We start from the raw sequence: 53,362 nt of genomic DNA on the forward strand, positions 1-53,362 counted from the left end.
TTATTCTAAAAAGCCCCCTCACATGAGGGGGCTTTTTTTATGCGCAGGGGTTATATAAAATAATAGTTACTTTTAATAAATAAATTATTATATTGATTTTTCACTTATTTAAACTTCAGCTTATGAGCTGTATTTATAAAGCAGATAAATTGATAGGGATTATTATTAAATGAAAAGACAATTAAAATATGGCATAGGTATAGGTATATCACTTTTTATTTGTACTTCAATCAGTCATGCCGCCTCAGCTCAAGAATTAATAAAAGTAGCTGAGTCACAAAAGCAGCCTTTTTTAAATACTTTAAAAACTTTAGTAAATATTGAGTCTGGTAGCCGCGATATAGAAGGGCTGAATATAATTGCCAAGCAGGTAGCGCAACAACTTAAAAATACGGGTGCTCAAGTAGAAATTATTACTAATCACGATATTTATCGTATGGATGATACGCCCGAGCAAGTGGGACCAGTTGTGAAAGCAACCCATAAAGGTAAGGGGCAAACTAATATTATGCTAATTGCGCATATGGATACAGTTTATCCGAAAGGCTCGTTAGCAAAACAGCCATTTCGTATTGAAGGTGATAAAGCATATGGCTTGGGAATCATTGATGACAAGCAGGGAGTTGCATCGATTATTCATATTCTGTCTATACTTAAAAAATTAAACTATCAGGACTACGGCACCATAACAGTATTGATGAATTCAGATGAAGAAATCAGTTCGCCAGGTTCCCGTAAACTGATTAGTAAAATTGCTCAACAGCAGGATGTCATATTTTCATTTGAGGGTGGGGGAACAGATGGAAGTTTACGCTTGGCTACCAGCGGTATTGGCGCTGCCTATTTAGAGGTTAAAGGTAAGGCCTCTCATGCGGGTGTTAAGCCTGAAGATGGGGTAAATGCATTAACTGAGCTTTCTCACCAGATATTACAGCTGCAGGATCTGTCTGATGCTAAAACAGGTTTAAAATTAAACTGGACAGTTGCTACAGCTGGCAGAACCCGTAATGTAATACCAGAAGAGGCTCAAGCCCAGGCAGATGTACGTGCCTTAGACAATGCCGATTTTAAGAAAGTTGAAAGAATATTGGCTGAGCGGATAAAAAATAAAAAATTAAAAGACAGCCAAGTGGCAGTTAAATTTGAATTGCGCCGGCCTCCTTTATCTGCAAGTGAGCAAGCTCTATCAATTGCCAAGCAGGCCCAACAAATTTATTTGCAAGAATTCAAACAGCCGTTAAATATTCTAACTGAGGCAACAGGTGGAGGGACAGATGCTGCCTTTGCTGCGCTGGATTCCAAAGCAGCAGTCATCGAAGGAATGGGAGTTTCAGGATATGGAGCCCATTCCAATCAGGCCGAATATATTCTGGTAGAAAGTATTGTTCCACGTTTATATATGGCTACTCGGCTCATTATGGATATTTCAGAGCAGAAAAATAAATAGTTTTATATAAGACTAGAGTAAAGCCATGAATTCTTATTCATGGCTTTATTTAATTTAGGACATTTAATTGTCTGCGTGCGTGCTTTAATGCTGTTCTTAATCCTTCTTCCATAGTTGGGTGATAAAATGGTTTTGCAAGTAAGCGATCAACAGTTATATTTTCGGCCATCATCCAGTTTAGCAGATGGGCAAAATGTTCAGCATTGTTTACTAATAGTTCTGCACCCAGTAATTGTTTAGTCTGTTTATCTACGTATACCTCAACTTTGCCCATATTCTTTCCTAATACGATGGCTCTTCCCTGTTTCTCATAAAAAACTTCTCCAGTCACAAATTGAGAGCCTGCTTTAACCAGTTGTTGATAACTTTTTCCAACTATAGCCATTTCTGGTTGGCTAAATACAATAGATAGGGGCGTAAATAATTTTATAGGTTGAATATGGGGGTAACTTAAACAGTTATGTACAGCAAGCTTGCCTTCTTGTGCTGCCTCATGCTGAATGGGAGTATCTGTATATGCATCGCCTACTATAAAGATAGGGTACTCTGTAAGCTGTTTGGTTTCTGGATGAACAGGAAGATTTTTAATATCTTTAAAATCAGAGTGAATCTGGTCAAGTTTTAATGTATTTAGAAGACTTTTCCTTCCGGTAGCTACTAACAAATAATCAACTTCTAAGTCTTTAAATTTTCCATTCTGCTGATAACTTAACTTTACCCCATGCTCTGTTTTTACTACCTGTTCAGGTAAGGTGTTATATAAAATACATAACTCTTTAGCAAATTCCTGCTGGGCGATTTTCTGAAGTTCTGGACTGCTTAAATTACCTATCCGCTGACTACGTGCAAATATGGTTGTTTTTACATTTAAACGTTGCATGGCTTGTGCGAGCTCAAGGGCAATTACACCGCTACCCACTACGGCCAGTGAATTGGGTAGAGTCTCGAGCTCAAAAATATCATCTGATGTAATTAAACGATCCTGAAGTTCTTTTTTCCATTTAATATCGAAGCTTGGAGTTGAGCCAACTGCAAGAATAAAGCTTTTAGCCTGATAATGCTGGCTATTCACTTCTATGGTGTTGGCATTAATAAAATGTGCCTGTCCAGAGATTTTATGAGCTTCATTCCAGCTTTTTACATCCATCAGAGTAGCTTTTACAAATTGATCTCTGAGCCGTCGTACATGTGGCATGACGTGAGCTGTATTAATCTTACTTTTAGCTTTTAAGCCAACTTCATCTGCATGATGTATGTCATGCATCCGGTTAGCTGAAGAAATCAGAACTTTACTTGGCATACAACCTACACGGGCACATGTAGTATCCCAAGAGCCATCATTGATAATTAAAATATTTTGTGTATGTTTAATTGCCTCCTTATAGGCACCGATGCCGGCTGTGCCTGCCCCAACAATAATAAGATCGTACATTTATCTACCTATTTTAAAAGATTTTTTATATTCAAGGCTTCATCATATATTGTTGTAATTTTTGGTCTGTATCTTTTGTTAAAACTAATTAAAGAAAGGTATTAATAAAGAATCAGATTGATAAAAAATGTTATTTTAAGTAAATTTCACTTATAAGTAATCAATTTTTAAATGATTTGAATTTTACAAGAAATATAGGGTCTATAAATGTCTAACTATTTAATCAAATTAAAAAAACTTGGGGTAAATATAACTCTACTCACGAGTTCAATTGTATTGGTCGCTTGTGGTGGAGGTGGAAGTGACGGATATTTTAATCAAGATGGTGGGTCTGGAAATGGGTCAGGCTCGACCGATGGGGGGACTACAGCTGAAGTTCGTATAAGTAATATTGAGCTCTATGATACTAACAATTTATTGACCCGTACCGTTACAGTGCAAGGCGCTACAGCAAAAGTTAAAGTAACTAATGCTTCTGGTCAAGCTATAAGCAGTGCTTTAGTTACTTTTTCAGGTTCAGGTGTCACATTTGGCACCACTAATAATGCTGTCTTAACTAATGCTGAAGGTGAAGCCAGTATTTCTCTTAAACCATCAAATACTACAGATACAGGAAGTCACCAGATTTCTGCCACTGTAATTTATAATGGTATATCGTCAACTTCTTCTCCCTATTATTTCACTTTACAGGCTTCTAATATAACTTTAGCTAACATGACTGCAGAAAGTACACTATTGGAATCAGGTGCTTCTACAAATATTACTTTAAAAACTCAAGATGCAGTAACAGGTATTAATCAGAACGATGTAACTGTAAACTTTAGTGCAACTTGTGGAAAATTTGAACCAAGTTCTATGGTTTCTTCAAATCAAGGCGATATTACTACAACTTATACAGCAGTTAATGCAAATGGTAACTTGTGTGAAGGTTTACAGACTATCACTGCAACTGGCAGTAATACAGCTATAAGCAATAGTATTCAAGTTAATATTGCGAACATACAGGCTAACTCAATAGTTTACAGCTCAGATCCGGTAAATCTTGGCATACAAAGAAGTGGATCTGCATCTTCTGGCCAGATTGAATATACGATTTACTCTAATGGAAAACCGGCTACCAATCAGGATGTCAGAATTGAGCTTATGCGAGGGCCAGAAGATATAAGCTTCATTACGCCAGGTAATCGCTTAACTAAAATTGTCAAAAGTAACTCATCTGGTAAAGTAATTATTAATTTATATCCAGGTAATAAACCTGGGCCTGTAGAAATCAAAGCCTCATTAGCTTTAAATTCTAATATTTTTGCACTGTCTAAAAACGTTACTATCTCTACGGGGCGTGTGACTCAAGATGGACTAAGTCTCTCAGTAGATAAAAACTCGCTTCAAAATGATGTAGATGGAGATTCTGCTACAATTGTAGCTCGTATGGTTGATAGAGTCGGTAATCCTGTACCCGATGGTACGAGCATCAGTTTCGTTGCAGAAGGCGGAAGTATAATGCCTAATTGTTCTACAGTAGGGGGCGCTTGTACTGTAAAACTGATTACCCAGAATCCTCGTCCTGCTGACAATCGTGTGACTGTGTTAGCTTATGTAGAGGGAGATAAAACCTATGAGGATTTAGATGGCGATAACTTATATACAGCTGGCATAGATAAGCTTAGCTCTAATATTGGTGACTTCTTCCGCGATGATAATGAAGATAATATCTACAATTCTAACTTGGGCGAGTTTCTTTATAAACGCGGAGCTAGTGGTACAGCTTGTACTGATTCTAAATTTGTGCAACCTAATATACCTTCTACTTGTGACAATAACTTGGATGCAGTTATTCGTCAGCAATTATTATTTGCTTTTGCTACAGATACTCCTACTATTTCTGATATTAGTCTTTCAAATACGCAGTTCTCATTCAAGCTTTTTGGTAATAGTGCTAGATCAGTTCCGATGCCTACAGGAACCACAGTTGCAGTTAAAGTTGAGGATAATACTAAAAACAATGAGTTATCATGTTCAGCTGAATTAAGAGCAGGTGGAGCGACTGTACCTAATGTATTTGACTTAAAAACACCTTCAGCTTTTAGGAATAATGAACAAGTCAATTATGAATATCGCTTAAAAGAGTGTGCTGCAGGAGACACTATTATTCTGGGTATAACAGCTCCTAATGGAAAGATCAAATCAGTAGAATATACCATCCGTTAATTAAAAATAAAAAACAGCGCCTAGGCGCTGTTTTTTTATGAATGTCAGTATCTGAAAATTAAAGTGAGGTTCCCACACTTACCCCAACAGTTGGGCGTACATTCATAGAACTGCAGCCCATCAAGGTAAGTGAACATAAAAGAACGAGTAAAATTTTATTCACGTAATAATCCCTGTTGCTTGGCCTGATTAAATAGAGCAGTCGAGCGCCCCCCACTATGACAGATCAGCAGAATCGGTTTAGGCAGGCTATTATAATAACGAGCAAACTCAACAATATCCGGCTGTGAAACTTTTACACTTTCAACAGGCTGGTAAATCAGACTGACATGAGACTTTTCTGCAACAGTCCGGAGCTGATTTACGGTTACAGGATTGCCGAGCTCACCGTCGGGCCGGTTAACAATGACTGATTTAAAACCCTGCTTGAGTAACTGCTGAAACTTTACCAAATCCATCTGTCCGGCTACGCTAACCTCTTCATTTAAAGGTTTGCTGATGGCCTGGTCAGTAACAGCAGCATTGACTGAAGAGATGGCACTTCCACACCAGCCCAGACTGAGCAGAAGGGCGCATATGTATTTAGTCATCCAGCAGGTCCATCTGTTTTGCTAATTGATAGAGGTTATTTGAGCGATTGCCAGTACGGCAGAACATTAAAATAGGTTTTGGCAGTTCATTATAGTGATTTGCAAATGTGCGCACATCAAGTTCACTGATCTGGCCAGCAACAACAGGCTGATAGACATAATCTAGGCCCGCAGCTCGAGCGGCCTCTTCAATCTGTGCACTGGTAGGCTGTTCAGCACCACCTTCCATATCTGGACGGTTATTGATGATCGATCTGAAACCTTTTTCAACTACTTGGGACACATGATCAGGGCCAATCTGGCCTGCAAAACCTACATTCTCGCTCATTTTTTTACTCCATAGACTCATAAGGAATTTATGCAGACATGATAGCATTAAGCAAGATTATGCGTCGAAATCGGTAGAAAATTAATAAATTTTTCCCAACAAAATATTAATGGATCTGATGAATATTTTTGATTGGAAGGTTTTTTAATCATATATGGGCTGAGGGCAGATTTAGAGTTTCTGTTTTTATAAAATAATACCATTTGAAAAGTCGGGCATACTCGCATTAAAATTTTCATATACATTGACTGGATGAAAATGAATGATTCTTGTATGTCCAAGCTGTAGTGCAAAAAATCGTGTACCAGAGGAAAAGCTTGATGCAGCTCCGAATTGTGGACAATGTCATGCTGCCTTGCTTCCACGAGCACCAATTGAGTTAACTGAGCAGAATTTTAGTAATTTCATGAGTCATAGTGACCTGCCTGTACTGATTGATCTATGGGCCGACTGGTGTGGGCCATGCAAAATGATGGCGCCGCATTTTGCTGAGGCTGCCAAACATAACCCGCATGTTATTTTTGCCAAGATTAATTCCGAGACTTCTCCACGCTTAAGTGCTGCATTTAATGTCAGAAGTATCCCGACCCTGGTACTGATGAATAAAACCACAGAAGTTGCTAGAATAAGTGGCGCCCTTCGATCTGCCGAGTTACAACAATGGCTGGATCAGCAACTTAAAGTCCGGAGTTAATGTGTCAGATATTAATCTAAAACCTGAAGGGGTATTGTCTCTTCAAACAATTGCTATGCCTGCTGATACCAACTGGAGCGGAGACGTGTTTGGTGGCTGGATCGTTTCACAGATGGATTTAGCTGGTGCAATTCATGCTGAACGTTTTAGTAAAGGACGATGCGCCACTATTTCGATTAACCAGATGACTTTTCTGGTACCGGTTAAAGTGGGCGATGTAATTAGCTGTTATACCAAAATTTTAAAAGTTGGTAATACTTCAATCCAGATGCAGATTGAAGTCTGGGATAGCCATGATTCATCACGGCCAGCTAAACGTGTTACAGAAGGAGTTTTTACTTTTGTCGCTGTAGACGTAAAAGGTAATAAACGCATAATTCCAGAAGAGGTTAAGCAGAAGTTTTTAGAGTCACAACAGGTTTAAAATAAAAATCCCAGACATAATCTGGGATTTTTTATAATTGTCATTAAGACGGTTTAAGCCGATCTTTAGCGACCCAGGCCCACAGCATTTCACACTGAATGGGCTCTTCACCAGACTCGTCTACCACTGAGACTGTAACGAGCGTTTCGCCTTTCTCCGAGGTTTGCATCATCTGCTGCTGTTCAGCAGACAAAGTTGCTACAGCGGTCATCGCTCCTTGAGTGGGCCGTTTAAAGTCAATTTTAAAACTTTTAATCAGTACAATAGCATTTTGAGGAACATTCATTGCAGTTACAAAACCAGTAGCAGTTTCGGCAAGAAGTGTCATGGCACAGGCATGAATCTGACCAATATGGTTCTGCATGGTATGATGATTCGCCATACTGACTACCACTTTGGATGCGGTTACTTCAAGATAACGAATCTTTGCTGTACCTACCATTGGCACCACCCGACCAAATGCTCTACTCCACAAAGTACTGCGCAGGCCTTTAGGAAGCTTTGAGGTGGTCTTGATCAGTCTGGACAAGCGATTATTATGGGCCATGAGGTTTCTCTTGCAAGCAATAGTGTCTTAATCTTTGAAGTTGTTAAATTGTAGTGGCAAGCTAAACTGCTGCTCACGCAGAAAGTTCATTACCTGCTGCAGGGTATCGCGCTTTTTGTCTGTTACACGGATTTTGTCACCCTGAATCGATGATTGCACTTTAATCCCACTTTCTTTAATGGCTTTATTAATTTTTTTTGCCGTATCTGAGTCAAGGCCATCTTTAAGTTTGATCACCTGGACTACATTTTTTCCTGAAGCAGTCGCTTTTTGGGGATCGAGTGCCTGTACATCAATTTTACGTTTATAAAAGTGATTCTCTAACATGCTATACACTTGTTCACATTGGAAATCACTTTCTGTGATAATTTTAATTTCTTTATTTTTTTCATTTAGTTCGATGGAAACATCCTGGCCGCGGAAGTCAAACCGGGTTGCAATTTCCTTTTGGGTATTTTGAACAGCGTGATTAACTTCAAATAACTCTAATTCGGATACAATATCGAAAGATGGCATGGTTTAGACCTTTACAAAGGGAAAGAATATCTGAGATGCTAGGGATGTTTTCTTCATTTGCCAAGTATTGTTTACATCAAAGGAGTGCGCAATGATCCGTAAACAAGAAATTACTACATTTGAGTTCCCAGAAAATGCTGTTATCTGGGATGTCCGTGACACAGGTGCATATGCAGAAGGTCATATTCGAGGTGCGATCAATCAGCCTATCAATGATCTGAGCGCAGAAAGCTTGTCTCAGGTAGCAGCGGATCAACCGATTTATATCCTGTGCGGTGGTGGCAGTAAAGCCCCGCGTGCGGCTGAAATGCTTGAAAGCATTGATGACTCGCGTGAATACGTGGTATTGATGGGGGGGACCCGAGCAGCACGTGATGCAGGATTGCCTTTGGAACAAGAAGGATAGAAAAAAGCGCCCCAGAGAGGGCGCTTTTTTTCAGGCTATGAGTACTGTACTGTCCAGCTTCGCACAGGCTGGTTGATTCAAGAATTTCTTTGCTGTTTTAAACGTTTTTGAAACCGTTGAGGGTTGAGCTTCTGTACTACACTGGCCGGTACAGGGCAGGCTTCTTTAAATACCAATGCGGCCAGTATTTCACTGCATAAGGGTGCATACAGAAAACCTTTAGAGCCTAAACCGGAAAAAGTATAAATTTCTGTATCAGACTCTATTTTGCCGAGCAGGGGAAAGTAATCCATAGTTTGGGCACGAATAGAGGCACGGCCCTGCCAAGCTTCTATAGGTGGTAAAGTGGCTGCATATTCTGGAAATACTTTTGCAAGAAGTTCTGCATTATGCTGATGATCCTCAGCCAGGACTTCATCATCTTCACGGCCTGGTAAGAACGAAGCGCCAAGAAGCAGATTTTCAGGATCAAATTGCAGACAATAACCGCCATAACTGATGGCTTCCTGCATATTCAGAGGTTGTACCGTATTATTGACCCAGCTTACTTGCCCTCGAATTGGCCGTAGTTTCGGGCAATTGCTGAGCAGTGATTGACTCTGTCGAGCACAGCACACCACCACATGGTCAAATTTACCCAGAGATTTACCGTTGGCATCATATAAGACGGTGTCTTGAGCTTGCGGAATAATACGTTCCACGGCTGCCTGCGCAAACTGGATCAGTGAATGTTCTAAAATCTGGTCACGTAACAGATGTGGAGAGACACCGCCAGCTTGATTAAGCCGTAGACTTTCAGACTGTGTAGAAAGCGGGTGACATTGAGCAGTTTGTACTGTAAGTAATTCATCCGGATATTGTTCTGCCAGACTCAAGAGCTGTTCGCCTTCTTTTAAAGCCATCTGGTGAATCTGTAATGGCCGGAAAGCTCTAAATTGCTGATAATAATTAAGTGCATATTGCCAAGTAACTGTCATTAAATGGGTATGACTTTTTTCGATCTGGCTGAGCTTCGGATTTAACAGGGCAAGTGGATTTCCAGAGGCACCAGCTAAAGGCGCATTGCGGTCAAACAGTTTAACCTGATGGCCACGCTGGGCAAAAGACCAGGCTACACTTAGTCCGGCAATACCTGCACCAATCACAGCGATCTGTTTTTGCCGATGAGTTGTTTTAACAGCTATTCGGGGGGGGAGTTGCCCTGAAGTCAGACTCTCTGGTTTTTCCTGCTTTTCAGTTGCAGCATCGGCAACGGACGGCTGCCAGATCGCTTTTAACATTTCACGCTTATGACCAAAACCACGTGGACGTGTAACCTGAATGCCGTGACTACGTAACCCCCGCTTGAGAACACCGGCGACGCTGAATGAAGCAAATGTAGTACCATGGTCAGATAAACGGATAATATGATTTAAAACCTGTTCTTCCCACATATCCGGATTACAAGAAGGCGCAAAGCCATCCAGAAACCAGGCATTTACAGATGCTGTCTTTTCCATAAGGGGGAACATATCATGTGCATCTCCCAGCCACAGGTCAAGGCTAAAGCGTTCTTCAGGAAATGACAGCCGGTGACAGCCTGCAATCAGTAAGGGATACTGCTGGAGCAGCTGCTCGGCTAAAGGAGCAAGTTCTGGCCAAGCTTTTAATGCACGGATCAGATCAGGTTTACCAAGCGGAAACTTCTCTACACTGACTGCATGCAGATGGCTATGATTATCAGGTCTGACCTGTTGCCAAAGTTGCCATAACGCTAGAATATTCAGTCCAGTACCAAAACCGGTTTCACCTACACAGAAATATTCAAAGTCGCTTAAGGTAGCGAGGCGTTCAGTCAAGTCATTGCCATTTAAAAAAACATGGCGTGTTTCCAGCAGACCGTTATCTTTAGAGAAATAGACATCTCCAAACTGTCGGGATACCGGTACCTCAATATTATCGATAAGTTGCCAGTCTAAAGCAGCTGTTTGAATCGGATAGGACAAACCATAAAACCCTTTATTTATGCAGAGAAAAAGTGGAAATTACCACTGACGCCGGCGCTTGGTGTATACATAACTTGCAATAAGAAAACCCATCAATACGCCTACAGCTAAAGTTGCTGCGCCGTAGAGAAACATCTGGGCACTACGTTCACTCTGTAAAACCTGAACCTGTACAGCAAGGCTATCATTTTTTAATTGCAGTTCCTGATTTTGTGCCAGCGCGTCCAGATTGGCTTTTTCCAGTTGTTGCAGGCGTATACCTTGATCTTTGATCAGTGTTTTAATCTTGGCATCTTGCAAGGCCTTATTTTTGGCGAGTTGTTCAGCTGTTAAAGGCCGGACTTCCTGAGGTTGGCCTGTAGGGGCAACTGTTGCAGCGACAGCCATAGCGGCTGGTCGGTTAGCCGTATTAGCATTTAGTGGGGCTGTTACAGGTGCAGCTGCTACAGGTTCACTGACTGCTTCAACAGCCCAGGCGGTAGAACAAAAAAATAGAATGCCCAGACAGCTTTGGACTACAACACGCATGAATTTATCCTTGAGGAAAGGCTTTATTGAAAGGCTTAATATCGATATGCGCATAAACACCAGCTTTTAGAAAAGGCTCTTCTTTAAGCCAGACATCCAGTGCTTCACGGCTATCAAACTCAACAATCATAGTACTGCCATAAAAACCTGCCTGAGGATCAGCAGGGTCTTTAGGCATCGCACCTGCTACGATCAGGCGGCCTTCGTCATTTAGCTTTTGTAACCGTTCAATGTGTTGAGGACGTGTGGCGAGACGTTTTTCAACTGTACCCTCGTGATCGGTACAGCTTAATACAAATAAAGGCATGAAATTTTTGACCTGTATGACACACCTTAAGCTTCGGGCGACTTAAAGTGTTTACGTAAGACTATGAACTGAATAATGATAAAGGAAAACATAACAATCATGTCACCAAATGCCGTAAATTCTCCCCAATATTTTCCATTCATCCAGATAAAGGCAAAGAAAATATGCAGGCAGGCCATGACTACAAACATGGCAGCCCAAGCAAAGTTCAGATTCTTCCAGCCTTTTTCGGTCAGGTTGAAAATAGGACCAAATAAACGCTGGATCAGGGGTTTACGTTCTTTACCGAAAAATGGCGACAAAAGGAAAGCTCCGGCAAAGACCAGATTCAAAATAGCTGCCTTCAGACGGATATAAAAATCATCGCTAAGCATTAAAGTGATACCACCAAAAATTACGGTCATAAACAGCACAATCCACTGCTGTTTATCCAGACGGAATTTTTGCATGACAAATAAAGCACCATACACCACCAACATGGAAATGATGAGTCCTGTGGTCGCCACCAGAATATTATTGTTATCTACACCGCCCGCAGAGCCGATCAGTTGTAAAAGTGGATGTTGGGTATCATCTGGTTCAACCGTCTTGTACAGATAAAAGAAAATAATCAGTGGAACAAAGTCCAGAAGCGCTTTCATGTTAGAGTATCAGTTCTGTTTAAATAAATAGCATAGTATAAGAGATGCACGGCATAGATTTACATACACACAGCAATATTTCTGATGGAACTTTGTCTCCAGAGGCGCTGGTGCATGCTGCTGTTGCAGCAGGTGTTCATACCTTGGCCCTTACAGATCATGACAATATGGACGGCATCCAGCGGGCTAAAGCCTGTAGCATGACACTTGAGGCTCCTTACTCACTCAGGATTATTCCTGGTGTAGAGATTTCAAGCCAGTGGTCACGCCCTGCCACCAAAAAGAGTTATGGTGTACATGTGGTCGCGCTGGGCATGCAAAATCCGGCCCCATTATTGCAAATGCTTGAGCAGCAAAAACGTATACGTGCAGCACGTGCCAGACACATTTGTCATCTGCTCACCGATATTATTCAGGTAGATATTTATGAGCAGGTTCTGGCGCTGGTTGAAGGTGAACCTGACCGGATTACCCGAACACATATTGCCAAAGCGCTGGTACAGCAACAGATTGTATCCCGGCCACAGCAGGCTTTTGACCGTTATTTAAAAGAGGGGAAAAAAGCTTTTGTAAATTTTGAAGGTCTAGGGCTGGCCGAAACCATTCAAGTTATACATGCCAGTCGTGGTTTTGCAGTTTTGGCTCATCCAACTCGTTATACCTTGTCGGCCACCAATATCCGTTATCTGGTCGAGTTATTTGCAGAGTCTGGCGGGGATGCCATCGAATTGCCACCGGCCAGTGACCCGACTTCTACTCGCCAGATGATTGACCGGCTGATTCAGCAGTATGCACTGAAAGTTTCAATTGGTAGTGATTATCATGGTGAAAACATGCCTTGGCTCAAACTGGGCAATGTACCTTCACTCCGCCCAGACCAGATTGGGATTTGGGAAAGTTTTTCGCTATAAACCTGTTTAAAGAAGATTATCGTCCTGTGCCTGAATTGGGGGAGGCGTAGGCTTACCTAAAGTGCCGAGCAGTTCAATTTCAATCAGTCGTACCATTGAGTCTAGCGGTAAGTCATTACTTTGGGTGCCAAACGGTTCTTCAAGTTCTGTACTCAGTGCGTCAAGCCCCAGGAATGTATAGGCCAGCAGCCCGACCAGAAATGGGGTAAGCAAACCTAAAGTCTGGCCCAGACTAAAAGGCAGCAAGAAACAGAAACAATAAACAGTACGGTTAAGCAAAACCGAATAGGCAAACGGAAGAGGCGTATTGGCAATCCGGTCGCAACCAGTCTGGACCTCACTCAGTGCTGCTACATTTTGATTCATCTGTGTATAGATGATGTCGGAAATTTCGCCTTCTTTTAAAGCCAGCAACAGTTCCCACTGAATCAGGCTCAAAGTATACTGCGGCGCATTATGGTGCTGATAAAGCTGGGTCAGTGCCTGTTGTGACATACCGCTGGTCTGCAAAAGTTCAGTAGGATTAGCAGTCTGATGACGCAAACGGTCACGTAATACATTGGCAAATACAATGACGTGCTGAATAATACGTTCACGACGTGCCTGTGGCAGTACACGGCAGTCACGGTCAAAATGGCGGGCATTGGCAATCAGAATACCCCAGAGACGCCGGGCTTCCCACCAACGGTCATAACAGGCGGTATTTTTGAAACCCAGAAAGATCGAAAGTACTACTCCAATTAAAGTAAAACCGGCTAAAGGAACTTCCGGAAAGCGATACAGATCAATATATTCAATTCCGCCTACAATGGCTGAGATGAGCATAACAATCCCAAGCGGCGGCAGAATTTTAGGTAGAATTGTACCGCGCCAAGAAAATAATAACTTTAAAACATCGGGTTGCTCGCGGACAATCATATCTGCTAAAACGTCACTGGGTTTAAGCTGATCTTTACGGCTTCAACCAGCTTTGTCAACCTTATTCTCGACCTGTTCTGAAGTATTGAATAAGCCCTGCTCAGCAAAGGAAAAACTGCATTCTGGAGAGATAATAAAATGATCAAGCAGGACAATTTCTACTAACTTACAGGCCTGAGATAATTGCCGTGTAAGTTCCAGATCAGCCGGTGAAGGTTGTGGCTGTCCAAAAGGATGGTTATGTGCAATAACCAGATGACAAGCATGCTGTTTTAAGGCATAGCGCAAAATCTGGTTGATAGATACGGCACAATGATTCAGTGAACCAAAAAATAATTTCTTGAAACTGAGCTTGCGCAGGTCATTATCCAGACAGAGCACTGCAAAAACTTCCTGCCGTTCTCCCAGCAGTTCGTAACGTAAATAGTCTAACACCTGAGCTGAAGAGTTAAGCTCGAGCTGGGGCTGGTGGAAATATTGCTGGAGGTAACGCCGTCCTAACTCTTTAACTGCCATGAGTTGTGAATATTTACTAGGTCCCATGCCATGGAACTGGCTTAGGTCACTTAGTTCGGCATCAAATACCGGACTCAGGCCACCAAAATGCTGAATCATCTGTCGTGCCAGCTCCACTGCTGAATGCTGTCTAGAACCGGAACGCAGGAAAATGGCCAGAAGTTCTGCATCGGAAAGGCTTTGTGCTCCTTGCTGTAATAGCCGCTCTCTGGGCCGTTCCTGTTCCGGCCAATGCTTGATTGAATTTTGCATAATAGTTCACTTTTCTTGTTTATTTTCGTTTTTATATTTCCAGCCGAGAGGCTTGGGTCAGCAGATATTTAATGCTATTGTGAGCGGCACTGCAACAGAGGATTACTGTTCGTGAGCTTTGATTTAAGTGTAATTTCAAATAAAAATATTATTGTCGCTGTCACGGGCGGAATCGCCGCCTATAAATCTGCTATTCTGGTCCGCCGGCTAAAAGACTATGGTTTTAATGTCAGAGTAGTGATGACGCATGGTGCCCAGGCTTTTATCACACCGCTGACTTTCCAGGCCCTCTCAGGTAATCCGGTATATACTGAACTTTTAGACCCTGAAGCTGAAGCAGGAATGGGGCATATTGAACTGGCACGCTGGGCAGATCTGGTTCTGGTTGCACCCGCCAGCTGCGATACACTGGCAAAATTCGCTGCCGGTCTTGCCGATGATTTGCTGAGTACCTTATATCTGGCGACTAAAGCTCCAGTCTGGGTAGCGCCAGCAATGAACCAGCAAATGTGGGCAGCAAAAGCTACACAACGAAATCTGGCGACACTGGTTGAAGATGGTGTTCATGTGGTTATGCCAGAAGCAGGTGCTCAGGCTTGTGGTGATGTCGGACTTGGTCGCATGCCGGAACCAGAAGATCTGGCCCGTCAGGTTAAAGACTATTTTCATAAAGCCCAGCGTGCCATTGCTGAAAAATTTGGTCTTCTGGCCAGCAAACATGTGGTCATTACAGCAGGTCCGACCCGCGAAGCGATTGACCCGGTACGCTATATTTCTAACCATAGTACCGGAAAGATGGGTTTTGCTCTGGCCGCGGCCTGCTATGCAGCAGGAGCTAGAGTTACCTTAATTGCTGGCCCGGTAAGTCTGGATACGCCTAATGGGGTAAGACGCATTAATGTATCTTCAGCAGTTCAGATGTTAGAACACAGTATGCAGATGCTGGAAGAAGGCTGTGATATTTTTATCGCCACCGCAGCTGTTGCCGATTATCGTGTAGCAGAAGTTGCTGAGCATAAAATCAAGAAAGCCGGCGATGAGCTGAATGTTTCCCTGATTAAGAATCCCGATATTGTGGCAACTATTGCCCAGCAGCAAAAGCGCCCATTTATGGTCGGTTTTGCAGCAGAAACCCGTAATGTAGAAGAGTATGCAGCTGGGAAGCTGATTGCGAAAAAGCTGGATATGATCGCTTGTAATGATGTATCACGGAATGACATCGGTTTTGCTTCCGATGAAAATGCCATGATTGTATTTTTTGCCGAGCAGTATCATCTGCAAAAACGTGAGCTGGAAAAGGCGTCTAAGCAGGAAATTGCCCAGCAGCTGGTTGAGGCTGTCGCTGATGCACTGCATCAAAATGCCGCTGTATCCTGATGTATAAAAAACAGTTAATAAAAAAGACCGCAGATTGCGGTCTTTTTTTTACAGGCTGGTAATTAAGCCTGACCTTCAGCATCGGCAGCCCGTTGCATATTAGCTTCAAACTCGGCATCAAAGTTGATTGGAGTTAAAAGCAATTGCGGGAAGCTACCTTTAGTAACCATATCATTTACAGCTTCACGCAGGAACGGAAATAGGATATTCGGGCAATAAGCACCCAGAATGTAAGGAAGACGCTCTTCCTCAACATTATCTACCAAAAAAATGCCTGACTGGGTTACATCGACAATAAACGCAGTATCGCCGGCATTGTTCGCTTGAACTACTACTTTGAGTGAAACCTCAAAATGAGTCGGATCAATTTTCTCTGCGGAAGAGGATAAATTGATATTCAGTTCAGGCTGCCATTCTTTAGTAAATACTTGTGCCCCTGGTACTTCAAAAGAAATATCCTTAGTATAAATACGCTCTAAGGCAAGTTGTGGTTGAGTTTGTTGTTCTTCACTCATTCTTTATATCCTTGATATGGAAACGGGTTAAGCTAAAAGACTATCGAGTTTACCTTCGCGCTCAAGAGCATAGAGCTGATCAAAACCACCGATAAACTGATCTTTAATAAAAATTTGTGGAACAGTACGATGATTAGTGCGCTGCATCAACTCCACACGTACTTCAGGTGCTTCATTTGATAAGTTAATTTCTTTGTATGCTACACCTTTACGCTCAAGAAGCTGTTTAGCACGTACACAGTACGGGCAGAAGGTGGTTGAGTAAATTGTTACTTCAGCAGCCATAAAATATCTCCTTAAGCTTTGGTGGTTTTATTACCTTTTACCAAGGGTAAACCTTGGGCTTTCCAGTTGCTAATGCCACCGTCGAGACGGTAACTGTCATTATGTCCAACTTTCTGTAGCGCACTACCTGCAACCTGACCCAGATTGCAGATAAAAACTAAAGGACGTTCTGTCGCTTTTAATTCATCAACATGATTGGCGATCTGGCTATAAGGGATATTTCGACTACCACTAATATGGCCTTCACGAAAATCTTTAGCATCACGCAGATCGATCAGCATGGCATTTTTTGCCTTGACCAGAATTCCAAGTGACTGCGGTGAAATTTTGCGGCCATTTCGCTGTCCTTCAAAAATGAAAAACAACACCAGCAAAACCCCTAACGTACCAAACAAAAAGGGGTGATTCCCCATAAATTCAAGCCAACGTTCCACAAGTCACCTAATTCAAATCAAAACTGATCTAGAGTATATCGTATATATATGGTGATCAAAATCATCCCTTCAAGGGATGGGCTTTAGAAAACCGTAATAAAACTAATTTTTTTGCTGAGCTTCAGCAATCTCATCCTGCAAGCGTAAATAGCTTTCCAGACGACGGGGCAGAATTTCTCCATTCTTCGCCGCCTCTCTAAGCGCACAATGTTTTTCATGTGTGTGAGTACAGTTACGGAACTGACAGTGCCCCAATAGATTTTCAATTTCAGGAAAACCGCGCTGAACCTTATCTGCATCCAGATGCCACAGGCCAAATTCACGAATTCCAGGCGAATCAATCAATGCGCCGCTAGTTCCAAAACGGATTAAACGCGTAGAAGTAGTCGTGTGCTGACCTAAAGCAGAATTCTCGGAAATTATATTGGTTTTCTGAGAGGCATCAGGAACAATTGCATTGATCAGGGAACTCTTTCCTACACCAGACTGGCCTACAAATGCGACAGTTTCACCATCCAGGCGTTGTGCCAAAGCAGACAGATCACCTTTAGACTGTGTTTGCATGACTTCATAACCCAGTGCTTCATATTCGGACACTAGCTGTAAAATAGGATCATTCTGACTGAGCAGATCAGTTTTGTTGAGTACTAGAAGCGCAGGTATCTCGGCATCTGCACATGCAACTAAATAGCGGTCAATTAGCATCGGGGCCGGTTCTGGCAAGACAGCAAAAACGACTACGATTAGAGAAATATTAGCTGCAACCGGTTTGACCTTATGATAGCGATCCGGACGGGTGAGTAAGGAAGATCGCGAATGAATCGCTGTGATAATACCTAAACCGGTATTGGGGTCGGCTTGCCATTTGACCCGGTCTCCTGTAACCAGTAATTCTAGATTGGTACGGGTATGGCAGCGCCAGATACTGCCCAGTTCCACTGGTTTCCAGAATGGCTCCGGTTCACCTGGCTGGGTCACAGGTTGTGGCGGATGTTCAACAGGAACAGACAAGGCTTCCACTTCAAGCTGGCGGCCATAATGCTGTACCACCAGACCTTCAAGGTCATTTGAAGTATCGATTTCTTCCTGACGTGTTTTTTGCTGTTTCTGAATCCGGCGTTGCTGTTGTTCAGTCAAGCGACGTTTACGAATTAATGCCATTCATATCCTGAGAAAAACCACCTGTTAAGGATGGCAAAAATAGCATGAAGCGGGGTTGAAGTTACAGCCAAGATACAAGAAATTTGCTACTATTATTACTTTCCAAGTACATTAAGATGGTCTTTCATGAGTAGTACCCCAGATACACGGTTAATTTGGATTGACCTGGAAATGACCGGTTTAGATACCGATAACGATCAGATTATTGAAATTGCAACAATTATTACAGATGATCATTTAAATATTCTGGCTGAAGGTCCGGTACTGGCTATTCACCAGTCTGATCAGGTCTTAAATGCAATGGATGAGTGGAATACTCGCCAGCATGGACAATCGGGTCTGATTCAGCGTGTACGTCGTAGTACTTTAACTGCTCTTGAAGCAGAACAGCAGACGATAGATTTTCTAAAAAAATGGGTTAACCCGAAAACTTCACCAATGTGTGGTAACTCGATCTGTCAGGATCGCCGTTTTCTGCACCGGTTAATGCCAGAACTGGAACAATTCTTTCATTACCGTAATCTGGATGTTTCTTCAGTCAAGGAACTGGCGAAACGCTGGCGGCCAGAAATTATGAGTGGCCTTAAAAAGCAGGCATCGCATCTGGCAATGGATGACATTCGTGACTCAATCCGTGAATTGAAATATTATCGCGAGTATTTCTTTATTACACATGATAACCAGCATTAAGATATTTTTAGACTCAAATATGCTGCTGAATAGAAATATCAGTCATAAAAAAACGCCTGAATTTACAGGCGTTTTTTTAGATATTGAATCAGGATTGTGATGTAAAGAACTCTTCACTAAATTCCATCACCAGGTCAGAGCCAGCATTAATCTTGGCAATACGCATAGACAGTTCAGGTAAGATGCGCTGTACAAAATAATGTGCCAAGGTCAGTTTGTTCTGGTAAAACTCACCAGATTTATCTTTTGCTGCCGCTGCAATACGTGCAAACATATAACTGAAGCTGAGCAGGCCAACTGCATGCAGGAAGTCAACTGCAACAGAGTTAGAGAAATCTGGTTTTTCTGATGCCTGTTCAATGATAAAACGACTTACCGCTTCAATATCAGTTGCCGCGTCTAGTGTTGCATCTTTAATGAAGTTGAGATGAGTATCCATATTGTTGGCAAAATCACGGATCTCTGCAATGTACTCTTCCAGGAAAGCACCATTATTTTTTATCAGCTTACGGCCAATCAGATCTTGTGACTGTACACCATTGGTGCCTTCATAGATCTGGGCAATACGCAGATCACGAACACATTGTTCCATACCCCATTCGCGAATATAACCGTGCCCGCCTAAAACCATTTGTGCATCCAGAGTTGCCTGGAATGCCGTATCCGTTAAATATGCTTTAGCAATTGGAGTGAGCAGGGCCACGCGATCATTGGCTTTTTTCACAGCTTCAGGGTCAGTAGAGAACTTGGTAATGTCCAGTTGCTGACCTACATACACCGCAAATGCACGTGATGCTTCACTGTTAGCACGAACATTAAGCAGCATACGGCGTACATCGCCATGAACCAGAATACTGTCGGCAACCTTGTTGGGTGATTTTATACCTGAGGCGCTACGACCTTGAATACGGTCAGTGGCATACTGGGCTGCATTCTGGTAGGCGAACTCGGAAGCTCCGATACCTTGAATGCCCATTGACAGACGTTCATAGTTCATCATAACGAACATGGCTGCCAGGCCTTCATTCTCTTTACCAACAATAAAGCCTTTAGCGCCATCAAAATTCATTACACAGGTAGCGGAGGCTTTAATACCCATCTTATGTTCAATAGAGCCTGGTCCGACAGGGTTACGTTCACCTAGACTGCCATCTTCATTGACCAGAAATTTTGGAACAATAAAGAGCGAAATACCGCGTGAACCAGCAGGGGCATCCGGAGTTTTTGCCAATACCAGATGAATAATATTATCACTCAGGTCATGGTCACCACCGGTAATGAAAATTTTGGTACCGGTAATACTGTAACTGCCATCTTCATTTCGTTCTGCTTTGGTTTTAATAATACCCAAATCAGTGCCCGCATGCGGCTCAGTCAGACACATGGTCCCTGACCATTCACCTGAATAGATTTTTGGCAGATAGGTTTCTTTTTGTTCCTGCGAAGCATAACTGTTAAGTGCCATACCTGCACCTACAGAAAGCAGGGGATAGAGCATGAATGCCGGATTGGTCGCAAACAGCATTTCATCTGCCAATACAGTCAGCATTTTTGGCATTGCCTGACCGCCCCATTCTTCATCGGCGCCCAAGCCAATCCAGCCACCTTCTGCATATTGGCGAAAAGCTTCCTTATAGCCCGCAGGAGTAGTGACTGCACTATTATTATATTGTGCACCTTCTTCATCACCACTGCGGTTTAATGGCAGAGTCACGTTCTGTGCAAACTTGGCCATTTCTTCAAGAATTGCTTCAGCAGTTGCTGCATCTACATGGTTTAGGTTTTCATTGGCTTGCCAGAATTGTTCTGCCTGAAAGACATCATTCAGAATAAAGCGCATATCTGCAAGAGGTGCATTATAAATTGGCATAGTTCACCTGTTTATTGTTCGAATCAGTAGATTTTAATCAAGTTAAGTAAAGTGCCGTTATACCTTAACCGATTACGTACCAGATTTTGAGTATTTGATAAAAGAAAAGGACTGTCCAGAATAATGCTGTGCAGTCCTTTCCCATGAAAACTTGCTATAACAATGTTTTGTTAGAAGACGAAATGTTCAGCATCAAGTGCCATGAGTGAATCAAGGCCGCCTGCGATTACGTCAACATGTGAGCGTACACGTGGCAGGATTTTCTTGAAGTAGAACCGTGCAGTGGTAATTTTGGCATTGTAGAAATCAACTTCTGTACTGCCAGCTGCCAGCTGCTGCTGAGCCAGAAGCGCCATACGTGCCCACAGGTAAGCCAGTGTTACATAGCCCGAGAAGTACATGTAGTCAACTGCTGCTGCACCTACTTCATCCGGATTTTGCATTGCTTTCATACCAATTTGCATAGTCAGCTCACCCCACTCTTTATTGAGTTTGGCAAGTGGCTCGATGAACTCGGCAAGTTCTGCATTGTCTTTGTTGGCTTCGGCAAATTTATGAATGATCTTGGTGAAATCTTTCAGCATGGCGCCTTGAGTGCCCAGCACTTTACGGCCTAGCAGGTCAAGAGCCTGGATTTCAGTAGTTCCTTCGTACAGGCAGGCAATACGGGTATCACGTACAATCTGTTCCATACCATGTTCAGAAATGAAACCATGACCGCCATACACCTGAATACCTTTATTTGCAGCTTCCAGACCGGTTTCAGTCAGGAATGCCTTAGCGATTGGGGTAAGAAGTGACAGGATATTGTCGGAGAATTTACGCTCTTCTTCAGTTGCGCCTTTTTCAACAACATCAGCATGCTGGGCCAGCAGATAAACCAGTGCACGGCCACCTTCGGCAAATGCTTTCTGAGTCATCAGCATGTTACGTACTGCCGGGTGAACAATAATTGGATCAGCTTCTTTTTCTGGGGCTTTAGGGCCAGAAAGCGAACGCATCGCCAGACGGTCTTTTGCATATACAATAGACCCTTGGAACGCTGACTCAGATGCAGCCAGACCTTGTACTGCCGTGCCAATACGTGCCGTGTTCATGAATGTGAACATACAGTTCAGGCCGCGGTTTTCAGGACCGATCAGGTAACCGGTTGCGCGATCAAAATTGATAACGCAGGTGGCATTACCATGAATTCCCATTTTATGTTCAATTGAACCACAACGCACGGCATTACGCTCGCCAACTGAACCATCAGCATTCACATTGAATTTTGGCACAATAAACAGGGAAATACCTTTGGTACCTTTAGGCGCGCCAGGCAAGCGGGCAAGAACAATATGAATAATATTTTCTGCCATGTCGTGTTCGCCGGCAGAAATAAAGATTTTTTCGCCAGAGATTGCATAGCTGCCATCAGCATTTGGTTCAGCTTTGGTACGAATAATACCCAGATCAGAACCTGCATGTGACTCGGTCAGGCACATGGTACCCGTCCATTCACCTGATACCAGTTTCGGCAGATAGGTCTCTTTTTGTTCATCAGAACCATGATGCTCAAGAGTACGCACTGCACCATGAGACAGACCCGGGTACATGCCCCAAGCCCAGTTAGAACTACCTACCATCTCAGAAATAGCAATGCCCAGCGAGTTTGGCAGGCCCTGACCGCCGTATTGCTCTTCAGCAGAAAGAGATGGGAAGCCGAGTTCGATATATTTTTGATAAGCTTCTTTAAAGCCGGTTGGTGTAGTTACTACACCATCATTCCAGCTACAGCCTTCACGGTCACCAATCTGGTTTAACGGAGAGAGTTCGTTTTCACAAAAGTCTGCAGCCGCTTCAAGATACTGATCTACTAAATCACGGCTTACATTTTCCTGAAAAGCCGGTAATTTTGCATAATGTTCTTCGGCATTTAACAGTTCATGCAGAACAAATTGCATATCACGTAAGGGCGCTTTGTATTGTGGCATATCGGGTTCCTCAATACTGGTTAAACCAGATTTATAATCCTAATAAACGATTTACGTGCCAGCAGCGACACATATATTTGTACGCTTACATCGTGCAATAAGTTGCACCACCACACAAGCGTCGAAGGGGTATTGTTGGTGACTGTAAAGTCAAAGAAAAGACTCTTGAAAAATCTAACCTGTTTGAGTGTAAACAGTTTTTATTATTTTAAGCTGACACAAATAGTCAAAATCGTAAGGGAATATGTATGGTATGAGGCAAGGAATTAAATAAAAAAGACACCCAAAGGTGTCTTTAATAGTTTTACTTTCATGCTACCGGTTTAGCAGCAGGCTGCGGTGTTAATGGCTGAGCAGTTGAAGGCTGGGGCGCCACTGTTGCTGTCCGTTTAGGCTTAAAGCGCATTTCACAGGTGCCTTCAATGGTTTTGTCGGCCATTTTGAGCTGAACGGTTTGTCCGGCAGGCTTACCTGCACAGGCCTGCTGAAGCTGCTGATAATGCATCTGCCGTTCAGCACGGCGCTTATCCCACTCTGCACGTTGTTCCGGTGTCATATTCCGGTGATGGCGTTTCATATGATGGCCTCTATCACCATCTTTGTGCATCATTGGGTGATGTGGTTTATCTTGTGGAGCTGTAGAGGATTGACAGGCAGTCAGGCCTATAACAGCAGTCAACGCTGTACCCAATAATCCGGCCTTGATTAAAGATTTCATTATTACTCCTGAGCCAACTGTATTTACCAATAGCTTAAGATTAAATAATAAAGATGTAGAAACAATGAAGAGTATTTTTGCCAGAGCTTGGTTACAATGATGAATCAGAAGAATAAATTGAGAAATTGTTTTGAAGATCCGCCGAGTTCCTATTGCCTTACGCCTGTTTCTGACCGTGCTGTTTACGACGTTATTCATTACGACGCTCAGCTTGGGGGTATTGCACTGGACCATGCAGAAAAACTTTGCCAAGTATGTGGCAGATGTAGAAATGCAGAAGCTGGATCTTCTGATCAGTAATCTGGCTGGTGTATACGGTTTATATCAGGACTGGGGTAATGCTATTCAGGCGCAGATTTTACAGATTGAAGGTGAGGCTGCACCAGACGACTATGACCGTCTTTCGCGGTGGTGGCTGCGCCGTCAATACGATATTGCCTTGCAGCAGCGTTATTTTCAAGAACATTCTATGATGAATGTCTCTCCCCAGTTTCCGGCCAATGAACAGTTACGGCAAAAAATGGTGGATACTGAAGAACTACGGTTTATTGAAGAAAATTTACCTTCCGAATATCAGCCTTTTGAAGGACTGCGTTTTCCGTTAAGTGCTAACCAGAGCATGACCCATAATCCGGAAAAGAAAACCAATCCCTCTACGCTTCAAAGCGTAGAAGCTCAAGCTGGTAAAAAACGGTTCATTTTTATGCCAGACCGTCTGGGGCTGAGTTCGCGGTTATCACTGTATGATGCCCAGCGACAGTTTGTAGTTGGTGAGCCCTCTGATCAGGAAGTATCTTATCGTCCTATAGTAGTAGGTAATCAGGTAGTCGGCTATCTGGGCTTAAAACCTGTACTGGATCAGGATGATGCTTTAAGTATTAATTTCTTCAGTAACCAGAAGCGCTACCTGCTTTTAGTATATGCCTTAACCATTTTGGCCAGTTTGATTGCCGCTATATTAATGGCAACCTATTTTAAAAAGCCGATTCAACGCCTGCTGCGTGCCACACAGGAATTAACTCGAGGTAATTATCTGCATCAGGTCAAAATTCGCCGTAATGATGAGTTAGGTGATCTGGCCAATGAGATTAACCAGTTAGCAATTATTCTTGACCAGCATGAGCAGTCACGCCGGCAATGGGTTGCAGATACTTCACATGAGTTGAAAACACCGTTAGCGGTACTACAGGCCCAGATTGAGGCCATGCAGGATGGTATCCGAAAAGCTACCCCTGAGCATCTTGCTGCCATGATGCGTCAGGTCAGCAGTCTGAAAAAACTTACTAAAGATCTGGCGGATCTGGCCCAGGCCGAGGCCCAGCAGCTCAAGTGCTATTTCTCTAATGTTGATCCGTGGTCTGTGGTACAGCAGGAAATTGAAAACTTCCGGCCGAACTTTGAACAGGCAGGACTCTCAGTACACTCAGAGGGAACAGAGGCTGAATTACAATTGGATGTAGACCGATTCAAACAAATTGTGGTCAACTTGCTTGGAAACAGTATTCGCTATACAGAAAGTGGTGGAGAAATCCGTATTCATACTGAACAGTCTGATACGCATTGGAGTCTGTATGTGGATGACAGCCCATTTGGGCTCAGCGATGAGCAGCTGTCACGTCTGGGTGAGCGCTTTTACCGAGTAGATGATTCGCGTACGCGCAGTACCGGCGGAACCGGATTAGGTCTGGCCCTGTCCTGTAAAATTGCCCAAACCATGGGCGGAGAATTAACATTCCATCATTCACCACTCGGCGGTTTGCGTTGCAAGCTGACTTTTCCCAAATTAACCACTATATAAGGAAGCACACTCATGAAGCATGTCATGCTAGTAGAAGATGAAGTTGAACTTGCTGGACTGGTACGCGATTATCTTGAGGCTGGCGGTTTTGAAGTGAGCGTCTTTCATGATGGGCAAGAAGCCTATGACCATTTCCTTCAGCGCAAACCAAGTCTCATGATTCTGGATCTAATGGTACCGCGTATGGATGGGTTGACTATTTGCCGAAAAGTACGTGAACAGTCAGATATTCCTATTATTATGGTCACTGCCCGGACTGAAGAAATTGATCGTGTACTTGGCTTAAATATGGGTGCTGATGATTACATTTGTAAACCGTTTAGTCCTAAAGAGCTGGTAGCACGTGTACAGGCGGTACTGCGCCGTCTGGACCGCAAGGCTGAACCTGAACAAAATAGTCTTTTCAGAATCGATAAGGCGCAACAGCGTATCTGGTATCAGCAGAAATCCTTGAATCTGACACCCACAGAGTTCCGCCTGTTAGAGCTGTTTTTAGAACACGTGGGACAGGTATATTCACGTGCCCAGCTGTTAGATCATATTAATCCTGACAGTTTTGATGTAGCCGACCGTGTGATTGATAGCCACATTAAAAATCTGCGCCGTAAAATCACTGATGCAGCTAATACTGGTAACCGCCATGAGTGGATTCAGGCAGTTTACGGGGTAGGCTATCGTTTTGAATATCCAGATGAATAAATAGCACAGCTTTAATTTTCTTACTAAAAAGCGGAGAGCATATGATCCGCTTTTTTATTGATTAGCTCTGGTTAGAGGCTGTGGATGCTGAGGCTAAGAAGTTGTCTGATGATCAGTGCGGTGCAGAATATGATAAGTCTGCTAGCCATATATTATTCTCTTGTCTTTATACGACAAATACTCTATTTCTTATAAAACCCATTAGATAAATTGTTTTTAGAGAAATAGTTGCTGAACAAATACTTATAATTTCCTGTATTTTTTCTAATTAGTTGGCTCTAACCGGATTAGAGGTGTGGATAAAATGTATTTTATCCACACCTCTACAGTTTCAGCTATGAAGAGCAGCTAACCATAATTTCGGGTATATCACTTGGTAGAGGCGCCTGGTCTTCCGGTTTTTCGGTTTCTGGCTGAAAAACAAACGGCTGACTGAGTAAGGTGAATAAACGGTCTACTTCAGAAAAGTCATCCTGTTCTGCCAGTTCAATCGCTTTTTGTGCCATGTGATTACGCAGAATATAGCGAGGATTAACCTGTTGCATGGCCTGATCCAGCTTATCTGTATCTTGATGCTCACGGATTTGCTGATATAGGGTCAAGAAGGTATCAAACTGCCGGATATCGAGGCAGTCATCACGAAGAGCCTTATATTCCTTTTGCTGTAAGCGGATAAAACTGTGAGTGTAGTCCAACTGTTCACTTTGCAGAATTCTTAAGAAGGCCATACCACATTCCATACTCTCTTTATGGAATTCGGGTAAGCCCATTTTCTGACATAAACCAAATTGATACTGTTCCAAAAAGGTCGGTTCAAACTGTTCCAGACATTTGGCAAGTTCTTCCTTGAATTGTTCCTTGTCGGTTTCTTCAGCCAAAGGAATAAGGTTATTTAACCAGATCCATAAGTTCCAGTGGGCAATACTTGGCTGGTTCTGGTAACTATAGCGCCCCTGATAATCCGAGTGGTTATTGATCCAACCCGGGCGGAAACGCTCCATAAAGCCATAAGGACCAAAATCAAGAGTTGAGCCAGTAATATTAAGATTATCGGTATTCATCACCCCGTGGGCAAAACCAACCAGTTGCCACTTGGCGATCATGCTGGCAGTTCTTTTAATCACTTCTTCAGCAAACGCCAGTACAGGTAATTGTGTTTTCAGACAATCCGGATAATGCCACTCGATACATTTATATGTGAAATCTTTAAGTAACTCTGGAGCATACTGGTTAATCCACTCAAAATGTCCGAAGCGGATATGGCTATCAGCAGTTCGCAGTAGCATGGCACCTGGTTCCAATGTCTCGCGCTGTATATTCTGGGTGGAACTGGTGAAACCTACGGCATTGCTAGATGGTACACCCAAGGCATTAAGTGCATGACCAGCCAGATATTCGCGGATTACCGAACGCAATACTGCCCGGCCGTCACCCATGCGTGAATAGGGGGTAGGTCCTGCACCCTTAAGATGAAGATCAATCGTCTGGCCTTGTCGGTCAAGTACCTGTGCAATCAGCAGGCCGCGGCCATCTCCAAGTTGTCCGGCCCACTGCCCAAACTGATGTCCTGCATAGACCATGGCTAAGGGCGAACATTCCTGAAACGTTCTTTGTCCGCTGCAAATTTCAACCCAGTTTTGTTTTTCTTCTTCAGTCCATTGCAACTCTTCCGCCAGATGCAAGTTAAAGTGACCCGGCTTGGCACCTCGTAATGGTACAGGCTGTTGCTGATGATAAAGTCGGGAGTCGAGGGAAGAATATCTTGGATTAAACTGCATAAGGTACCAGACAAATAAAAATATAGATTTACTATAACAAATTTACTGTTCCTGCCTAGCACTAGTTAAGGCGTGATAAGAATTGGATACAAATACCTTAAAAACATAACTGCTTTAAAAGAAAAAAGGCTAAAACCCATTTCCGGTTTTAGCCTTTTTTAAAGTTTTAAAAATCAGGTGGTCTGTTTTTTCAGGCCACGCATAACTTCTTCTAACGATTTACGGTGATGAGCCAGACGCTCCTCTACCTGCTGGAATTCACCTTTTAGGCGGTTATCCATCTGGTGGATTTTTTCTGCTACAGCAGCTTTCTTGGCATGAAGCTCCTGTTCCTTGAGTTTAGCCCAGTCATTTAATGTATGAGTAAAAGCTTCGTATTCCTGAGCAAGCCGCTGTTTAACAGTACTAATATCTGTATTCACATCATGGCCGTAGATAGCAAGATCTTGTTCAGCATATTTAAACTTCATTGCCAGTTCAGCTTTCTTGATATTAAAGCTTGGTATGCGGCGCAGATTTTTAGCAAGTCCCAGTTTTGAACAGCTCCAGATGAGCCACTTGGTAGGGTCGTATTGCCACCACTTTACACCATTACGATAGTCGTACTGGAAAATGTGGTGATAGTTATGATAACCCTCACCCCAGGTAGCAATTGCCAGCCAGAAGTTATCACGTGCTGTATTTTCATCTGTATAGGGACGTTTGCCCCACATATGACAAAGAGAGTTAATAAAGAAAGTCACATGATGACTTAGAACCAGACGTAACAACCCACCCAGTAGAACTACTCCCCAGATATCACCTACAGCCCAGCCAATCCCGCCCAGAATTGCAACATGTACGGCGATTACCAGCGGTACATAGTACTTGTGCTGAAACATAACCAGTTTGTCATTCAAGAGGTCAGGTGCATTTTTATAGTTAGGTGCTGCAGCCGGATAGTCACGAATCATCCAGCCCAAGTGGGCATACCAGAAACCATTATTGATGGAATACGGATCTTCTTCTACATCATCAACATGACGATGATGGGTACGGTGGCCAGAAGCCCAGTATAAAATACTATTTTGTACTGCAAACGTTCCACCAATCATCAGGAGGATTTTTAAAGGCAGGGAGGCTTCATAGGCACGGTGCGCCCATAACCGATGGTAACCTGCAGTAATACTTAAGCTACTAAATGCTAACAAGAAAAATAAGCTGAGCCATGCACTTAAGCTAAAATCATGATGATACGCGTAAAGCGGAATCAGAACAGCGGCAGCAATGGGAGTCCCAAGTAGAGTAATACTGGCGGTCCAGTTAATTGGGGCTTTGGTTAGGGGAGGATTATTCATCTCCAGTAACGCTCCTACAAGCCTTTGCAACAAAGGCAAAAACGAAACAGCGCAGCTATTTTTTGACAAAAATAGCCATAAGACCCGCATCTTAACATGTGAGTACAGCTGTTCACTAGCATTATTGTACGCTTGTACACCTTAAACCGTAACAGAATGAATGTTTGTTTTTCACGCGTAAGTAGCAGAGTACAATATGAAGAAATATACTGATAAAGCGTTTAAAAAATATACCTTTTTGAATCTAAGGCTTAGCGTGTTTACAGGCAGTTTAATGTTCTTGATTGGGCTTGCAGGCTGCCAGTCATCACAACCTTCCACTTCTCTAGAATCCCGCACAGTCTCAAAACAGAAAGTAGTGACTCAAGCGTCATCTAAGCAGCTCAGCCGTGACGGTGTTCAGGATGTAAATTGGCGTATTGTCAAAATTAAAAGCCAGCCAGCCAAATTTTTCAATCAGGTACCTTTTATCCGTTTAAACTCTGTATCAAGAACCGTGACCGGACATACAGGGTGTAATACTGTCTTTGGGCGTTATGACATTAATACAACCCAGAAAACCCTGAACTTGACTGCTAAGGCAGGACATCAGAGTTGTGATCAGGCACTGGCACAGGAAGCTGATCTGGCTGATGCTCTAGAGCGGGTCAGCCGTTTCCAGCTGAATAATAAGCAGCTGTATTTGCAGGACCGGACTGGCCAGATTCTGATTCAGGCCGAGCAAAACTAGCTAACCGGTTTAAAGCTGACTCTGCATGGTTTTGGGAATGTCGGTAATAAGACCTTGTACCCCTGCATCACGCAGGGCTTTTGCCCGCTCAATACTGTTGACTGTCCAAACACTAATATTCAGTTGAGCTAAATGAGACAGTTGAATCATTTCAGGAGTAGCCAACTGGTCCATCCAGCCAATGTGCGAGCAGCCTAAATGATGGGCTTTTTCGATTGCCTTGCTTTTAATATCATCTTCTACCAGAAGGCCGCGTTTAAATCTGCTGCGTTGCTGCTGCAAGCTACTTAAGACTTTTTCATCAAAGCTGGTGATAGTAACCTGTTGCTCTAGACCCTGTAGCTGTTGTTCCAGGCTCAGTGTCAGTTTTTCTGCTTCTGGAAGTGTAGTAACTGGTTTAATCTCAACTTCAATATGCTCAAAGTCATTTAGCAGACTAAGCACCTGCTGTAATTTTGGCGTGTTTTCCGTTTTAGGCCAGTTGGCCCACTGATGCCGATGGTCATAACGTACCAGATCACTTTCAACACATTCATACAGGGGGTGAGGTAAGCCTGCGGTTCTCAGAAAGTTATCATCATGAATAACAGTAAGACAGTTATCCTTGAGCTGCCGTACATCAAACTCGACAGCACGAACTCCCAAATCACGTAAATACTGGAAGCCCCCTAGTGTATTTTCAGGAGCTTCACCACGGGCACCACGATGGCCAATAATTTTCATGAAACAACTCGAACGAGTTTTGAACTTAACTGAATATTATAAACCTAAATTGTGTCATTTATATTTTTTTGCCACAGAACCTCATTGCCACCCTCAGCCCGTTGCAAGGCACGTGAAGCTACGAACAACCAGTCCGATAAACGGTTCAGAAGTTGTAAGGACGTTGGTTGGATATTCTGGTCACGGCTATGTACAGACATCAGGGTGCGCTCGGCACGACGGCAAACAGCACGTGCCTGATGGGCATAACTACAGGCTAAAGTGCCTGCCGGTAAGATAAAGTCCTTTAACATCGGTAGATCTTCATTCATCCGGTCAATTTCCTTTTCAAGAAATTCCACTGAAACTTGTTGTAGCAGGTTGAAATTTGGAATACAGACTTCACCCCCTAAGTCGAACAGCCAGTGTTGAATTAAACTTAGAGATTTATCCCAGCAGCTTTTGTCTTTAATTGTACTCACTGCAATTTGTGCACGTAAGACGCCTATACATGCATTCAACTCATCCACATTCCCTAAAGCGTCTATACGCAGATCATCCTTGGCGACGCGTGAGCCATCTCCAAGGCCGGTAGTACCTGAGTCGCCTGTACGGGTATAAATTTTACTTAAACGGTGGCCCATAAGTTTTCCTTAAACTAAAAGCAATAAAAAAGGATAATGCCGGTCAGAACATTATCCATAAACTGCGCTGTTTTAAATATATTTTTTAGAGTTCAAATATTAATAACGGAATGTAACACCGGCTGATGCTAGGCGGCCGCCATTTACATAATAGTAGCCTTGGTCTTGATAAGCTGTTTTATAATCGACATCTCCAATATTTTGAATATTGGTAAACAGTTTAATATTCGGATTCATATTCCAGTAGGCATTAACATCTACTGTTGCATATCCTGGATTGCGGTAGTTGCTATTCCAGTCTTTCGATTTTGATTTTGCAACGAGCGAAGCACTGATGCCGTAAATTTTATTTTGCAGACCTGTTGTTAGGGTCAAACCTTGACGAGGACGGCGATTTAAATCCTGATGAGTCTCTTCGTTCTCAGGTTTGACATAGCTATAAGTTGCTTTTGCAAATAGATCTTCTTTCTGCCAACCAATATAAAATTCACCGCCTTGGTAAGTTGCTTTATTAATATTGGTTAATTTACCGAAGTTCACTGAACCTATAAGGTCTTCAACTTCAGTATAATAAGCAGATAAACCTGTTTTAAAACCTAATGGTAGATTTTGATCTATACCAATTTCATAAGATGTACTTTCTTCTGGTTTTAAATTTGGGTTGCCATTAAATGAGTTAAAGAGTTCATTAAGCGTTGGTGATTTGAAAGCAGTGCCAATATTAGTATAGATACTTGTTTTATCTAGAAGTTGGTAACGTGCAGCAAGCTGACCAACAGTATGCGAGCCGTATTTTTCATTATCTTCTATACGAACACCAACTTGAGTATTTAATTTACTACCATTAAATTGATGTTGTAGATAGTATCCTGTAGAGTCGACATTCTCATTATAAGGCGTTCCATAGGAGAGAATATCTCCGTCCAGTGAGCGGTGGGTAACGCCAGTTAAAAGTATTTGTTGCGGTAAAAAATTCCATTTACTATATAATTCTAGTTCTTGAGTTTTACTATGAACAAAGTCAGCAGAATCTTTTTGATTAACTTCATCTTTAAATTGAGATAAACGAGTATTTAATTCGAAGTTATCTGCTACATTTAAACGACTGCGTAAATTAATAATTTCATTTTCGAAGTCTTGTTTTAGTAATGCGCCATTAAATGTGTACGCATCATAAAGACTTGAACCTTCATTATGACTATAGTCAACAGAAATACCGTAATCTTTCTGCTTAACTCCAATCTTTGTACTAAAACCTTTTTGATCAAAGGATGCAGTGTCAGTCGTATCAGTTTTTTGGTTAGTTACTTTAGTTGCATCAGATTCTAAACGTTGTCCACGAATTTGAGCGTAAAAACCTTCCTCATATAAATCGGCACCAATAACTGCTTTATAAGTTTTATTTTCCCCAACTTCACCTGTTATAAAGGCACTATTTTTTTCTGGTATTTTTGATACAAGTTGAATAACACCACCAATTGCATCAGTACCGTATAAAACAGAGGCTGGTCCTTTTAGTACTTCAATCTGCTGAATATCTGTGGTATCAATAAATGCAAGACTTGCACTTCCTGAAGATGCATTATTTAGCCGAATTCCATCTCGTAATACAAGAGTATGGTCGGATTCTGTACCTCTTAGATAAATCTCTGCAAGTTGGCCATAACCTCCGCTTTGTACCATATTGATAGCAGCATCTGTCTGTAATAATTGTGGTAAAGATGCGATGGGTGACTGTTCAAGAACCTCAGGTTCAATAATCGTAATTCGAGCGGGAACTTCACTCGCTTTTTCAGCACTTTTTGACGCAGTCACTACAATTGGGTCAAGTTGAGCCGATATCGTTGTATCTTCAGCAAAAATGGCAGGAGAACACCCCATCGCAATAGCGATAGCCCCTACCAGACGGGTAGGTTGAAATAAAATAGACATGACTTTATGCTCCATACATTCACCCCCCGTGAATGATTGAGTTGACAGGCGCAACAAGCAGGTCTCCGGACTCAAATATAAATATTGCTTTGCAATATTGGCATATTCGCCTTCCCACACTTTATGCAGTGGCGTAAGTTAAAACTTAAATAATATGCGGTTCATTTTACCGTTGCGGGGGCAGTGTTGGATTTGCACCAACTTCCCTAAAGCTCTAAGCTAGACTTGTTGCAATCGCGCGCAGTATAAAGTTTGCCTGTCAATTAAACAATCCATATCAAGAATATTCAGGATGAACTTTACGCAAGCCAAAAAAATTGCATTACAATGAATGGCCCGTCATATTTATAGATGAACTATAAACCAGGCAGTCTAAGAGCCAGAATTGTATGCGTACCCGTGCTAAAATTTGTGGAATTACCCGAACTTCTGATATTCAGGCCGCTGTTGAGGCGGGTGCAGATGCTATCGGGCTGGTGTTTTATGCACCAAGCCCCCGATATGTCAATATCATACAGGCTAAAAATCTGATAAAACATATACCTGCTTATGTCCAGATTGTTGGACTATTTGTTAATGCTACTGCAAGTGATGTCTGTCAGGTACTGCATGACATTCCATTAGATGTGCTTCAGTTTCATGGTGATGAAACGCCTGAACAGTGCCAGAATATTGCAGAGCAGGCTAAACGGCGCTGGTATAAAGCAATTCAGGTCAAACCTGATCTGGATATATTGGCCCAGATCAGTCATTATCAGCAGGCAGGTGCAAGTGCTGTATTACTGGATGCCTGGCATCCTGTACTTAAAGGTGGTACAGGACACCAGTTTGACTGGTCAAAATTTCCTAAAATCGATGTACCTTTAATCCTGGCAGGCGGTTTAACGCCTGAAAATATTGAAGAAGCTATTCAGACTACCGGAGCATTTGCGGTAGATGTCAGCGGAGGCGTAGAGTCCGCAAAAGGTATTAAAGACCAGCAACTCATTGAACGATTTATGCAAGGAGTCCAACGTGGATCAGCAAAATAATGTGATTGACTACACCCGGTACCCGGATGCCCGTGGGCATTTTGGTATCCATGGCGGACGTTTTGTGTCAGAAACGCTGATGGCGGCTTTAGAAGATTTAGAAAATCTATATAACCGCATGAAAAATGATGAGCAGTTTCTGGCAGAATTCGACCGTGATCTTGCCTACTATGTAGGTCGTCCTAGTCCTTTATATTATGCTGAGCGATGGTCGAAAGAATTAGGTGGTGCGCAGATTTATCTGAAACGTGAAGACTTGAATCATACCGGCTCTCATAAGGTGAATAACACGATCGGACAGGCTCTGCTTGCCAAGCTTTCTGGTAAAAGACGGATTATTGCAGAAACTGGCGCCGGGCAGCATGGAGTAGCTACCGCTACGATTGCAGCACGTCTGGGAATGGAATGTATCGTTTATATGGGCGCAGAAGACGTTAAACGACAGGCCATGAACGTGTACCGTATGCGTTTGCTGGGTGCGACTGTAGTACCGGTAGAAAGTGGCTCTAAGACACTCAAAGATGCCATGAATGAAGCCATGCGTGACTGGGTTACCAATGTCGATTCTACTTATTATGTAATTGGTACAGTAGCGGGTCCGCATCCATATCCACAACTGGTTCGTGACTTTCAGTCGATTATTGGCCGTGAAGCCCGTCGTCAAATTCAGGAGCAGGCCGGACGTTTACCCGATGCACTGGTTGCCTGTGTAGGAGGCGGCTCTAATGCTATGGGACTATTTTATCCGTTTTTAAATGATGAAAATGTCCAGATGTATGGTGTAGAGGCCGCAGGACACGGTATCGAGACAGGCAAACATTCAGCACCATTGAATGCTGGTCATGTCGGTGTATTGCATGGTAACCGTACTTATTTGATGTCAGATGCACAGGGCCAGATTATTGAAACCCATTCTATTTCGGCAGGTCTGGATTATCCGGGAGTAGGGCCGGAACACAGTTTTCTAAAAGACATGAAACGTGTGAATTATGTGCCCATCAATGATACAGAAGCCTTACAAGGTTTTCGTGATTTGACCCAGATTGAAGGAATCATTCCTGCACTGGAAAGCTCACATGCTATGGCTTACGTTTCCAAGCTGGCACCGACCATGTCAAAAGACCAGATTATCATTGCAACCGTATCAGGACGTGGTGACAAAGACCTGATGACTGTTGCCCGTATTGACGGTGTAGAAATGGTTGAGATGTAATTCTCCATCTTTTCATACACCTAAAATAGCTCGTGCTGGATTAAACTCCAGCACGATTTTTTTATTTATCAGATCAATTAATGCTTTTATCAATTTTAGAATATTAAAAATATTTATAAGTAGAGTGGCTATTAATATAACTTGGTATTTCAATGATTGATTGCTAAAAATATAAGATCTTTTTCTGGTTGGCTCGATTTTATCAAGACAGGATAAAATTATGGCCAATACAGCTCATCTATAGATATTTTGACAGGAGTATCAATGCCTAGTCTATTTATTGTTATGCTTGGCGGACGACATGCACGTGCCAATACTGAAGTACATGATGTGGTGCTGGCAGTCGGGGATACACTTGAAGAAGTTTACCCCCAACTCAAGCAGTCGTGGTTTGGAGAACAGAAAGGCCTGCACATAGATGCATGGGCTAAAATCAATGGTATAACGTTTGAAGAAAAGAATTATCAGATCCATTTTACCCAAGCTCAGCCTCAGGCTTCTGAACAGAAACTCTATTTAATTAACCTTGGCGGTTACGATGCACAGGAATTTGGGGAACTGCATCGTTATGTACTGGTCGTAGCACAGAACCATATGATAGCCAAACAGCGGGGGAAGCAGTATTTTGCCAGACATTGGAAAAAACAGCATACAGACCGCGTATTAGATATTGATGACTGTATTGCGATTGATCAGGTTTATGGCCGTTACATACAATTGATAGAAGGTAATTTTTTTGGTAATTGTTGGGAAAATACCTATCTAACCATTTAATCAAAAAATTGGTAAAAGAAGTTCTGGATATTTTCTGGAAAAGCATAATTGACTGTTAAACCCAACTGTTTAATACTTGAACAGTGTTTTTTCTATATTGTTTTGAAATTTATGGAAGAGTCTCCTTAAACGGTTTAAATGAGCAAAAAAATAAAGGGAAATATAGAGAGTAAAATGATCTTAGTAGGCAGATTATAATTTTTAAAAAGCTTAAATAAGCTGATATAGCTTGGGTTTGGGTTTGGGTTTGGGTTTGGGTTTGGGAGCAGGGGAAATAAAATGGATTTGATTCAGGCAAATGGACAGCCGCATTATGGGCGATTTTCTCAATTGCCGAGTAGTATCAGCCTTGACCACTACGAGTACAAAACACCCTATGGGGAGGTCCTTCAAGGCTGGCGTAAAAAACTAAAATATAAAAAGTTTAAATTCTGTAGTATTCAGCATGAACATTATTCAATTGGTCTGGCAATTGTTGATATTGGCTGGGCCGGACATGCTTTTTTCTATATTTATGATCATGCAAATGAGCAGGTGCAGCAGTGGAATGCAATTCAGCCTTTTGGCTATAGAACCCATCTGGATGAACAACCACTTTACAATCAGAGTCATTTCTACAAATCACCCTTTGCAATTGAAATCCAGCATGCCAATGGGGTGCGTTATATCCGTATAACCAGACATGGCGAAATTAAATTAAGTGCACGAATGTTTTGTGCCGGTACCCAGCCCTTGAGTTTGTGTAGTCCAAATGGAATTAATGGGTGGACTTATACCCAGAAACTGACCACCTTGGCCGTAGAAGGTTATTTTGTTAATAAACAGAAACAGACCATTCAGTTTAATGAAACCAGTTTCGCTTCACTGGATGACACCTGTGGTTTTCTAAGACCGGAAACTGCCTGGTACTGGCTGTCATGCAATTTCTGGGATGCTAAAAAACGGCGGATTGGATTGAATCTGGCCTCTGGGGTGAATGAAAGCTTTGGTAATGAAAACTCGCTCTGGATTAATGGTGAGCTTTTTGCTTTAAGTGATGTATTATTTGAACCGATTGATGACAAAAGCTGGAGTATCCGCGCATTAGATCAGCGTTTAAATCTGGTGGTCCAGACCAGCTGGCGCCGTTATGAAAGTATTAACTTACGAATGGTAGGAAGCCAGTTTAGCCAATGGCAGGCAAAAATAAGTGGAACAATCCGGACTGAACAGGATGAAACTATAGAACTTCTATTTGAACATGGCTTATTAGAACAGCACTATGCAAAATGGTAATGTTCGCTTATTTATAGTGACTCAAAAATGAAAAGGCCAAGATGACTCAGCCTTTCCATTTTTTATATATAGCTTCAGTCTTGCGCTGCCTGCCAGAAAGCCTCTCCTGCCAGAACCGGATCACCCGTTTCTTCTAGTGTTTTTACCCATACATCATATTGCGCAATAATAGGATGCTGGCTGGGATGAAAGTCTTTTTTAAACCAGTCCCGGTACTGTTTGCCTATACGTGTTAATGTACCGTGACGGCCAAAAAACCAGGGTAAACCCCGAACATTCATCTGCAAGCGTTGCCAGGCAGAAAAGCCGTCATGCCTTAACATGACGTTGGCACGATAAAGAGTAAAACCAAACATCAGGCCGGTAGTCCACGCTAAAGTAAATTTACGGGTCATTTCTGGCACATTGGCGATGTCATGCATGACATCAAATGCAACATCACGATGTTCCATTTCTTCAATAGCATGCCAGGCAAACAGAGCACGGACATAGGGATGCGCATCTTTTAAAGTTGATTTGTATGCAAAAAAAGTCTCGGCCATTAACGCGGTGAGATGCTCGGCAGCAGCAGTCATGGCAATATTATATTCAGGAGAACGCTGCTCGAGTTCAAATTTGAAAATTCTGGTTAAACGCTGAATAAACTGGTCTACGGGCATACCCTGTGCTTTCATGAGCTGGTTCATCTGATCATGGGCAATTCCATGCTGTGCTTCCTGACGGATAAAATCAGCCACCCGGTTCTTCAGCTCAGGGTCAGTAATCTGATCACGAAACAGGCGTACACTCTGAATAAAATAACGCTCACCATCAGGAAAGGTCAGACTTAATGCATCAAACATACGGGTAATAAACGGATCACCGCCAAACCAGAAACGTGGTATTTCATTCAGTTTGAAATTCAGGTGAGAGCGCACCACCGGACGGGCTTGATACTGGACTACTGCATTCATATTATTTTACTTCATATAGCCATTTATACTGTTCAGTATGCCGGGCTTTATCGCTTTTGTTTTGACAGTTCTTGCCAATTTTTATACTTTTTACGACAGCAGGACAGTTAATGGATTAAGCTGCACATGTCAGTATTCAAAATATCAAATGGTTATTTTCATTTATGGAAAACCTGCTTGCAGAGCAAAAACCTGAACTGGTGCCAGCTGGACTTATCTGCTGAACAGCAGCAACAGCTTGAGCATATTTTAAGTCTGCCGATTGATACCCAGTCAGACATGCAGTTTTTTCTTGATTTGATTGAGGTAAGCCGGCAACAGTGGTCGCTTCCGAATCTGGTACTCGATATGGCCTACTGTATTAGTCCGGCAAATTTCGGTGTACTAGGCTATATGGCTTCCAATAGCGCTACCTTGGCACAGGCAATTCAATACGTGATGCGGTTTCATCGTTTAGTGATTGACAGTGAGCAGGTATTACCTCTGCATATTACCGAATATAAAAATAAAATCCGCCTCTATTGGCCTTTGGTTGATGAGCAGATGACGGTATTATGCGAACTGACTCTGGCTGCAATGGTACATTTGGCCCGTCAGATCATCCCTGAACAGCAGCTTTTTTTACAGGCTGTGGAGTTTGTCCATTTTCCAAAAGTTTCCTTACTGAATTACCAGAAGTTTTTTCAGTGTACGCTAAAGTTTCAGCAGCCTTATTATGCTATTACTTTTGCACGGGAAAGTTTAAATAGCCGGCCATATCAGGCAGATTCTACCCTTATACAGTTGCTGGTCAGGCAGGCAGAAGAAGCACTGGCCTCTAAAGCGACAGCGCAGGATCTTACCCAGCAAATTCACTGGATTGTAGGTGAATATCTGAAACAGCAGCAACGGGCACCTTTACTGGAGTGGATTGCAGACGAGTTGCATCTGTCTGTGCGAAGTCTACAGCGTGCCTTAAAAAAGCAGGATACTTCCTTTAAGGAAATTGTAGATCTGCAGACGATGAAGCGCTGTGAGCTATTACTGGTACAAAATGAAAGTCTAAACCGGATTGCTGAGCAACTGGGCTATTCAGACCAGTCAGCATTAGCACGCGCCTATAAACGGGTGAGAGGCTCTACACTGCTGGCATTTCGTAGAGCACAGCAATGAGACCATTTATATAATAACTGTTTACAATATAGGCTGATTCAGACTGTTTTCAGGCGTGGATAACGGAACAGGATGGAGAGGATGGCAAAAATTGCCAAGACCCAGCAGTAATAAATATGGCCAAGCAGCTCAACAGGCGACAGTTTGGCAATGGAGCAGGCCAATAGCAATTGAGCTCCATAAGGAATCAGACCCTGAACAACACAAGAAAAAATATCCATTAGAGCAGCCACACGTTTTGGATCAAGTCCATATTCTTTGCTGACTTCACGTGCCATGTCACCTGAAAGGATAATTGCTACGGTATTATTTGCCACAAACAGATTGGAGAAAACTACCAGAAAACTGACCCCCAGTTCACCGGCCCGTTCACGGCTAATCCTGAATAGACGCGTAACGCTATAGATCCGCTCAATCAGCCACTGCAGTCCGCCTTCCTTTTGCATGATGGCAGACAAACCGCCTAAAAACATAGACAGCAAGGCAACTTCAAACATGCCGACAAAACCGTCATATATTGCAGTGTTTAGCTTCAATAGATTAAATTCAGGCTGTACAAACAAACCGATAAGACCTGAAAGCAAAATTCCTGTACCTAAAGTAACCAAAACATGCAAACGGCTAAAAGCCAGCAAGAAAACAGCCAGATACGGTAAAATGAGCCATAAATTATAAGAAGTATGCTCAATGGTCTGGGAGTCATGCGTGGTTAGAATATAGATCATCAAAGTAATTACCGAAGCGGGGACGGCAATCCAGACATTCACCCGGAACTTATCGCGCAATTCAACATTCTGACTACGGGTAGCGGCAATTGTAGTATCTGAAATCATTGAAAGGTTATCACCGAACATTGCGCCACCTACCACTGCACCAATGGCGTAAACCACTTCAATATCGGTAACTTGGGCAAATCCAAAAGCAATGGGTGCACAGGCAGCAATTGTTCCCATTGAGGTGCCCATCGCCGTAGCGATAAAAGCTGAAATAATAAACAGCATGGGTAAAACAAAAGAAGGCGGAATAATAGAAAGTCCGAGCTGTACGGTTGCATCTACGCTGCCAATAGTACTGGAAACACTGGCAAAAGCTCCTGCAAACATAAACACCATGAACATGAGAATCAGGTTCGGATGACTGGCACCTTTTAGAAATTCTTCAATAGCTTCATTAATCTGGCCGCGATAGATCAGCAATGCAAGAATAATCGCTGGGAGGGCTGCAACAGGAGCTTTAACTTGATAAAAGGCAAATTCGGTTCCGATAATTGAATGGTAAATACCACTGCCTAAAAAGATGGCCAAAAATACAATAAGCGGAAGCAGTGCAAGCACGCGAGCCTGCACCTTGCTAGAAAGGTCGGAGGTCATAAAGTATAAGAGAGAATAAGAAAACCCTTATAGTATAAGGCAGGTTTCAATATTTCAGTAAATTTAAACAACCGTGCAGGAAAACTGCAAAATATAAAAAATAAAGGCTGTAAAAATTAGGTCTAACTCATTTAAGTTCATTTCAGACAGCCCAAAAATAGGAAGCTTTGATCATTGAGAAAAAAACGAAAATATTGATAAATGTAGACCTCGGGTTGTTCTGGAATAGATCGCCACAATGCGCTGCTTGCTTGCTCTATCTATTGAGTAAAAAATAGCGTTACAATGCAGCGTCTTGTATTTCTACAAAACCAAATTCTCAGTTTTCAATGATTCAAGGAATGCACAACCCTATGTCACGTTTAGCCACCCGTTTTGAGCAGCTTAAATCACAACAGCGTAAAGCTTTGGTTTCTTATGTGATGGCTGGTGATCCAGTACCGCATGTAACAGTCCCGCTGTTACATCGCATGGTGGAAGCAGGGGTAGACGTAATTGAACTCGGGTTGCCATTTTCAGATCCAATGGCAGATGGTCCAGTCATTGCTTTGGCTGCAGAGCGGGCACTGGCAGGCGGAACCAATACGCTAGATGCACTGAATATGGTAAAAGAATTCCGTGAGACAGATCAGGAAACACCGGTCGTACTTATGGGTTATCTGAATCCGGTCGAAGTAATTGGCTATGAGCAGTTTGTTTCAACAGCCAAAGCTTGTGGTGTAGATGGCATATTGCTAGTCGACTTGCCGCCTGAAGAATCTGATCGTCTGGTGACGATCCTGAAACAGCATGAGATGGATCAGATCTTCCTACTTGCTCCGACTTCAACCGACCAGCGTATTCAGCACGTAGTAAAACAGGCTAGTGGCTTTATTTACTATGTTTCGCTCAAAGGTGTAACTGGAGCTGCCAGTCTGGATGTCACTGCAGCTGCAGAACGTATCGAAAAAATCAAAAAAGCCACTGATGTTCCAGTCGGAGTAGGCTTTGGAATTAGCGATGCGGCTTCTGCAAAAGCAATGGGCAGTGTGGCAGATGCAGTAATTGTGGGAAGCGCTTTTGTAAAAACTTTTGCAACTTTGGCCCCAGAACAAGCCGTTGAGCAAACGGTCAATAAAGTCAAGGAGCTTCGAGCAGCGCTCGATGAATTAGTATGAATCAAGAAGTGAAACCAGGGAAAATCCTTAGTACACCAACACCATGGACGGAACGTTCAGTTCCGGGTATTGAGGTACCTGACGAACAGCAGGCTTTAAAAGCCACCTTTACCGAGCCAACTATTGAGTGCCCGGAATGTCATGCCCTGGTTACACGTACGGCTATGTCTTTTAATGCCTATGTTTGTCCACAATGTGATGAACATTTGCGTATGAAGGCCCGCGAACGCCTGACTTGGTTCCTGGATCAGGTCACAGCTGAACTTGGCCAGGAATTTACTGCTAAAGATCCATTACATTTCGTCGACAGTCGTCCTTATCCGGAGCGTATGCGTGAAGCACAGGATAAGACCGGTGAAAGTGAAGCTCTGATTGTCATGCAGGGTACGCTTAAAAATCTTCCGCTGGTGGCTTGTGCCTTTGAGTTTGATTTTATGGGCGGTTCCATGGGTACGGTTGTGGGCGACCGCTTTGTGCAGGCCGCTGAGCGAGCAATCGCACAACGTCAGCCGCTGATCTGTTTTGCAGCTTCAGGTGGTGCCCGTATGCAAGAAGGGATGTTGTCTCTTATGCAGATGGCTCGTACTTCTGCAGCGATCCAGCGACTTAAGGATGCAGGTTTACCTTATGTGGTGGTCTTGACTCATCCAGTATATGGTGGTGTTACTGCATCTCTAGCTATGCTGGGCGATGTACATATTGCTGAGCCTAAAGCCATGATTGGTTTTGCCGGTAAACGCGTTATTGAGCAAACTGTTCGAGAAAAGCTTGAAGAGCCGTTCCAGCGTGCTGAATACCTGCTTGATCATGGTGTAGTCGATCAGATTGTCCACCGTCATGCATTACGTGATACTGTATATCGCATTGTAGCTAAACTGATGAACTTGCCTTGAACAATGCTCCATATGCAACCGATACATTAAACACATGGCTCGATTATTGGAGCCATGTTCACGTTACAGGGATTGATTTAGGTCTTGAACGGGTCATCCCTGTTGCTGAAAAACTGGAAGTCACCCAACCTGTTGCCAAGGTATTTACTGTCGCTGGTACCAATGGCAAGGGATCAACCACCACCACTCTGGCCGCAATTCTCAACGCGCAGGGTTATAAGGTGGGTTTATATCAATCTCCTCATATTTACCGTTTTAATGAACGGGTCAAACTGGCTGGTCAGGAAGTTGATGACCAGACCCTGATCAATGCGTTTGTAGCTGTAGATCAGGCCCGCCGTGAATGTGGACTGAGCCTGTCTTTTTTTGAAGCCACTACACTGGCCGCTTTTGTAATCTTTAAGCAGCAGCAATGTGATGTCTGGGTACTAGAAGTCGGGTTAGGTGGACGCCTCGATGTGGTTAATGTGGTTGATCCGGATATTGCTGTCATTACCAATATTGGACTCGATCATACTGACTGGTTAGGTGATACTATTGAAAAAATTGCCTATGAAAAGGCCGGGATTATCCGTCCCGGTATTCCTGTAGTATTTGGTGGTTTACAGACTCTGCCTCAAGCCATCCAGACAAAAGCCGAAAGTTCGCAGGCAACGCTATATACCGCTAATCGGGATTATTTCTTTAAATATAGTGAAGATGGACAGTACTGGTTTTTTGCTTCATCGGGCCTGACCGTGAAATTGCCAGTCGGCTCACTGGCACTGGAAAATATTGCGCTGGCTGTTGCGGCAGTTCTGCTGAGTGGCCTTGATGTTACTCAGACTGCTATTGCTCAGGGCATTCAAAAAGCTCGCCTGCCGGGGCGTTTTGAAATACGTAAATTGCAGGATCGCACTATAATTTTAGATGCAGGACATAATCCTCATGGTGTAGAATTTTTGTTAAAGCAATTGCGAAAATTTCTAGAATACAATAAACAATACACGGAAATTATAACTGTCTTTTCAATGTTGGCAGATAAAGATATTGAAACCGTGGTGGATATACTCAAACCTGCTGTTTTAAGTTGGAATATTGCCCCGTTAACCGTACCGCGTGCAGCTTCTTTGGAGCAGCTTGGCTTTGCATTACAGGAAGAGACAGTTAAACAGTTCAGCAGTGTGCAAGAAGCATTTCACTCGGCAGTGGCCGAAGCTCAACAGCACCAGCTGATTTTGGTTTGCGGTTCGTTTCATACCTTAGAAGCGGTTTGGGAGTATCTGGAAGAATGTCAATGAATAGCAAACAGCGCTGGATGGGAGGCGTTGTTTTATTAGGTGGTGGTGTTTTATTGGCAGCATTACTCTTAAAGGGTAAAGAAGAAATTGACCAAAAACATGTTCAGATTCCCCCAACTGAACAAGTACAACAACAGCGTAAAAATCCTGCTAACCAAGATCTGGTTCAGCTACAACCTTTAGCTGTAGATGTCGAAACTGAAAAGCGTCTGCTTGAGGAGCAACGTCGCGCGCGTGAGAGAGCAGTTGCCGAACAGGAAGCACGTGCTGCAGAATTTTTACAAATGCAACAACAGGCCGAAGCAGAGGCTGCAAGAAAAGCTGCTGAGGAATATGCAACGTTAAATGCCTTGCGTAATGGAAATCAGGAAAGTTCAGATAATATTCCACCTGAACTGGTTGATGAGAAAGCTAAATCAGCGCCTAATACACAAAATAAACCACAGAATACTCTGAACGCACAGCAGTCAGAAGCTCAGAAAAAGGAAGCTCAGCGCAAGCAGGAAGCTGAGCGTCAGGTGGTTGAAAAAAAGCGCAGTGAGCTAGAGGCCAAACAAAAGGCTGAGGCAGAACGCAAAGCGGCAGCAGAGAAAAAGGCCCAAGAAGAGCAAAAACGTAAAGCAGCAGAGAAAAAAGCTGCCGAGGAAAAAAACTTAAAAGCTGAAGCTGAAAGGAAAAAATCTCAGGAAGAGGCCAAGAAAAAAGCCGAAGCTGAAAAAGCTCGTAAATTACTGGAGGAAGGAGATGATGACCGGCAGTGGATGGTCCAGGTGGCTCTGGCAGCTAATGAAGCTAATGCAGATGCCATTGTCTCCAAATTACGTGCTAAAGGCTATAAAGTTACCCGTAGCCCAACTTCTAAAGGAATCCGGATTATGGTCGGACCGGCTAAAGACCGGGACACGGCAGATGAAGCACGTAAAAAAATTGTTAATGATGCCAGCCTGAATATGAAATCTGCTTGGGTTATTGACTGGGTACCACTCGATAAACGCTAATCCTATTATTATTTTTGTTCTGGACTCTGCAGCTGTTGCCGGGTCCATTGAATATTTTCTGTACTAAAAAGTCGCTCTATATTTTTCCAGATAACATGGTAATCATAACCCCCATGCTTCATTTCAAGTAAAGCCTGCTCTGTGCTCCAGTTTTCAAATACAATACGGTACATTGCAATACTGGCACCAGTACGGTCTGAGCCGTGATAGCAATGAATCAGTACCTTCTGTCCAGAGTGTTGAGCTTGCTTTAGATATTGCATGATTCCCAGCAACTGTTCACGGTTCATTGCCCAAGTGCGAATGGGCAGATGTATGACTTGAATATTCTCTCCCTCTAAAATACTGCTATCCCGGTCGTGTGTACGCAGATTAATTACAGTCTTGATATTTTTCTGTTTTAATAAAGGCAATAAACCGGAACTGGGCTGTTCGCTACGGTAGACCCATGAACTGACCCGATAAAAATTATGTGCTGCTGAAAGCTGGTTCCCCCAGTGCTCAGGTCGCTGATGGTCGGGCAGGGCAGGAGCAGTCATGCATCCATTAAGTATCAACATGCTGCTGCATAGACCTGTGAAAATGTATCTGTTTTCTATCATCCTGCTCTTCTTTAAATTAAGTAGCCATTTATAACAAAAAAGCCTATCTGCAAGAGATAGGCCTAAGAGAATATAAACAGATTAAATTTAGTCTTTATCAGGTTGTGGAGTTAAGCGTAGATAAGGTTTAACCGCCTTATAACCCTTTGGAAAACGTTCTTTCAGTTCGGTTTCATCCTGAAGAGATGGAACAATCACAACATCTTCACCTTGTTGCCAGTTTGCTGGAGTGGCGACTTTGTGATTGTCGGTAAGTTGTAATGAATCTACAACGCGCAGGATTTCATTAAAATTACGACCAGTAGATGCAGGATAGGTAATAATCAAACGTACTTTTTTATTCGGATCGATAATGACCAGAGAGCGGACAGTTGTAGTTTCACTGGCATTCGGATGCAGGAAACCATAAAGTTCGGAAACCTTGCGATCCTGATCTGCAATAATCGGAAAATTTACTGTAGTGTTCTGGGTCTCATTAATGTCATTGATCCAGCCTTTATGTGATTCAACATCATCTACAGATAAAGCAATCGCTTTTACTCCGCGGCGTTCAAACTCGTCTTTAAGCTTTGCAGTATAGCCCAGTTCAGTGGTACAGACCGGAGTATAGTCGGCAGGATGTGAAAACAGAATTCCCCAGCTATCTCCAAGAAATTCATAAAAATCAATAATTCCTTCACTAGACTGCTGCTGGAAATTTGGTGCGGTATCGCCTAGGCGTAATGTCATGATTATTGCCTCTAATTCTGATTGGTAAGTATAGTCTTTATATAATATGGAACAGATCTTTAGTATTGAGAACCACTGTTTACATATTTTCTTATGAAAATTTTGTATATGAATATTTTAATTTTCATCAGTAATTCTGATGGAAAACTCTTTTCTGTGCTAGGTGAAACTGTTGTAAGTTTGCTAAATTAGCAGCATTTTCGTGCAGCGATATGAAAGCCATTCAACAATTTTTTTTACAGGTTTTGTGCAAAGCCCTTGTACTTGTAAATTCTGGCATCATAATAACGACTGAGAAAAAATTACCATTTGACAAGCAAGATTTAGAGAGTCTATTACATGTTGGCAAGTCTGATCGGAGGTATCTTCGGTACAAAAAATGAGCGCGAACTCAAGCGGATGCAGAAAATTGTCGAGAAGATCAATGCGCTCGAGCCGACCATATCTACCTTAAATGATGCAGACTTATCTGCAAAAACCCAAGAATTCAAACAACGTTATAATAAGGGTGAAACGTTAGATAACCTTCTGCCAGAGGCTTTTGCTGTCTGTCGTGAAGCTGCAAAGCGTGTAATGGGCATGCGTCATTATGATGTGCAGCTGATCGGTGGTATTACCCTGCATGAAGGCAAGATTGCCGAGATGCGTACCGGTGAGGGTAAGACCCTGATGGGAACACTGGCATGTTATCTTAATGCTATCAGCAGTCAGGGCGTGCATGTTATTACTGTCAATGACTATCTGGCACAGCGTGATGCTGAGTTAAACCGTCCTTTATTTGAGTTTCTCGGCTTGTCGATTGGTGTCATCTATTCGATGCAGAATCCGGTAGAGAAATCTGAAGCTTATAAAGCTGATATTACTTACGGAACCAACAACGAGTTTGGCTTTGACTATCTGCGTGACAACATGGTGTTCTCGCTGCAAGAGAAAAAACAGCGTGGTCTGGTGTATGCCATTATCGATGAAGTTGACTCAATTCTGATTGATGAAGCACGTACACCACTGATTATTTCTGGTCAGAGTGAAGACTCGTCACAGCTTTATGCAGCAATTAATACGATTCCACCAAAACTGCGTCCACAAAAAGAAGAAAAAGTGGCCGATGGCGGTCATTTTTGGATCGATGAAAAACAGCGCTCAGTAGAGATGACTGAAATTGGTTATGAAACGGTAGAGCAGGAACTAATCCAGATGGGCTTGCTGGCAGAAGGTGAAAGCCTTTACTCCGCAGCAAACCTGAACCTGGTACATCATATTACTGCTGCGATCCGTGCACATTACCTGTATCAGCGAAATGTACATTACATCATCAATGATGGTGAAGTAATTATTGTTGATGAGAATACTGGCCGTACCATGCCGGGACGCCGCTGGTCAGAAGGCCTGCATCAGGCAGTAGAAGCTAAAGAAGGCTTGGAGATTCAGCCGGAAAACCAGACACTGGCAACCACGACTTTCCAGAACTATTTCCGTCTGTATCAAAAACTTTCTGGTATGACCGGTACAGCTGATACTGAAGCTGCGGAGATGAAAGAAATTTATGGACTGGATGTGGTGATTATTCCAACTCACCGCCCAATGATCCGTAAAGATCTCAACGATTTAATCTATCTGAATCGTAATGGTAAATATAATGCCATTATCGGAGAGATCCGAAATATTCGTGAAGCTGGTGTAGCACCAATTCTGATCGGTACCGCTACCATTGAAGCCAGTGAAATTCTGTCTGAGAAATTAACGCAGGCAGGTATTCATCACGAAGTTCTAAACGCTAAGCAGCATGAGCGTGAAGCAGATATCATTGCGCAGGCGGGTTCACCAAATGCTGTTACCATTGCTACCAATATGGCAGGCCGTGGTACAGACATTTTGCTTGGTGGTAACTGGAAAGCTAAACTGGCAAAACTTGAAAACCCGACAGCAGAAGATGAAATACGGCTCAAAGCAGAGTGGGATCAGTACCATGAAATGGTACTAAATGCCGGCGGCCTGCATATTATTGGTTCCGAGCGTCACGAATCACGCCGTATTGATAACCAGCTGCGTGGTCGTGCCGGACGTCAGGGTGACCCGGGCGTGTCACGTTTTTATCTGTCACTAGAAGATGATCTGATGCGTATCTTTGCAGGTGACCGTGTAGTGGCAATGATGCGTGCTATGGGATTGCAGGAAGATGAAGCAATCGAGCATAAAATGGTATCGCGCTCTATTGAAAATGCGCAGCGCAAGGTAGAAGCACGTAACTTTGATATTCGTAAAAACCTGCTCAAATATGATGATGTTAACAATGAGCAGCGTAAGATTATTTATTCTCAGCGTGACGATATTCTCGCAGAAAATAGTCTGCAAGATTATATTGAAGAGATGCATCGCGATGTCATGCAGGGACTGATCGGTAATTTTGTACCACCTGAGTCGATTCATGATCAGTGGGATATTGATGGTCTAGAAAATGCATTGCGTACAGATTTAGGAATTGATCTGCCAATTCAGCAATGGCTGGAAGAAGACCGCCGACTGGATGAAGAAGGTCTGGTTGCACGAATTACGGATGAAGTCATTAACCGTTACCGGGCCCGCCGTGAACAGATGGGTGCTGAGTCGGCAGCAATGCTGGAGCGTCATTTCCTGCTCAGTTCACTAGACCGTCACTGGAAAGAGCATCTTGCGGCAATGGATTATCTGCGACAAGGTATTCACTTACGTGGTTATGCCCAGAAAAACCCTGAACAGGAATACAAGAAAGAAGCCTTTAATCTGTTTGTAAATATGTTGGGTACCATTAAAGCTGACGTGGTAACAGATCTGTCACGTGTACATGTGCCGACTGCTGAAGAGCTGGCAGAAATGGAAGCACAGCAACAGGCACAAGCGGAATCTATGCAGTTAAACTTCGCTCATGACGAAGTAGATGGCCTAACAGGTGAAGTAACTCATGAAGAGACTTCTTCTGTACCAGAGCGTTCACGTCCAACTCAGGGGAATATTACTCCGCCAGCAAGTCGTAATGCTCCTTGTCCGTGTGGTTCAGGCCTGAAGTATAAACAGTGTCATGGTAAAATCTAAATATTAGCACGTTAAGCTTAAAGCAGAACTTCGGTTCTGCTTTTTTACAAGGTGTTACATATTATGTATTCGATTGCAGATGCTGCATTTAAATGTTATTTACTTGCTCATGATGAGTTGAAAAACTGGAAAAATATGAAAAAAGTACTCAACCTTTTAGTGGCTGCTACGCTCGCTTTACCTGCTCTAGCTTTTGCCGAAACGGGTCAATTAAGTCAAGCTACCCCTGCGCAAGTACAAGCTGCCCAAGGAACAGCTACGGCTCAGGCTGAATTAAAAAATGATACCATTACCCTGATCAGCCCTCGTACTGGTATTCGCTATACCATGAAAGCTACTGAACGCCCGATTATTTTGAGAACAGCGGCTATTGCAGCAGTAAATAACGTTACAGTGAACCGCATTGTAGCGTCAAATCCTGCATTATCGGCTGCCAGTCAGGAACAGGCCAAACAGTCACTTCTAGGTACAGAAACAGCTCTTGCTTCAAATTAATTTTATGATTCACATATTAAAAGCCGGATTCTATTCGGCTTTTTTGTATGTATTTAATAAAGCTTAATATAAAAATCACCAATTCATTTAGAGTCTCTCGATTTTTAGAAAAATTTGCACTAAGCTGTTGTGTTTTCAATAACCATATCACTGGAAATTCAAAAATGACTGTGGGTGACGTATCAATGCCACAAATGCATGTGGTGCAAGGCGTAAAAATTGGTTCAACTGAAGCATATATACGTTATCCGAACCGACGAGATCTGGTTATTTTTGAATTTGCAGAAGGGTCAAATGTTGCGGGCGTATTTACCCAAAATGCTTTTTGTGCTGCGCCAGTGCATATCTCTAAAGCGCATCTTTTAAAAAGTAATGCCCGTTACCTGGTGATTAATACAGGTAATGCCAATGCCGGTACTGGTAAGCTGGGGATGCAAAATGCGCTAGAGACCTGTAACAAGCTTGCCGAATTAGCTGGGGTTCAGACATCTGAAGTGCTGCCCTTTTCTACAGGCGTCATTGGTGAGCAGTTACCAATGCAGCGTTTACTTACAGGCTTGCAGCCTGCACTTGATAGTTTGAAAGCAGATGCGTGGCTGGATGCAGCAAGTGGAATAATGACCACCGATACTACACCTAAAGGTGCATCGGAACAGTTCGAACTTGATGGCATTACCTACAGCATGACTGGTATTTCTAAAGGTGCAGGTATGATTCGGCCCAACATGGCGACTATGCTAGGGTTTATTGCCACTGATGTACCTATTAGTTGTGAGCTGGTACAGCATCTGTTGAAAACTACTGTGGAACAGTCCTTCAACCGCATTACTATTGATGGCGATACATCAACCAATGATTCATGTATTTTGGTGGCTACCGGTCAGGCTGGCGGAGCAGAAATTACCAGTCTGGAAGATGAGCGCTATCAAACTGTACTTGAGGTTTTAACCCGCATCATGAAACGGCTGGCCCAACTCATCATTCGTGATGGAGAAGGGGCAACCAAGTTTATGACTGTGGCGGTCGAAGGCGGGGCAGATACCCAAGAATGTTGTGACGTTGCCTATAGTATTGCTCATTCACCTTTGGTAAAAACGGCTTTCTTTGCATCTGATCCGAACTGGGGACGAATTCTGGCCGCGATTGGCTATGCAGGTGTTAAAAACCTGGAGGTAGAAAAAATTCAGGTTTGGCTGGATGATGTCCAGATTTGTAAGGATGGCGGAGCTGCTGCTGACTATACCGAAGAAGCCGGAGCAGAAGTGATGGCGCAACAGGAAATTACGATTCGTGTTGATTTAGGTCGCGGCGAGGCGAAAGATACGGTTTATACCTGCGATCTGTCTTATGATTATGTCAAGATTAATGCAGATTATCGTTCTTAATATCATGAATAAAAAAAGCCCTCCATGTGGGGGCTTTTTTCTAAAATAAAGGTTTTTATCAACTGTATATTTAATATGGTTGAGATGATGGATCAAATGCCAGCGAAAAGGCTAGCAGCAAAAACAGAGAAGGCATGGTTATGACTGATGCGACATTAATTGCCAATGAAGCAAAAAATATTGTGCAGGCGCATTTGGACCGTTTAGGGGAACCCAAAAGTACTTCCCTGACTGAACAAGTGAAACAGGATAAATTTGAACAGATCAGGGCCGAACTGAACAAGCGTGATGCTGTACTGGTGGCACATTATTATTGCGATCCTGAAGTTCAGGAACTGGCTGAAATGACGGGCGGCTGCGTATCCGATTCACTGGAAATGGCACGTTTTGGTCGTGATCATGCTGCTTCTACCTTGGTAGTAGCCGGTGTAAAATTTATGGGTGAGACAGCTAAAATTCTGTCACCAGAAAAAACTGTGCTCATGCCTACACTGGAAGCTACCTGTTCACTGGATCTAGGTTGCCCTGAAGATGCGTTTACGCGGTTTTGCGATGAACACCCTGACCATACTGTTGTGGTATATGCCAATACTTCAGCTGCGGTCAAAGCACGTGCTGACTGGGTAGTGACTTCAAGCTGTGCAGTTGAAATTATTGAGCATCTAGATAGCTTGGGTGAGAAAATCATCTGGGCACCTGATCAGCATCTTGGTCGTTATATCCAGAAGAAAACCGGTGCAAATATGTTGCTCTGGGATGGGGCTTGTATTGTTCATGAAGAGTTTCGCGCACGTGGTATTGCCACCTTGAAAGCTCTCTATCCAGATGCAGCCGTTCTGGTGCATCCTGAATCCCCTGAATCGGTGATTGAGGTGGCTGATGCAGTAGGAAGTACATCACAATTGATTCAGGCAGCAAGGTCTTTGCCACATACCCATCTGATTGTGGCAACAGATCGTGGTATCTTCTATAAAATGCAACAGGTCGTGCCTGACAAGATCCTGCTTGAGGCACCAACAGCAGGTGAAGGGGCAACCTGCCGTTCATGTGCACATTGTCCTTGGATGGCTATGAATGAACTCGATGGAATTTTGCAGGTTTTACAAAAAGCTGACCAGAAAATAGAGGTTGACCTTGCACTTGCGCAGCGTGCAAAGTTGCCTTTAGACCGTATGTTAGCCTTTAGTGCCAGCTTAAAGCGTTGAAAATGATTAAAAAATGTCTAAAGTGCCTGATAAATATACATTTGAGGTGTTTTTTAATATTTTTTTAAATATAGGTGTTGACGTGACCATGCGTCACGCCTAGAATGCACACCGTACCGCACAAAGTGCGATACAATAAAAGCTGAGATGAATCGGAGTATGGCGCAGCCTGGTAGCGCATCTGGTTTGGGACCAGAGGGTCGTAGGTTCGAATCCTACTGCTCCGACCAATTTAAATCGGCGAAGTATCGCATGATATTTTTATCATCGGTCATGCGCCTGTAGCTCAGTTGGATAGAGCATCCGCCTTCTAAGCGGATGGTCACAGGTTCGAATCCTGTCAGGCGCGCCATTTGGTAGCTTGGTATTTAGAATCAAAGATGTTATGGTGGATGTAGCTCAGTTGGTAGAGCCCTGGATTGTGATTCCAGTTGTCGCGGGTTCGAATCCCGTCATTCACCCCATACTCGGAGTATGGCGCAGCCTGG

General features: G+C 43.0%; 51 protein-coding genes, 3 tRNA genes and 1 riboswitch. Of the genes, 27 read left to right on the forward strand and 27 right to left on the reverse strand.

Annotated elements, in window-relative coordinates; genetic code table 11:
• Positions 1-169 precede the first annotated feature (169 nt).
• Complete coding sequence (locus B3X18_RS05790) at positions 170-1,447, forward strand: M20/M25/M40 family metallo-hydrolase (RefSeq protein ID WP_005021312.1); 1,278 nt, start codon at positions 170-172, stop codon at positions 1,445-1,447.
• A 49-nt stretch (positions 1,448-1,496) separates the two neighbouring features.
• Here B3X18_RS05790 and B3X18_RS05795 read toward each other — a convergent pair whose 3' ends face one another.
• Entirely contained in the window at positions 1,497-2,879 is a 1,383-nt protein-coding gene (locus B3X18_RS05795; protein ID WP_005021313.1) for a dihydrolipoyl dehydrogenase, read from the reverse strand.
• A gap of 207 nt (positions 2,880-3,086) precedes the next feature.
• Between B3X18_RS05795 and B3X18_RS05800 the strand changes: the two genes are divergently transcribed.
• The gene (locus B3X18_RS05800) at positions 3,087-5,087 is read left to right on the forward strand and encodes an Ig-like domain-containing protein (RefSeq protein ID WP_005021314.1); all 2,001 of its coding nucleotides are present in this window, start codon (positions 3,087-3,089) and stop codon (positions 5,085-5,087) included.
• Between the two features lie 155 nt (positions 5,088-5,242).
• Here B3X18_RS05800 and B3X18_RS05805 read toward each other — a convergent pair whose 3' ends face one another.
• The gene (locus B3X18_RS05805) at positions 5,243-5,677 is read right to left on the reverse strand and encodes a beta-lactamase hydrolase domain-containing protein (RefSeq protein WP_005021315.1); all 435 of its coding nucleotides are present in this window, start codon (positions 5,675-5,677) and stop codon (positions 5,243-5,245) included.
• On the reverse strand, positions 5,670-6,005 hold the full coding sequence (locus B3X18_RS05810) for a TIGR01244 family sulfur transferase (protein ID WP_005018435.1): 336 nt from the start codon (positions 6,003-6,005) through the stop codon (positions 5,670-5,672). The genes B3X18_RS05805 and B3X18_RS05810 overlap by 8 nt, the downstream gene beginning before the upstream one ends.
• A 262-nt stretch (positions 6,006-6,267) precedes the next feature.
• Between B3X18_RS05810 and trxC the strand changes: the two genes are divergently transcribed.
• Together trxC and B3X18_RS05820 are read left to right on the forward strand one after the other, a co-directional pair.
• Complete coding sequence (gene trxC / locus B3X18_RS05815; RefSeq protein ID WP_005021316.1) at positions 6,268-6,699, forward strand: thioredoxin TrxC; 432 nt, start codon at positions 6,268-6,270, stop codon at positions 6,697-6,699.
• 55 nt (positions 6,700-6,754) lie between these two features.
• On the forward strand, positions 6,755-7,123 hold the full coding sequence (locus tag B3X18_RS05820) for an acyl-CoA thioesterase (protein WP_171071758.1): 369 nt from the start codon (positions 6,755-6,757) through the stop codon (positions 7,121-7,123).
• Positions 7,124-7,166: 43 nt separating this feature from the next.
• Here B3X18_RS05820 and B3X18_RS05825 read toward each other — a convergent pair whose 3' ends face one another.
• Entirely contained in the window at positions 7,167-7,670 is a 504-nt protein-coding gene (locus B3X18_RS05825) for a DUF4442 domain-containing protein (RefSeq protein WP_005021319.1), read from the reverse strand.
• Between the two features lie 27 nt (positions 7,671-7,697).
• Positions 7,698-8,186, reverse strand: a complete 489-nt coding sequence (locus tag B3X18_RS05830) for a YajQ family cyclic di-GMP-binding protein (protein WP_034671053.1) — start codon at positions 8,184-8,186, stop codon at positions 7,698-7,700.
• 91 nt (positions 8,187-8,277) lie between these two features.
• Here B3X18_RS05830 and B3X18_RS05835 point away from each other — a divergent pair, with 91 nt between their 5' ends.
• The gene (locus B3X18_RS05835) at positions 8,278-8,592 is read left to right on the forward strand and encodes a rhodanese-like domain-containing protein (RefSeq protein ID WP_005018447.1); all 315 of its coding nucleotides are present in this window, start codon (positions 8,278-8,280) and stop codon (positions 8,590-8,592) included.
• Between the two features lie 77 nt (positions 8,593-8,669).
• Here B3X18_RS05835 and mnmC read toward each other — a convergent pair whose 3' ends face one another.
• The 4 genes from mnmC to B3X18_RS05855 are packed head-to-tail and all read right to left on the reverse strand — an operon-like array spanning position 8,670 to position 12,053.
• Positions 8,670-10,577, reverse strand: coding sequence for an FAD-dependent 5-carboxymethylaminomethyl-2-thiouridine(34) oxidoreductase MnmC (gene mnmC / locus B3X18_RS05840; protein ID WP_005021323.1), 1,908 nt, complete (start codon positions 10,575-10,577; stop codon positions 8,670-8,672).
• A 39-nt stretch (positions 10,578-10,616) separates the two neighbouring features.
• Entirely contained in the window at positions 10,617-11,105 is a 489-nt protein-coding gene (locus B3X18_RS05845; RefSeq protein WP_005018451.1) for a hypothetical protein, read from the reverse strand.
• Positions 11,106-11,109: 4 nt separating this feature from the next.
• A complete protein-coding gene (locus B3X18_RS05850; protein ID WP_005018454.1) occupies positions 11,110-11,412 on the reverse strand; it encodes a YciI family protein in 303 nt (100 codons plus the stop codon).
• 26 nt (positions 11,413-11,438) lie between these two features.
• Positions 11,439-12,053, reverse strand: coding sequence for an inner membrane-spanning protein YciB (locus B3X18_RS05855; RefSeq protein WP_005018456.1), 615 nt, complete (start codon positions 12,051-12,053; stop codon positions 11,439-11,441).
• Positions 12,054-12,097: 44 nt separating this feature from the next.
• On the opposite strand from B3X18_RS05855, the gene B3X18_RS05860 reads away from it, so the two are divergent.
• Positions 12,098-12,964 carry a PHP domain-containing protein gene (locus tag B3X18_RS05860; RefSeq protein WP_005021326.1) on the forward strand — a complete coding sequence of 289 codons (867 nt, stop codon included), beginning with the start codon at positions 12,098-12,100 and terminating at the stop codon, positions 12,962-12,964.
• 6 nt (positions 12,965-12,970) lie between these two features.
• On the opposite strand, the gene B3X18_RS05865 is transcribed toward B3X18_RS05860, so the two are convergent.
• Positions 12,971-13,882: a bestrophin family protein gene (locus tag B3X18_RS05865; RefSeq protein ID WP_005018461.1), complete on the reverse strand. Its 912-nt coding sequence runs from the start codon at positions 13,880-13,882 to the stop codon at positions 12,971-12,973.
• A gap of 42 nt (positions 13,883-13,924) precedes the next feature.
• On the reverse strand, positions 13,925-14,650 hold the full coding sequence (gene radC, locus B3X18_RS05870) for a RadC family protein (protein WP_005021340.1): 726 nt from the start codon (positions 14,648-14,650) through the stop codon (positions 13,925-13,927).
• Between the two features lie 111 nt (positions 14,651-14,761).
• Between radC and coaBC the strand changes: the two genes are divergently transcribed.
• Complete coding sequence (gene coaBC, locus B3X18_RS05875) at positions 14,762-16,027, forward strand: bifunctional phosphopantothenoylcysteine decarboxylase/phosphopantothenate--cysteine ligase CoaBC (RefSeq protein ID WP_005021342.1); 1,266 nt, start codon at positions 14,762-14,764, stop codon at positions 16,025-16,027.
• Between the two features lie 62 nt (positions 16,028-16,089).
• Here the strand turns inward: coaBC and secB are convergent, their stop codons facing one another.
• From secB to rsgA, 4 genes are all read right to left on the reverse strand, one after another.
• Entirely contained in the window at positions 16,090-16,542 is a 453-nt protein-coding gene (gene secB, locus B3X18_RS05880) for a protein-export chaperone SecB (RefSeq protein ID WP_005018466.1), read from the reverse strand.
• A 27-nt stretch (positions 16,543-16,569) separates the two neighbouring features.
• Complete coding sequence (grxC, locus tag B3X18_RS05885) at positions 16,570-16,827, reverse strand: glutaredoxin 3 (protein WP_005018469.1); 258 nt, start codon at positions 16,825-16,827, stop codon at positions 16,570-16,572.
• Positions 16,828-16,838: 11 nt separating this feature from the next.
• Entirely contained in the window at positions 16,839-17,261 is a 423-nt protein-coding gene (locus B3X18_RS05890; RefSeq protein WP_005018472.1) for a rhodanese-like domain-containing protein, read from the reverse strand.
• Positions 17,262-17,363: 102 nt separating this feature from the next.
• Positions 17,364-18,422, reverse strand: coding sequence for a small ribosomal subunit biogenesis GTPase RsgA (rsgA, locus tag B3X18_RS05895; RefSeq protein WP_005021343.1), 1,059 nt, complete (start codon positions 18,420-18,422; stop codon positions 17,364-17,366).
• Positions 18,423-18,548: 126 nt separating this feature from the next.
• On the opposite strand from rsgA, the gene orn reads away from it, so the two are divergent.
• On the forward strand, positions 18,549-19,112 hold the full coding sequence (gene orn / locus B3X18_RS05900) for an oligoribonuclease (protein WP_005018477.1): 564 nt from the start codon (positions 18,549-18,551) through the stop codon (positions 19,110-19,112).
• A gap of 88 nt (positions 19,113-19,200) precedes the next feature.
• On the opposite strand, the gene B3X18_RS05905 is transcribed toward orn, so the two are convergent.
• From B3X18_RS05905 to B3X18_RS05915, 3 genes are all read right to left on the reverse strand, one after another.
• Complete coding sequence (locus B3X18_RS05905; RefSeq protein WP_005021344.1) at positions 19,201-20,982, reverse strand: acyl-CoA dehydrogenase C-terminal domain-containing protein; 1,782 nt, start codon at positions 20,980-20,982, stop codon at positions 19,201-19,203.
• 170 nt (positions 20,983-21,152) lie between these two features.
• Positions 21,153-22,955: an acyl-CoA dehydrogenase C-terminal domain-containing protein gene (locus B3X18_RS05910; protein WP_034671055.1), complete on the reverse strand. Its 1,803-nt coding sequence runs from the start codon at positions 22,953-22,955 to the stop codon at positions 21,153-21,155.
• A gap of 310 nt (positions 22,956-23,265) precedes the next feature.
• Positions 23,266-23,673, reverse strand: a complete 408-nt coding sequence (locus B3X18_RS05915; RefSeq protein WP_005021349.1) for a hypothetical protein — start codon at positions 23,671-23,673, stop codon at positions 23,266-23,268.
• A gap of 130 nt (positions 23,674-23,803) precedes the next feature.
• Here B3X18_RS05915 and baeS point away from each other — a divergent pair, with 130 nt between their 5' ends.
• Positions 23,804-25,471 (forward strand): sensor histidine kinase efflux regulator BaeS, encoded by a 1,668-nt coding sequence (gene baeS / locus B3X18_RS05920; protein ID WP_005021351.1) that lies wholly within the window; start codon positions 23,804-23,806, stop codon positions 25,469-25,471.
• A 12-nt stretch (positions 25,472-25,483) separates the two neighbouring features.
• Positions 25,484-26,170 carry a response regulator gene (locus B3X18_RS05925; RefSeq protein ID WP_005018483.1) on the forward strand — a complete coding sequence of 229 codons (687 nt, stop codon included), beginning with the start codon at positions 25,484-25,486 and terminating at the stop codon, positions 26,168-26,170.
• Positions 26,171-26,505: 335 nt separating this feature from the next.
• On the opposite strand, the gene B3X18_RS05930 is transcribed toward B3X18_RS05925, so the two are convergent.
• Together B3X18_RS05930 and B3X18_RS05935 are read right to left on the reverse strand one after the other, a co-directional pair.
• A complete protein-coding gene (locus tag B3X18_RS05930; protein ID WP_005021353.1) occupies positions 26,506-27,948 on the reverse strand; it encodes a protein adenylyltransferase SelO in 1,443 nt (480 codons plus the stop codon).
• Positions 27,949-28,121: 173 nt separating this feature from the next.
• Complete coding sequence (locus B3X18_RS05935) at positions 28,122-29,285, reverse strand: acyl-CoA desaturase (protein ID WP_005018486.1); 1,164 nt, start codon at positions 29,283-29,285, stop codon at positions 28,122-28,124.
• A 196-nt stretch (positions 29,286-29,481) separates the two neighbouring features.
• On the opposite strand from B3X18_RS05935, the gene B3X18_RS05940 reads away from it, so the two are divergent.
• Entirely contained in the window at positions 29,482-30,015 is a 534-nt protein-coding gene (locus tag B3X18_RS05940; protein WP_034688817.1) for an META domain-containing protein, read from the forward strand.
• A gap of 9 nt (positions 30,016-30,024) precedes the next feature.
• On the opposite strand, the gene B3X18_RS05945 is transcribed toward B3X18_RS05940, so the two are convergent.
• The 3 genes from B3X18_RS05945 to B3X18_RS05955 form a co-directional block, all read right to left on the reverse strand.
• Entirely contained in the window at positions 30,025-30,738 is a 714-nt protein-coding gene (locus tag B3X18_RS05945) for a glycerophosphodiester phosphodiesterase (protein ID WP_005407020.1), read from the reverse strand.
• Between the two features lie 44 nt (positions 30,739-30,782).
• A complete protein-coding gene (locus B3X18_RS05950) occupies positions 30,783-31,361 on the reverse strand; it encodes a cob(I)yrinic acid a,c-diamide adenosyltransferase (RefSeq protein WP_034688819.1) in 579 nt (192 codons plus the stop codon).
• Positions 31,362-31,460: 99 nt separating this feature from the next.
• Complete coding sequence (locus B3X18_RS05955) at positions 31,461-33,293, reverse strand: TonB-dependent receptor plug domain-containing protein (RefSeq protein WP_034429097.1); 1,833 nt, start codon at positions 33,291-33,293, stop codon at positions 31,461-31,463.
• Between the two features lie 39 nt (positions 33,294-33,332).
• Positions 33,333-33,537, reverse strand: a riboswitch (cobalamin riboswitch).
• 145 nt (positions 33,538-33,682) lie between these two features.
• On the opposite strand from B3X18_RS05955, the gene B3X18_RS05960 reads away from it, so the two are divergent.
• From B3X18_RS05960 to B3X18_RS05975, 4 genes are all read left to right on the forward strand, one after another.
• Positions 33,683-34,324, forward strand: coding sequence for a phosphoribosylanthranilate isomerase (locus B3X18_RS05960; protein WP_005407036.1), 642 nt, complete (start codon positions 33,683-33,685; stop codon positions 34,322-34,324).
• Complete coding sequence (gene trpB / locus B3X18_RS05965) at positions 34,308-35,537, forward strand: tryptophan synthase subunit beta (RefSeq protein WP_005018505.1); 1,230 nt, start codon at positions 34,308-34,310, stop codon at positions 35,535-35,537. The genes B3X18_RS05960 and trpB overlap by 17 nt, the downstream gene beginning before the upstream one ends.
• A gap of 264 nt (positions 35,538-35,801) precedes the next feature.
• Entirely contained in the window at positions 35,802-36,311 is a 510-nt protein-coding gene (locus B3X18_RS05970) for a DUF1543 domain-containing protein (protein ID WP_005407019.1), read from the forward strand.
• Positions 36,312-36,590: 279 nt separating this feature from the next.
• Positions 36,591-37,586 carry a DUF2804 domain-containing protein gene (locus tag B3X18_RS05975; protein ID WP_005407029.1) on the forward strand — a complete coding sequence of 332 codons (996 nt, stop codon included), beginning with the start codon at positions 36,591-36,593 and terminating at the stop codon, positions 37,584-37,586.
• 74 nt (positions 37,587-37,660) lie between these two features.
• Here B3X18_RS05975 and B3X18_RS05980 read toward each other — a convergent pair whose 3' ends face one another.
• A complete protein-coding gene (locus B3X18_RS05980; RefSeq protein ID WP_005407039.1) occupies positions 37,661-38,539 on the reverse strand; it encodes a metal-dependent hydrolase in 879 nt (292 codons plus the stop codon).
• Between the two features lie 126 nt (positions 38,540-38,665).
• On the opposite strand from B3X18_RS05980, the gene B3X18_RS05985 reads away from it, so the two are divergent.
• Entirely contained in the window at positions 38,666-39,691 is a 1,026-nt protein-coding gene (locus B3X18_RS05985; RefSeq protein ID WP_005407037.1) for an AraC family transcriptional regulator, read from the forward strand.
• Between the two features lie 38 nt (positions 39,692-39,729).
• On the opposite strand, the gene B3X18_RS05990 is transcribed toward B3X18_RS05985, so the two are convergent.
• Positions 39,730-41,061: a Na+/H+ antiporter NhaC family protein gene (locus B3X18_RS05990; RefSeq protein ID WP_005021370.1), complete on the reverse strand. Its 1,332-nt coding sequence runs from the start codon at positions 41,059-41,061 to the stop codon at positions 39,730-39,732.
• 353 nt (positions 41,062-41,414) lie between these two features.
• Between B3X18_RS05990 and trpA the strand changes: the two genes are divergently transcribed.
• From trpA to B3X18_RS06010, 4 genes are read left to right on the forward strand one after another with little or no spacing between them, the layout of a single operon-like run.
• Positions 41,415-42,218: a tryptophan synthase subunit alpha gene (gene trpA, locus B3X18_RS05995; protein ID WP_005407043.1), complete on the forward strand. Its 804-nt coding sequence runs from the start codon at positions 41,415-41,417 to the stop codon at positions 42,216-42,218.
• On the forward strand, positions 42,215-43,111 hold the full coding sequence (accD, locus tag B3X18_RS06000; protein ID WP_005018522.1) for an acetyl-CoA carboxylase, carboxyltransferase subunit beta: 897 nt from the start codon (positions 42,215-42,217) through the stop codon (positions 43,109-43,111). Before trpA ends, accD begins: the two co-directional genes overlap by 4 nt.
• Positions 43,108-44,391: a bifunctional tetrahydrofolate synthase/dihydrofolate synthase gene (gene folC, locus B3X18_RS06005; RefSeq protein WP_286935181.1), complete on the forward strand. Its 1,284-nt coding sequence runs from the start codon at positions 43,108-43,110 to the stop codon at positions 44,389-44,391. Before accD ends, folC begins: the two co-directional genes overlap by 4 nt.
• Positions 44,382-45,389, forward strand: coding sequence for an SPOR domain-containing protein (locus tag B3X18_RS06010; protein ID WP_005407027.1), 1,008 nt, complete (start codon positions 44,382-44,384; stop codon positions 45,387-45,389). The genes folC and B3X18_RS06010 overlap by 10 nt, the downstream gene beginning before the upstream one ends.
• A gap of 8 nt (positions 45,390-45,397) precedes the next feature.
• On the opposite strand, the gene B3X18_RS06015 is transcribed toward B3X18_RS06010, so the two are convergent.
• Positions 45,398-45,949 carry a dual specificity protein phosphatase family protein gene (locus B3X18_RS06015; RefSeq protein ID WP_348908065.1) on the reverse strand — a complete coding sequence of 184 codons (552 nt, stop codon included), beginning with the start codon at positions 45,947-45,949 and terminating at the stop codon, positions 45,398-45,400.
• 129 nt (positions 45,950-46,078) lie between these two features.
• Entirely contained in the window at positions 46,079-46,720 is a 642-nt protein-coding gene (locus tag B3X18_RS06020) for a peroxiredoxin (protein ID WP_005018543.1), read from the reverse strand.
• 339 nt (positions 46,721-47,059) lie between these two features.
• Here B3X18_RS06020 and secA point away from each other — a divergent pair, with 339 nt between their 5' ends.
• From secA to B3X18_RS06055, 7 genes are all read left to right on the forward strand, one after another.
• Positions 47,060-49,789 carry a preprotein translocase subunit SecA gene (gene secA / locus B3X18_RS06025; protein WP_005407038.1) on the forward strand — a complete coding sequence of 910 codons (2,730 nt, stop codon included), beginning with the start codon at positions 47,060-47,062 and terminating at the stop codon, positions 49,787-49,789.
• A gap of 135 nt (positions 49,790-49,924) precedes the next feature.
• A complete protein-coding gene (locus B3X18_RS06030; protein WP_026444185.1) occupies positions 49,925-50,284 on the forward strand; it encodes a hypothetical protein in 360 nt (119 codons plus the stop codon).
• 164 nt (positions 50,285-50,448) lie between these two features.
• On the forward strand, positions 50,449-51,669 hold the full coding sequence (gene argJ / locus B3X18_RS06035) for a bifunctional glutamate N-acetyltransferase/amino-acid acetyltransferase ArgJ (protein WP_005021380.1): 1,221 nt from the start codon (positions 50,449-50,451) through the stop codon (positions 51,667-51,669).
• A 140-nt stretch (positions 51,670-51,809) separates the two neighbouring features.
• A complete protein-coding gene (gene nadA, locus B3X18_RS06040; protein ID WP_005021382.1) occupies positions 51,810-52,874 on the forward strand; it encodes a quinolinate synthase NadA in 1,065 nt (354 codons plus the stop codon).
• 153 nt (positions 52,875-53,027) lie between these two features.
• A tRNA-Pro gene (locus B3X18_RS06045) sits at positions 53,028-53,104 on the forward strand.
• Positions 53,105-53,149: 45 nt separating this feature from the next.
• A tRNA-Arg gene (locus B3X18_RS06050) sits at positions 53,150-53,226 on the forward strand.
• Between the two features lie 36 nt (positions 53,227-53,262).
• Positions 53,263-53,338 (forward strand) — tRNA-His (locus B3X18_RS06055).
• Positions 53,339-53,362: the final 24 nt, after the last annotated feature.

Source organism: Acinetobacter sp. UBA6571, from assembly GCF_002434085.1.
Lineage (GTDB): Bacteria > Pseudomonadota > Gammaproteobacteria > Pseudomonadales > Moraxellaceae > Acinetobacter > Acinetobacter radioresistens.

Coding starts and splice junctions, on each gene's coding strand:
- B3X18_RS05790 (WP_005021312.1), top strand. CDS start 170: ATGAAAAGACAATTAAAATATGGCATAGGTATAGGTATATCACTTTTT.
- B3X18_RS05795 (WP_005021313.1), bottom strand. CDS start 2,879: ATGTACGATCTTATTATTGTTGGGGCAGGCACAGCCGGCATCGGTGCC.
- B3X18_RS05800 (WP_005021314.1), top strand. CDS start 3,087: ATGTCTAACTATTTAATCAAATTAAAAAAACTTGGGGTAAATATAACT.
- B3X18_RS05805 (WP_005021315.1), bottom strand. CDS start 5,677: ATGACTAAATACATATGCGCCCTTCTGCTCAGTCTGGGCTGGTGTGGA.
- B3X18_RS05810 (WP_005018435.1), bottom strand. CDS start 6,005: ATGAGCGAGAATGTAGGTTTTGCAGGCCAGATTGGCCCTGATCATGTG.
- trxC (WP_005021316.1), top strand. CDS start 6,268: ATGATTCTTGTATGTCCAAGCTGTAGTGCAAAAAATCGTGTACCAGAG.
- B3X18_RS05820 (WP_171071758.1), top strand. CDS start 6,755: ATGCCTGCTGATACCAACTGGAGCGGAGACGTGTTTGGTGGCTGGATC.
- B3X18_RS05825 (WP_005021319.1), bottom strand. CDS start 7,670: ATGGCCCATAATAATCGCTTGTCCAGACTGATCAAGACCACCTCAAAG.
- B3X18_RS05830 (WP_034671053.1), bottom strand. CDS start 8,186: ATGCCATCTTTCGATATTGTATCCGAATTAGAGTTATTTGAAGTTAAT.
- B3X18_RS05835 (WP_005018447.1), top strand. CDS start 8,278: ATGATCCGTAAACAAGAAATTACTACATTTGAGTTCCCAGAAAATGCT.
- B3X18_RS05845 (WP_005018451.1), bottom strand. CDS start 11,105: ATGCGTGTTGTAGTCCAAAGCTGTCTGGGCATTCTATTTTTTTGTTCT.
- B3X18_RS05850 (WP_005018454.1), bottom strand. CDS start 11,412: ATGCCTTTATTTGTATTAAGCTGTACCGATCACGAGGGTACAGTTGAA.
- B3X18_RS05855 (WP_005018456.1), bottom strand. CDS start 12,053: ATGAAAGCGCTTCTGGACTTTGTTCCACTGATTATTTTCTTTTATCTG.
- B3X18_RS05860 (WP_005021326.1), top strand. CDS start 12,098: ATGCACGGCATAGATTTACATACACACAGCAATATTTCTGATGGAACT.
- B3X18_RS05865 (WP_005018461.1), bottom strand. CDS start 13,882: ATGATTGTCCGCGAGCAACCCGATGTTTTAAAGTTATTATTTTCTTGG.
- radC (WP_005021340.1), bottom strand. CDS start 14,650: ATGCAAAATTCAATCAAGCATTGGCCGGAACAGGAACGGCCCAGAGAG.
- secB (WP_005018466.1), bottom strand. CDS start 16,542: ATGAGTGAAGAACAACAAACTCAACCACAACTTGCCTTAGAGCGTATT.
- grxC (WP_005018469.1), bottom strand. CDS start 16,827: ATGGCTGCTGAAGTAACAATTTACTCAACCACCTTCTGCCCGTACTGT.
- rsgA (WP_005021343.1), bottom strand. CDS start 18,422: ATGGCATTAATTCGTAAACGTCGCTTGACTGAACAACAGCAACGCCGG.
- orn (WP_005018477.1), top strand. CDS start 18,549: ATGAGTAGTACCCCAGATACACGGTTAATTTGGATTGACCTGGAAATG.
- B3X18_RS05905 (WP_005021344.1), bottom strand. CDS start 20,982: ATGCCAATTTATAATGCACCTCTTGCAGATATGCGCTTTATTCTGAAT.
- B3X18_RS05910 (WP_034671055.1), bottom strand. CDS start 22,955: ATGCCACAATACAAAGCGCCCTTACGTGATATGCAATTTGTTCTGCAT.
- B3X18_RS05915 (WP_005021349.1), bottom strand. CDS start 23,673: ATGAAATCTTTAATCAAGGCCGGATTATTGGGTACAGCGTTGACTGCT.
- B3X18_RS05925 (WP_005018483.1), top strand. CDS start 25,484: ATGAAGCATGTCATGCTAGTAGAAGATGAAGTTGAACTTGCTGGACTG.
- B3X18_RS05930 (WP_005021353.1), bottom strand. CDS start 27,948: ATGCAGTTTAATCCAAGATATTCTTCCCTCGACTCCCGACTTTATCAT.
- B3X18_RS05935 (WP_005018486.1), bottom strand. CDS start 29,285: ATGAATAATCCTCCCCTAACCAAAGCCCCAATTAACTGGACCGCCAGT.
- B3X18_RS05940 (WP_034688817.1), top strand. CDS start 29,482: ATGAAGAAATATACTGATAAAGCGTTTAAAAAATATACCTTTTTGAAT.
- B3X18_RS05945 (WP_005407020.1), bottom strand. CDS start 30,738: ATGAAAATTATTGGCCATCGTGGTGCCCGTGGTGAAGCTCCTGAAAAT.
- B3X18_RS05950 (WP_034688819.1), bottom strand. CDS start 31,361: ATGGGCCACCGTTTAAGTAAAATTTATACCCGTACAGGCGACTCAGGT.
- B3X18_RS05955 (WP_034429097.1), bottom strand. CDS start 33,293: ATGTCTATTTTATTTCAACCTACCCGTCTGGTAGGGGCTATCGCTATT.
- B3X18_RS05960 (WP_005407036.1), top strand. CDS start 33,683: ATGCGTACCCGTGCTAAAATTTGTGGAATTACCCGAACTTCTGATATT.
- B3X18_RS05970 (WP_005407019.1), top strand. CDS start 35,802: ATGCCTAGTCTATTTATTGTTATGCTTGGCGGACGACATGCACGTGCC.
- B3X18_RS05975 (WP_005407029.1), top strand. CDS start 36,591: ATGGATTTGATTCAGGCAAATGGACAGCCGCATTATGGGCGATTTTCT.
- B3X18_RS05980 (WP_005407039.1), bottom strand. CDS start 38,539: ATGAATGCAGTAGTCCAGTATCAAGCCCGTCCGGTGGTGCGCTCTCAC.
- B3X18_RS05985 (WP_005407037.1), top strand. CDS start 38,666: ATGTCAGTATTCAAAATATCAAATGGTTATTTTCATTTATGGAAAACC.
- B3X18_RS05990 (WP_005021370.1), bottom strand. CDS start 41,061: ATGACCTCCGACCTTTCTAGCAAGGTGCAGGCTCGCGTGCTTGCACTG.
- trpA (WP_005407043.1), top strand. CDS start 41,415: ATGTCACGTTTAGCCACCCGTTTTGAGCAGCTTAAATCACAACAGCGT.
- accD (WP_005018522.1), top strand. CDS start 42,215: ATGAATCAAGAAGTGAAACCAGGGAAAATCCTTAGTACACCAACACCA.
- B3X18_RS06010 (WP_005407027.1), top strand. CDS start 44,382: ATGTCAATGAATAGCAAACAGCGCTGGATGGGAGGCGTTGTTTTATTA.
- B3X18_RS06015 (WP_348908065.1), bottom strand. CDS start 45,949: ATGTTGATACTTAATGGATGCATGACTGCTCCTGCCCTGCCCGACCAT.
- B3X18_RS06020 (WP_005018543.1), bottom strand. CDS start 46,720: ATGACATTACGCCTAGGCGATACCGCACCAAATTTCCAGCAGCAGTCT.
- secA (WP_005407038.1), top strand. CDS start 47,060: ATGTTGGCAAGTCTGATCGGAGGTATCTTCGGTACAAAAAATGAGCGC.
- B3X18_RS06030 (WP_026444185.1), top strand. CDS start 49,925: ATGAAAAAAGTACTCAACCTTTTAGTGGCTGCTACGCTCGCTTTACCT.
- argJ (WP_005021380.1), top strand. CDS start 50,449: ATGACTGTGGGTGACGTATCAATGCCACAAATGCATGTGGTGCAAGGC.
- nadA (WP_005021382.1), top strand. CDS start 51,810: ATGACTGATGCGACATTAATTGCCAATGAAGCAAAAAATATTGTGCAG.